Annotated in this window: 43 protein-coding genes and 1 pseudogene (2 of these 44 cut by a window edge); 33 read left to right on the forward strand and 11 right to left on the reverse strand. The window is 71.3% G+C overall.

What is annotated here, in order from left to right; translation table 11 throughout:
• From OG766_RS27380 to OG766_RS27415, 8 genes are all read left to right on the forward strand, one after another.
• Window positions 1–3,330, forward strand: the end of a protein-coding gene (locus tag OG766_RS27380) for an SDR family NAD(P)-dependent oxidoreductase (RefSeq protein WP_328726405.1). It extends 5,868 nt beyond the left edge of the window; only the last 3,330 of its 9,198 coding nucleotides appear in the window; its start codon lies beyond the left edge, outside the window; the stop codon is at window positions 3,328–3,330.
• Between the two features lie 26 nt (window positions 3,331–3,356).
• Window positions 3,357–9,608, forward strand: coding sequence for a polyketide synthase (locus OG766_RS27385; RefSeq protein ID WP_328726406.1), 6,252 nt, complete (start codon window positions 3,357–3,359; stop codon window positions 9,606–9,608).
• Window positions 9,601–10,722 (forward strand): DNA alkylation repair protein, encoded by a 1,122-nt coding sequence (locus OG766_RS27390; protein WP_328726407.1) that lies wholly within the window; start codon window positions 9,601–9,603, stop codon window positions 10,720–10,722. Before OG766_RS27385 ends, OG766_RS27390 begins: the two co-directional genes overlap by 8 nt.
• Window positions 10,719–14,738 (forward strand): bifunctional SDR family oxidoreductase/pyridoxal phosphate-dependent aminotransferase family protein, encoded by a 4,020-nt coding sequence (locus OG766_RS27395; protein ID WP_328726408.1) that lies wholly within the window; start codon window positions 10,719–10,721, stop codon window positions 14,736–14,738. The genes OG766_RS27390 and OG766_RS27395 overlap by 4 nt, the downstream gene beginning before the upstream one ends.
• 82 nt (window positions 14,739–14,820) lie before the next feature.
• On the forward strand, window positions 14,821–15,129 hold the full coding sequence (locus OG766_RS27400; protein WP_266387903.1) for a hypothetical protein: 309 nt from the start codon (window positions 14,821–14,823) through the stop codon (window positions 15,127–15,129).
• The gene (locus OG766_RS27405; RefSeq protein ID WP_266387900.1) at window positions 15,126–16,307 is read left to right on the forward strand and encodes a class II histone deacetylase; all 1,182 of its coding nucleotides are present in this window, start codon (window positions 15,126–15,128) and stop codon (window positions 16,305–16,307) included. The genes OG766_RS27400 and OG766_RS27405 overlap by 4 nt, the downstream gene beginning before the upstream one ends.
• Complete coding sequence (locus OG766_RS27410) at window positions 16,304–17,113, forward strand: thioesterase II family protein (protein ID WP_266387898.1); 810 nt, start codon at window positions 16,304–16,306, stop codon at window positions 17,111–17,113. Before OG766_RS27405 ends, OG766_RS27410 begins: the two co-directional genes overlap by 4 nt.
• Window positions 17,114–17,155: 42 nt before the next feature.
• Window positions 17,156–18,730: an MFS transporter gene (locus OG766_RS27415; protein ID WP_328726409.1), complete on the forward strand. Its 1,575-nt coding sequence runs from the start codon at window positions 17,156–17,158 to the stop codon at window positions 18,728–18,730.
• A gap of 80 nt (window positions 18,731–18,810) precedes the next feature.
• Here OG766_RS27415 and OG766_RS27420 read toward each other — a convergent pair whose 3' ends face one another.
• Window positions 18,811–19,251, reverse strand: coding sequence for a VOC family protein (locus OG766_RS27420; RefSeq protein WP_328726410.1), 441 nt, complete (start codon window positions 19,249–19,251; stop codon window positions 18,811–18,813).
• 92 nt (window positions 19,252–19,343) lie between these two features.
• Here OG766_RS27420 and OG766_RS27425 point away from each other — a divergent pair, with 92 nt between their 5' ends.
• Together OG766_RS27425 and OG766_RS27430 are read left to right on the forward strand one after the other, a co-directional pair.
• Window positions 19,344–20,096 (forward strand): 4'-phosphopantetheinyl transferase family protein, encoded by a 753-nt coding sequence (locus OG766_RS27425; RefSeq protein WP_328726411.1) that lies wholly within the window; start codon window positions 19,344–19,346, stop codon window positions 20,094–20,096.
• 66 nt (window positions 20,097–20,162) lie between these two features.
• Window positions 20,163–20,513: a VOC family protein gene (locus tag OG766_RS27430; RefSeq protein WP_328726412.1), complete on the forward strand. Its 351-nt coding sequence runs from the start codon at window positions 20,163–20,165 to the stop codon at window positions 20,511–20,513.
• 113 nt (window positions 20,514–20,626) lie between these two features.
• Here OG766_RS27430 and OG766_RS27435 read toward each other — a convergent pair whose 3' ends face one another.
• The gene (locus OG766_RS27435) at window positions 20,627–21,217 is read right to left on the reverse strand and encodes a TetR/AcrR family transcriptional regulator (RefSeq protein ID WP_266387889.1); all 591 of its coding nucleotides are present in this window, start codon (window positions 21,215–21,217) and stop codon (window positions 20,627–20,629) included.
• 265 nt (window positions 21,218–21,482) lie between these two features.
• Here OG766_RS27435 and OG766_RS27440 point away from each other — a divergent pair, with 265 nt between their 5' ends.
• From OG766_RS27440 to OG766_RS27455, 4 genes are all read left to right on the forward strand, one after another.
• Window positions 21,483–22,514 carry a Dyp-type peroxidase gene (locus tag OG766_RS27440; RefSeq protein ID WP_266387886.1) on the forward strand — a complete coding sequence of 344 codons (1,032 nt, stop codon included), beginning with the start codon at window positions 21,483–21,485 and terminating at the stop codon, window positions 22,512–22,514.
• Window positions 22,511–23,323 (forward strand): family 1 encapsulin nanocompartment shell protein, encoded by an 813-nt coding sequence (locus tag OG766_RS27445; RefSeq protein WP_328726413.1) that lies wholly within the window; start codon window positions 22,511–22,513, stop codon window positions 23,321–23,323. Before OG766_RS27440 ends, OG766_RS27445 begins: the two co-directional genes overlap by 4 nt.
• A 40-nt stretch (window positions 23,324–23,363) precedes the next feature.
• Window positions 23,364–23,999: a DUF1345 domain-containing protein gene (locus tag OG766_RS27450; protein WP_266387882.1), complete on the forward strand. Its 636-nt coding sequence runs from the start codon at window positions 23,364–23,366 to the stop codon at window positions 23,997–23,999.
• Between the two features lie 157 nt (window positions 24,000–24,156).
• Complete coding sequence (locus OG766_RS27455) at window positions 24,157–24,492, forward strand: hypothetical protein (protein WP_266387880.1); 336 nt, start codon at window positions 24,157–24,159, stop codon at window positions 24,490–24,492.
• Here OG766_RS27455 and OG766_RS27460 read toward each other — a convergent pair.
• Window positions 24,448–27,024, reverse strand: coding sequence for a Pls/PosA family non-ribosomal peptide synthetase (locus OG766_RS27460; protein WP_328726414.1), 2,577 nt, complete (start codon window positions 27,022–27,024; stop codon window positions 24,448–24,450). The genes OG766_RS27455 and OG766_RS27460 overlap by 45 nt on opposite strands.
• A gap of 401 nt (window positions 27,025–27,425) precedes the next feature.
• Here OG766_RS27460 and OG766_RS27465 point away from each other — a divergent pair, with 401 nt between their 5' ends.
• On the forward strand, window positions 27,426–27,968 hold the full coding sequence (locus tag OG766_RS27465) for an FABP family protein (protein WP_266387875.1): 543 nt from the start codon (window positions 27,426–27,428) through the stop codon (window positions 27,966–27,968).
• Between the two features lie 20 nt (window positions 27,969–27,988).
• On the opposite strand, the gene OG766_RS27470 is transcribed toward OG766_RS27465, so the two are convergent.
• Window positions 27,989–28,690, reverse strand: a complete 702-nt coding sequence (locus tag OG766_RS27470; protein ID WP_266387872.1) for a DUF899 domain-containing protein — start codon at window positions 28,688–28,690, stop codon at window positions 27,989–27,991.
• 578 nt (window positions 28,691–29,268) lie between these two features.
• On the opposite strand from OG766_RS27470, the gene OG766_RS27475 reads away from it, so the two are divergent.
• Window positions 29,269–30,033 (forward strand): aldehyde dehydrogenase family protein, encoded by a 765-nt coding sequence (locus tag OG766_RS27475; protein WP_328726415.1) that lies wholly within the window; start codon window positions 29,269–29,271, stop codon window positions 30,031–30,033.
• Window positions 30,034–30,087: 54 nt separating this feature from the next.
• Here the strand turns inward: OG766_RS27475 and OG766_RS27480 are convergent.
• Window positions 30,088–30,992: pseudogene (locus OG766_RS27480) on the reverse strand (DMT family transporter); the annotation flags it as partial.
• 129 nt (window positions 30,993–31,121) lie between these two features.
• On the opposite strand from OG766_RS27480, the gene OG766_RS27485 reads away from it, so the two are divergent.
• On the forward strand, window positions 31,122–31,757 hold the full coding sequence (locus tag OG766_RS27485) for a TetR/AcrR family transcriptional regulator (RefSeq protein ID WP_266387869.1): 636 nt from the start codon (window positions 31,122–31,124) through the stop codon (window positions 31,755–31,757).
• On the opposite strand, the gene OG766_RS27490 is transcribed toward OG766_RS27485, so the two are convergent.
• From OG766_RS27490 to OG766_RS27500, 3 genes are all read right to left on the reverse strand, one after another.
• Window positions 31,735–33,810 (reverse strand): SpoIIE family protein phosphatase, encoded by a 2,076-nt coding sequence (locus tag OG766_RS27490; RefSeq protein WP_266387866.1) that lies wholly within the window; start codon window positions 33,808–33,810, stop codon window positions 31,735–31,737. The genes OG766_RS27485 and OG766_RS27490 overlap by 23 nt on opposite strands.
• 124 nt (window positions 33,811–33,934) lie before the next feature.
• Window positions 33,935–36,361, reverse strand: coding sequence for a SpoIIE family protein phosphatase (locus OG766_RS27495; RefSeq protein ID WP_266387863.1), 2,427 nt, complete (start codon window positions 36,359–36,361; stop codon window positions 33,935–33,937).
• Between the two features lie 86 nt (window positions 36,362–36,447).
• On the reverse strand, window positions 36,448–36,987 hold the full coding sequence (locus OG766_RS27500; RefSeq protein WP_266387860.1) for a hypothetical protein: 540 nt from the start codon (window positions 36,985–36,987) through the stop codon (window positions 36,448–36,450).
• Between the two features lie 860 nt (window positions 36,988–37,847).
• Between OG766_RS27500 and kdpF the strand changes: the two genes are divergently transcribed.
• From kdpF to mmuM, 11 genes are all read left to right on the forward strand, one after another.
• A complete protein-coding gene (gene kdpF, locus OG766_RS27505; RefSeq protein ID WP_266387857.1) occupies window positions 37,848–37,937 on the forward strand; it encodes a K(+)-transporting ATPase subunit F in 90 nt (29 codons plus the stop codon).
• 8 nt (window positions 37,938–37,945) lie between these two features.
• A complete protein-coding gene (gene kdpA, locus OG766_RS27510; protein WP_328726416.1) occupies window positions 37,946–39,610 on the forward strand; it encodes a potassium-transporting ATPase subunit KdpA in 1,665 nt (554 codons plus the stop codon).
• Window positions 39,607–41,772, forward strand: a complete 2,166-nt coding sequence (kdpB, locus tag OG766_RS27515; RefSeq protein WP_266387852.1) for a potassium-transporting ATPase subunit KdpB — start codon at window positions 39,607–39,609, stop codon at window positions 41,770–41,772. The genes kdpA and kdpB overlap by 4 nt, the downstream gene beginning before the upstream one ends.
• A gap of 22 nt (window positions 41,773–41,794) precedes the next feature.
• On the forward strand, window positions 41,795–42,469 hold the full coding sequence (locus OG766_RS27520; protein WP_266387850.1) for a potassium-transporting ATPase subunit C: 675 nt from the start codon (window positions 41,795–41,797) through the stop codon (window positions 42,467–42,469).
• Between the two features lie 122 nt (window positions 42,470–42,591).
• Window positions 42,592–43,275, forward strand: coding sequence for a response regulator transcription factor (locus OG766_RS27525; RefSeq protein WP_328726417.1), 684 nt, complete (start codon window positions 42,592–42,594; stop codon window positions 43,273–43,275).
• A 95-nt stretch (window positions 43,276–43,370) separates the two neighbouring features.
• Entirely contained in the window at window positions 43,371–43,790 is a 420-nt protein-coding gene (locus OG766_RS27530; protein ID WP_328726418.1) for a cell division protein SepF, read from the forward strand.
• A 67-nt stretch (window positions 43,791–43,857) separates the two neighbouring features.
• Window positions 43,858–44,994: an ATP-binding protein gene (locus tag OG766_RS27535; protein WP_328726419.1), complete on the forward strand. Its 1,137-nt coding sequence runs from the start codon at window positions 43,858–43,860 to the stop codon at window positions 44,992–44,994.
• Entirely contained in the window at window positions 44,991–45,362 is a 372-nt protein-coding gene (locus tag OG766_RS27540; RefSeq protein WP_266387842.1) for a nucleotide pyrophosphohydrolase, read from the forward strand. Before OG766_RS27535 ends, OG766_RS27540 begins: the two co-directional genes overlap by 4 nt.
• A gap of 125 nt (window positions 45,363–45,487) precedes the next feature.
• Window positions 45,488–46,009 (forward strand): DUF6099 family protein, encoded by a 522-nt coding sequence (locus OG766_RS27545; protein WP_328726420.1) that lies wholly within the window; start codon window positions 45,488–45,490, stop codon window positions 46,007–46,009.
• Window positions 46,010–46,110: 101 nt separating this feature from the next.
• Window positions 46,111–47,034: an LLM class F420-dependent oxidoreductase gene (locus OG766_RS27550; RefSeq protein WP_266387836.1), complete on the forward strand. Its 924-nt coding sequence runs from the start codon at window positions 46,111–46,113 to the stop codon at window positions 47,032–47,034.
• A 34-nt stretch (window positions 47,035–47,068) separates the two neighbouring features.
• Complete coding sequence (gene mmuM, locus OG766_RS27555) at window positions 47,069–47,983, forward strand: homocysteine S-methyltransferase (RefSeq protein ID WP_328726421.1); 915 nt, start codon at window positions 47,069–47,071, stop codon at window positions 47,981–47,983.
• Between the two features lie 82 nt (window positions 47,984–48,065).
• On the opposite strand, the gene OG766_RS27560 is transcribed toward mmuM, so the two are convergent.
• Complete coding sequence (locus OG766_RS27560) at window positions 48,066–48,773, reverse strand: excalibur calcium-binding domain-containing protein (protein ID WP_328726422.1); 708 nt, start codon at window positions 48,771–48,773, stop codon at window positions 48,066–48,068.
• On the reverse strand, window positions 48,770–49,309 hold the full coding sequence (locus OG766_RS27565) for a hypothetical protein (RefSeq protein ID WP_266387825.1): 540 nt from the start codon (window positions 49,307–49,309) through the stop codon (window positions 48,770–48,772). Before OG766_RS27565 ends, OG766_RS27560 begins: the two co-directional genes overlap by 4 nt.
• Window positions 49,310–49,496: 187 nt before the next feature.
• Between OG766_RS27565 and OG766_RS27570 the strand changes: the two genes are divergently transcribed.
• From OG766_RS27570 to OG766_RS27590, 5 genes are all read left to right on the forward strand, one after another.
• A complete protein-coding gene (locus OG766_RS27570; protein WP_266387822.1) occupies window positions 49,497–50,960 on the forward strand; it encodes a 3' terminal RNA ribose 2'-O-methyltransferase Hen1 in 1,464 nt (487 codons plus the stop codon).
• Window positions 50,957–53,515 carry a polynucleotide kinase-phosphatase gene (locus OG766_RS27575; RefSeq protein ID WP_328726423.1) on the forward strand — a complete coding sequence of 853 codons (2,559 nt, stop codon included), beginning with the start codon at window positions 50,957–50,959 and terminating at the stop codon, window positions 53,513–53,515. Before OG766_RS27570 ends, OG766_RS27575 begins: the two co-directional genes overlap by 4 nt.
• 214 nt (window positions 53,516–53,729) lie before the next feature.
• Window positions 53,730–54,980 (forward strand): arginine deiminase, encoded by a 1,251-nt coding sequence (locus OG766_RS27580; protein WP_266387817.1) that lies wholly within the window; start codon window positions 53,730–53,732, stop codon window positions 54,978–54,980.
• 73 nt (window positions 54,981–55,053) lie between these two features.
• Window positions 55,054–56,061 (forward strand): ornithine carbamoyltransferase, encoded by a 1,008-nt coding sequence (gene argF, locus OG766_RS27585; protein ID WP_328726424.1) that lies wholly within the window; start codon window positions 55,054–55,056, stop codon window positions 56,059–56,061.
• 130 nt (window positions 56,062–56,191) lie between these two features.
• Window positions 56,192–57,625, forward strand: a complete 1,434-nt coding sequence (locus OG766_RS27590) for an amino acid permease (RefSeq protein ID WP_328726425.1) — start codon at window positions 56,192–56,194, stop codon at window positions 57,623–57,625.
• Here the strand turns inward: OG766_RS27590 and OG766_RS27595 are convergent.
• Window positions 57,594–57,671, reverse strand: the 3' end of a protein-coding gene (locus OG766_RS27595) for an ATP-binding protein (protein WP_328726426.1). 372 nt of this gene lie beyond the right edge of the window; only the last 78 of its 450 coding nucleotides appear in the window; its start codon lies beyond the right edge, outside the window — the gene reads right to left on this strand; its stop codon occupies window positions 57,594–57,596. The two genes, OG766_RS27590 and OG766_RS27595, sit on opposite strands and share 32 nt — an antisense overlap.

Here is a 57,671-nt window from a genome sequence, read left to right on the forward strand (position 1 = left end):
GACAACGTGGAGGAGTTCGACGCCCGGTTCTTCGACTTCTTCCCCAAGCAGGCCGAGGTGCTCGACCCCCAGGCCCGCTGGCTGCTCCGTACGACCTGGGAGGCACTGGAGTCGGCCGGCCTCCCGCCGCGTCGGCTGTCCCCGTCCACCGGTGTGTTCGTGGGCGCCAGTTACCAGCACTACAAGGACTACAACATCGCTCCGGAGCTGGACGCGCCCAGCGGCCTGGGCAATCACAACGCCTTCCTGGCCAATCGGGTGAGTTTCTTCCTGGATCTGCACGGGCCGAGCATGACGATCGACACCTTGTGTTCGTCGTCGTTGGTGGCGTTGCACACGGCGGTGCGGAGCATCCGCGACGGCGAGTGCGAGCAGGCCATCGTCGCCGGCGTCCGGGTCGCCCTGTCCCCGCTGCACTACGTCGCGATGAAGAACCTGCGTGCGCTGTCCCCCTCGGGCGCGTCCCGGCCGTTTGATGCGGGTGCGGATGGGTTTGTGCCGGGGGAGGGTGTGGTGACGGTGGTGGTGAAGCCGTTGGGTGCTGCGTTGCGTGATGGTGATCGGGTGCGGGGTGTGATTCGGGGGAGTGCGGTCAACCATGGTGGTCGTACGAGTGGGTTGACGGTGCCGAGCAGTGCGGCGCAGCAGGAGGTTGTGTCTGCGGCGTTGGGTGATGCGGGGGTGTCGGTGGAGTCGATCGGGTTGGTGGAGGCTCATGGGACGGGGACGTCTTTGGGTGATCCGATCGAGGTGGAGGGTTTGACGCGTGCGTGGCGTGGGGTGACGGGTCGGTCGCAGTTTTGTGCGATTGGTTCGTTGAAGGGGAATGTGGGGCATTTGGAGCCGGCTGCGGGGTTGGCGGGGCTGGTGAAGGTGTTGTTGGCGTTGGAGCATGGGGTGGTTCCGCCGTCGTTGCATGTGGTGCGGCCGAATGATCACATCAGGTTCGAGGAGACGCCGTTCTATCTGGCGGATCGTGTGGTGGCGTGGCCGCGGGGTGAGGAGCCTCGGCGTGCTGCGGTGAGTGCGTTCGGCATGGGTGGGGTGAATGCTCATGTGATCGTGGAGGAGCCGCCTGTACTGCCGGTGCGGGAGACGTTGGCGCAGGACTCGCATGTGGTGCGGGTGAGCGCGGCGGACGAGACCGCGCTACGGGCCCTCGCCGGCGCTTACGCCGAACGGTTCGAGACGGCACGCGACGACTGGGAGACCGCCGACCTCTGCCACACCGCCAACACCGGCCGCTCCCCACTGGAGTTCCAGACCGCGGTGTACGGACGCACGGCCGCCGATCTCGCCGCCGCGCTGCGCTCCGTCGCCGCCGGCAGTGTCCCGGTGGCTCGCGTCGACATCGACCTGACCGCCGAAGAGGCGGCGGGCCGTGCCGGGTCGCCCCGGTCGACGCCCACGCCCGCCGACGTCGTGGAGCTGGTCAGGGCGGGGTACGCGCACGTCGACTGGGCCTCGCTCTCCGCGAAGGGCGCCCGCGTCACGGACCTCCCCACCTATCCGTTCGCGCGAGGGTCGTACTGGCACACCACCGACCCCGCGGTCGTGCCGGGTCCGGCGGCGGCGGGCGGCGAGGCGGTACGCATCGAGTGGCGCGCCCGAGAACTGGCGCCCACGCTCGCGGTCGCCCCGGCCACGGTGCGCCTCGTCGCCGCTGACCCCGAGATCGGGCGGGCGCTGACGACGGTCCTCCGGGACCGGAGTGTGACCGTCGTGGAGCCCGGCCGACAGGCGGACGCGACCATCGTGGTCGACGCCCCGGGCAGCCGGAGGAGCCAGGACGGCCCGCCCATCGAACTCGGCGGCTTCTGGGCCGAGTTGGGCAGCACGATGAAGGCGCTGCCCGCGCACGGGACACTGCTCTGGGCCGGATTCCACGACGTGGCCGTGCATCCCGGCGAGCGCGGCGATCTCTCACCCGAGCGGGCCGCCATGGCCATGGCCGTACGGGCCGCCGGGGCCGAGAGCCGGAAGCCCACCGCGGTGGTCCATCTGGACCCGGCCGACCCGGCCGAGGTGCACGCCGTTCGCCTGGCGGCCGAGTACGCCGCCTTGAGCGCCGGCCCGGCGGCCGGGGCCGACGCCGGCACGGTGGTCGCCGCCTACCGGCGAGGCGTCAGGTACACCCCGGAACCGGTGCCCACGCCGGCCGGCCCGCCGTACGCCCTGCCGGCCTCCGGGTACTACCTGGTCACCGGAGGACTGGGCGCCGTAGGGCTGAGCCTGACCGAGCGGCTCATCGACCGAGGAGCCAAGCGCATCGGCATCATCGGCAGGTCGGTCGTCGATGCCGAGAGCTCCGCCCCCCTGCGGGAGCTGGCGAAGCGCGCCGAGGTCGAGTACCTGGCCTGCGACGTCTCCGACCCGGCGGCGCTCGCCGCTGTGGCCGGGCAGTTCGGTGGGCGCTGGGGGCGGCTGGTCGGCATCGTGCACTCCTCCGGCGGGGTCAACCCGTTCGGGGCGATGCACCGCCGGACATGGGGTGACGCCGAGAAGGTGCTCGCCCCCAAGGTCCCCGGCTCGCTGAACGTCGTACGGCTGGCCAAGGCACAGGGCGCCGACTTCACCGTCCTGGTGTCCTCGATCGCCGGCACGCAGGCGCTGGCCGGCCGGGGCCTGGTCGACTACAGCCTCGCCAACGCCTACCAACTGGCCCTCGCCGAGCGGGAGAACGACGCCGTCACGACGGTCACCGCACACGCGTGGCCCAACTGGACGGGCATCGGCATGAAGGCGAACGCGTCCTTCTCCGCCACGTACTCGCTCAGCGCCGAGCAGGCACTGGACGCCTTCTTCGACCACCTGCGCTCGGGTGGCGCCGTGATCTTCCCGGGAAGCGCTCCCGCCACCCCGCCGGAGGCCGCCCAGCCGGTCGAGTCGGTCGAGCCCGTCGAGTCCGTGCCGGCGGCGCGGGCCGAGGCCGGCGCGTCGACGGTGGCGCAGGCCGCACCACATGCGCTCCCCGCAGCGCGCACCGGCCAGGGCGTGGCGAGGATGCGCGCACGGGTCCGGGACGCCTTCGTCCAGGTGCTCGGGGAGGACCCGGGAGACCGTCCGCTCCAGAGGCTCGGGCTGGACTCCCTGGTGATCGCCGAGCTGACCACGGCCCTTGAGCAGCGCAGTGATCTGACCGTCGATCCGTCGCTGCTGATGCGGGCACGCACGGCCGATGAGATCGCGGCCGACCTCGCCGCCCATGAGGCGCCGGCCTCCCACCGTCCCCCCACCCCCGACCACGAGGACGTGCCCACCTCCGCGCTGAGCGCCTTGCTGCGTCCCCTGCTCGAGCACGACGGACAGCGGGGGCCGGGGCAGGCATGACCGGAGAGTCGAACGAAAGGACTGCTGTGAGCGAGCTCGACACCCGCATCGCCGTGATCGGCCTTGCGGTACGGCTCCCGGGCGCCGAGGACGTCGTCGACCTGACGGCACTGCTGGGCCGCGACGGGGTCGAGGTCGGCGAGGTCCCGCCGAGCCGGTGGGCCCGCGAGCTGTACCGGGGCGAGGGACCCCACCAGGGCACGCACCACCGCGGCGGCTTCCTGGTGGACCCGTTCTCCTTCGACCACGAGGCGTTCGGCATGACCGCCGAGGACGCCGTGCTCCTCGACCCCCAGCAGCGAGTGATGCTGGAGGTCGGCGCGCGGGCCCTGGAGGACTCCGGGTACCTGGGGGTGCGCCGTCGGCTCGACGCCGGCGTGTTCGTCGCCGCGCGCATGAACGCGTACGGATTCGACCAGGGCCGAGGCACGGTTCCGCCCGGCCCGGCGGGCCCCGTCGGCATACCCGGACCGGCCGCCCTGTGGGGGCGGTCGCAGAACTTCATGGCGGCCTGGCTGTCCGACCGCTTCGACCTGGCGGGCCCGAGCATGGTGGTCGACACCGCCTGCTCGTCCTCGCTGTCGGCGGTCTGGCTCGCCTGCCAGAGCCTCGCGGCCGGAACCTCCGAGCTCGCCCTGGTCGGCGCGGTCGACCTGCTGATCGACCCGCTGACGTTCGTCCTCCTGTCCCGCACCGGGGCGCTCTCCCCGGACGGGCTGTGCCACACCTTCGACAGCAGGGCCAACGGCTATGTGCCCGGGGAGGGAGCCGCCGCCCTGGTGCTGAAGCCGATGCCGGCGGCGCTGGCCGACGGAGATGTGATCCTCGGCGCCATCAGCGGGGTCGCCGTCAACAACGACGGCCGCACCATGGGTGTCACCACGCCGAACCTGGAAGCCCAGATCGACCTGCTGGGCAAGGCGTACAGGACCATCGACCCGGCGAGCGTCCAGTACGTCGAGGCGCACGGCACCGGCACCGCCATCGGCGATCCGATCGAAGTGCGCGCGCTCACCGAGGTGTTCGCCGCGCACGGCGTCGCCCGGAACTCCGTCGCGCTCGGTTCGATCAAGCGCCGGATCGGCCATCTGCACTCGGCGTCGGGACTCGCGGGACTCGCGAAGATCATCGTCGCGATGCGCGAGGGTACCGTCCCGGCCGTGGCGGTGGAGTCGCCCAACCCGCGCCTCAACCTCGCGGACAGTCCCTTCCACCTGCCCGGCACGCGCCTGCCCTGGCCGGACGCTCCAGTGCGCCGGGCCGCGGTGAGCGGATTCGGCTTCGGCGGCACCAACGCCCATGTGGTGGCCGAGGCCGCCCCCCGCACGGACAGCACCCTCGCCGGGTCGACAGCGCCCGGCGGGCGACCCGTGCCGGTCCATGTGCTGCCGCTGTCCGCCGACAGCCCGTACGCGCTGCGGGAACTGGCCGCCCAGTGGCTGGAGTTCCTGCCGACCCTGACGGACGGGCCCGGCGAACTCGGCGACGTCTGCGCCACGGCCCGCCTGGCCCGGCCGCACCGAACCGAGCGGCTGGCCGTCGTCGGGGCGGACGCGGCGCAACTGGCCACCGCCCTGCGCACCTGGCTCCTGTCGGCCGGCGCACAGGAGGCCGGTAGTGCCGGCGGTCCCCGCACCGCCGTGTCCGTACGTCCCGAGGCGACCGCCGTCCCGCCGGCATGGCTGACCGCCCTCGACCGCTCCGCACCGGCCGTTCACGAGGTCGTCGGCCTGTTCGAAGCAGCCACCGGTGCCCGACTGGACACGTTCTCGGGTGAGTTGCTCCGGATCGCGTCCGGGGTCGCCCTCGCGATCGCGCTGCGCGACCTCGGACTGCCCGAAGGTGCGGTGGACCTGCCCCCGGGGTGGGAGGCGGTCGGGGACTTCGTACGAGGACGCGTCCCACTGGAGCAGGCGCTGGCCGACGTCCTGCGGAGCGACAACGAACTCGTGCGCGACGCCCAGGACCCCGCCGCCGCCGACGGCCACGACGTCGGCGTACGGCTGGCCGAAGCCCGCGACGAGCGGGAGGTCGCCGTGGTGCTCGCCGCGATCGCCGCCGAGCTCTTCCAGGAGGGGCAGGACATCGACTGGGCGGCGTTCCAGCAGGCCACAGGCGTGTCGTGGAGCAAGCGCCTGCTGCCCTCCGCCCAACTGCGCGGCCGCGCCCTGAACCTGGCCGAGCCCCTGCGCTCGGCGGAACCCGGGACGCCCGCGGAGCTGGTGTCGGACGAGGGGACGGCCGGATACACGTTCTCCCGTGTGTTCGGTCCGGCCGAGGCACCCATCGCCCAGCACGCCGTGTACCGCACGCTCATGCTCCCGGGCGTGGCGTGGTTCGACTTCCTGCGCGAAGGTGCCGCACTGCGCGGCGAACCCTTCCACGGGGCCCGGGACATCCTCTTCCACCGCCCGCTCATCCCTTCCGGCGCTCACCGGGTCACCGGCCGGGTGGACGCGGAGAACCGGTTCAGGGTGGAGGACCCCGAGAGCGGGGAACTCTTCGTCACCGGCCGGCTCGCCACCGGGCGCCCGCCCGAGCCGCCGCTTCCGGTTCCCCTGGCCGCCCTGCTGGCCGACTGCGCCGGCTCCGCCGTGCACGCGGGCTCGGGCCTCTACCGGTGGTTGCGGCGGATCGGCTACCACCACGGCCGCTACTACCGGAACATCTCCTGGGTGGCGAGCCTGCCGGACGGCGGCACCCTCGCCCGTATCGAGGGCGCCCGGCAGCGGGAGATGAACCCGCCCGGCGTGCAGCTGTTCCCCGGGCTGCTGGACAGCGTGACCGTCGCGGCGATCGATCCGGCCAATCCCGTGTTCGGCGCGGCGGACGCGTCCGCGTTCATCCCGCTCTCGGTGGGCCGACTGGACGTCCTCGGACCGCTGGACGACGCCGCCTACGTGCGGACGGAGATCGCCTTCTGGAACGACGAAGCCTGCCGGGTCACCCAGACCGTGACCGATGCGGCGGGGACACCGCTGCTGGTCTTCGGCGACATGGCGTCCAAGCGGGTTCCCGTCCAGGCGTTCAGCGCGGAGGAGACGCCTGCTCCGGTGGTGCCGGTCGAGCCCGTTGCGCCGGTCGTGCCGCCTGGGCCTGTTGCGCCTGTTGCGCCTGTTGCACCGGTCGAGCCGGTCAATCCGGTCGAGCCGGTTGCCCCGGTCGTGCCGCCCGCGCCTGTCGCGGCGCTGCCGTCGGAGCCGACGTCGCTCACGCCGACGCCACCTCGTCCCGCGGCACCGTCGGCGCCCGCCGTCTCGCGGTCCGCGCGGGCGCTCACCTGGTTCCTGGCGTTGACGGGTACCTCGGAGGAGCACATCGATACGGAGTTCCTGTCCGCCGGGTTCGACTCGGTGGGCCTGGTGACACTGAGCGAGCGCATCTCCCAGGAGCACGGCCTGTCCCTCTACCCGACGGTCTTCTTCGAGTATCCGACCCCCCGGCAGTTCGCCGACTTCCTCGTGGAGGAGGCACCGGCGCTCGTCGACACGCTGGCGGCCCCGGCCGCCCAGTCATCAGAGGTCGCCCCGACATCCGAGGCGGCCCCGGCCGTGGCGGAAGCGCCCGCACCGGTGGCGCGGACAACCGTCACGCCACGAACGCCCGAGGCCGAACTCCCTGCCGAGCCCCCCGCGGCCGCTCCGGCATCACGGCCGCGCGACATCGCCGTCGTGGGTGCGGCGGTCAAGCTGCCCACCGCGGGCAACCTGACCGCCTTCGCCGAGCTGCTCGCCGAAGGCCGGGACACGGTCCGCCCGCTGCCCGAAGGGCGTTGGGACACGGCGGCCGGGCCGGTCCCGTACGCCTCGTTCCTGGACAGCGTGGACGAGTTCGACCCGGCTCCGTTCCGGATCTCGGCCCGCGAAGCCCCCTTGATCGATCCGCAGGCACGGATCGTGTACGAGACGATCTGGGAGGCCCTGGAGGACGGCGGCCGGATCGGCAGACGGGCCGACGGCGCCACCACCGGTCTGTGGATCGCGTACAGCCACGACCACTACCACGAGGAGCGGGTGCGCCACGGCGTACCCGACGGGCGTGGCCTCGGGCTCGAGGCGATGATCGCGAACCGGCTGTCGTTCCTGATGGACTGGCACGGCCCGAGCGGACTGGTCAACACCCTCTGCTCGTCGTCTCTGGTCGCCATCCACTCGGCACTCCAGCACCTGCGCACCGGTGACATCGACACGGCCGTCATCGGGGCCGTGCACGCCGGCATCAGCCCGGAGTACTTCCGGTCGATGGGTGACCTGATGGCCCTGTCGCCCCGGCACCGCAGCCGTGCGTTCGACCACACCGCGGACGGTTTCGTCCCGGGAGAGGGAGCCGTGGCCGTGGTGCTGCGACGGTACGACGACGCCCGACGGGACGGTGACCGGATCCGGGGTGTCATCAAGGGAGCCGCCGTCAACCACGGCGGACGCACCACCCGCTACTCCGCACCCAGCCCGCGCGCCCAAGCGGCCGTCATTTCCGCGGCGTTGGGTGATGCGGGGGTGTCGGTGGAGTCGATCGGGTTGGTGGAGGCTCATGGGACGGGGACGTCTTTGGGTGATCCGATCGAGGTGGAGGGGTTGACGCGTGCGTGGCGTGGGGTGACGGGTCGGTCGCAGTTTTGTGCGATTGGTTCGTTGAAGGGGAATGTGGGGCATTTGGAGCCGGCTGCGGGGTTGGCGGGGCTGGTGAAGGTGTTGTTGGCGTTGGAGCATGGGGTGGTTCCGCCGTCGTTGCATGTGGTGCGGCCGAATGATCACATCAGGTTCGAGGAGACGCCGTTCTATCTGGCGGATCGTGTGGTGGCGTGGCCGCGGGGTGAGGAGCCTCGGCGTGCTGCGGTGAGTGCGTTCGGCATGGGTGGGGTGAATGCTCATGTGATCGTGGAGGAGCCGCCTGTACTGCCGGTGCGGGAGACGTTGGCGCAGGACTCGCATGTGGTGCGGGTGAGTGCGGCGGACGAGACCGCGCTACGGGCCCTTGCCGGAGCGTATGCGGATGCTCTGGGCGGTGGGTCCGGGGACGAGCTGGGCGACTTCGCGTTCACGGCGAACACCGGTCGTGCCGGGCATCGTTACGGCGTGGCGGTGCAGGGGGCTGACGCTCGTGAACTCGCCGCCGGTTTGAGGGAGGTTGCCGCAGGCCGGGTCTCTGGGTCCCGACGGGGCGGTACTCCCGCGCCGACCGCGTTCATGTTTACGGGTCAGGGTTCGCAGTATCTGGGTATGGGCCGTGGTTTGTATGCGGTGGAGCCGGTGTTCCGGGCGGCGTTGGACGAGTGTGCCGATCTGTTGGCGGGGCATGTGGATGTGCCGTTGCTGGAGTTGTTGTTCGGTGATGTGCCGGGTCGGTTGGACCGGACGGGGTATGCGCAGCCTGCGATCGTGAGTGTTCAGGTGGGTCTGGTGCGCTGGCTGGAGTCGGTGGGGGTTCGTCCGGATGCTGTGGTGGGTCACAGTCTGGGTGAGCTGACGGCGGCGTGGGTGGCCGGTGTGGTGGACCTGGCGGATCTGTTGCGTTTGACGGCGGTGCGTGGGCGGTTGATGGAGTCGCAGCCGGGTGAGGGTGCGATGGCGGTGGTTCATGCGGATGCCGAGGCTGTCCTTGCTGCCATCGCGGGTCATCCCGGTGTGGAGATCGCTGCGTTCAACGCGCCTCGCGTGGTGACGATCACGGGCCTGGCGGATGCCGTATCCCGGTTCTGTCGGGACTCTGGTCTGCGGTCGCAGTCTCTGGTGGTCAGTCATGCGTTTCATTCGGCGGCGATGGAGGGTGCGATCGCGCCGTTCGTCGAGGCCGTCGCTGACACGGCACGCTCGGCGCCGGTGATTCCGTTCGCGTCGACCGTGACCGGCGCCTGGCACACCCCCCGGACGGCCACCGACCCGGGTTACTGGGGCCGGGCCATTCGTGAGCCGGTGCGCTTCAGTCAGGCCGTGGCCGCGCTCGGAGGGATCGGTGCGGGTTCGGTGTGGGAGATCGGCTCTCATCCCCAACTGACCTCGCTTGCCAAGGCGTCGTGGGGCGAGACGCAGCCGGCATGGCTCAGCACCCTGCGGCGGGATCGGACCGATCAGGTCGAGTTGCACGCGGCCGTCGCCGCGTATGTCAACCAGACCTCCGCCGATCTGGACTGGGCCGGTCTGCACCAGGGCAAGGGCCGGCGCACCACCACCATCCCCACCTACCCCTTCAACCGACAGCGGTTCTGGATCTCCTCCGGCCCGCACGAGACCACGTCGAACCAGAAGAACGAGACGAAGAGGCACCAGAACCATGGCTAGCGAATACGGACTCAAGCGACACTTCAACGGCGACGCGGCACGCCTGATCGGCGACAGGATCCGGGCCGTCCACCCCGAGTTCGACGTGGAGGGCTACGCGACCGAGGTCGAGTCGCGCATTCCCGGCAAAGAACTGAAGGACCGCGTCCTCGTCCTGGCCGAGGGTCTGCGCACCCGCCTGCCCGCCGGGTACACCGACGCCGTACCGATCCTCCTCACCATCCTCGGCGACGAACTCGCCGAAGGAGAGGGCATGTTCAACTCCAGCTGGTTCCTCATGCCGGTCGCGCGATTCGTGGAGGAGTACGGCCTCGACCACCCCGACCTGTCGCTGGACGCCATCGAGGAGATCACCAAGCGGCACACGGGCGAGTACGCGATCCGGCCCTACCTCGAACAGCACTACGCGCCGACGATGGAGCGCGTCGCCCTGTGGGCACAGAGCCCGAGCCACAACGTGCGGCGCCTGGCGAGCGAGGGCGTCCGCTCCCGCCTGCCGTGGGCCCGGGTCCTGCCCGTGTTCGTCAAGGACCCCCGGCCGGTCCTGGAGATCCTCGAACCACTGCGCAGCGACCCCTCGGAGTACGTGCGCAAGTCCGTCGCCAACAACCTGAACGACATCTCCAAGGACGCCCCCGACCTCGCGCTCACGACGGCGCTGCGGTGGCTGGAGGAGAGCCCGACCCCTGAGACCAACTGGATCGTCAAGCACGGGCTGCGCACTCTGGTGAAGAAGGGCGATCAGCAGGCCCTCGCCATCCTCGGGGCCACGGGCGGCGAGCATGTCCGCGTACCCCGGCTGAGCGTCACCCCCCGGTCGGTGACCATCGGGGACACCCTCGTCATCAGCTTCGACATCGAGAACACCGACGAGCGGACGCACAGCATCGCGATCGACTACGTCGTGCACCACGTGCGCAAGAACGGGCGCAGCATCCCCAAGGTCTTCAAGCTGACCACCCTCGAACTCGGCCCCGGAGCACGGCGGTCCCTGGAGAAGACCCACACGATCAAGGAGGTGCAGACCCGCCGGTACTACGCGGGTGAGCACACCGTCGACATCCAGGTGAACGGTCTCGTCCAGGCCACCGAGCGATTCGACCTGCACACATGAGCGGCGTCAGAGCGGTTCTCAGCGCTGCCGATCCGCTGGTCTCCGACCACCGGATCGGCGGCATCCCGGTCTTACCCGCCGCCGCGCAGATCGACGCCATGCTGTCCGCCTGCGACGCCCGACGCCCCGACTGCCGGTGGACCCTGGAGCAGGTCGCCTTCCGGGTGCCGCTGCTGGTGGTGGGGCCCGAGGCGGAGCTCGAGGTCCACACGGCCGAGGACGGCGACTGCGCGGTCCGTTCCGTACGCCGGCCCGAGGACGGCTTACCGGTCGTGCACAGCACCGCCCGGGTGTCCGGCAGCCCGTTGCCGCCGCCCGGCTATGTCGATGTGGCCGCGCTGCGGGCCGGGTGCACGGAGCACGTGCCGCTGGCGGACGTGGGCGCGTGGCGCGAGGCGAGCGGGATCGCGTACGGGCCGGCGTACCAGGTGATCCGGTCGGCGCATCGGGGCCCGGGCCGCATGCTGCTGATGCTCCGGGCCGGCGACGACGCGAACGCGGCGTCGGCACCTGCCTTCGTACCGCCGGCACTGCTCGACAGCGTCTTTCAGGCGCTCGGGATGCTCGACGGGGGTGCTGCCGGGGCGTGCCTGCCCTGGTACGTCGGCCGGCTGGTGGCCCGCCGCAGGATCTCCGGCACGGTGATCGCCCTGGTCGAGCGGGACGAGCCGGGCGAGGCCGGGGGCAAGGGCGGTGCCGTACGGGGACGGGCCACGGTCTGCAATCAGCAGGGGGAGGTCCTGCTGGAACTGGACCGCATCACCCTCAAGGCCGCCAAGCCCGTCGCGTCCACGGTGTCCGAGGCGCCCGTGGTGTCCGCTGAGTCCACCACCACGGTCGCTGCGGCGCCCGCGCCCGCTCCCGCCGACGCCGAACAGGGGCTGCCTGCGGTCCCGTTGATGGAGACCGTCGTCTGGCGGAAGACTGAAGTCGCTCCCGCGCACCCGGCCGCGCCCGAGGGGCCCGTGCTGATCGTGTCCCCGCACGACCTCCGTCCACCGACAGGTCGGCACGGCGCACACATGACGCCGGCGCAGCTCCTGGACGGGGGCCTCGACAGGTTGCCGGCCGACGCCGCCTTCCGGGACGTCGTGTACGTGGCGCCGCGCGGGCTGAGCGGCGAGGCGCAGGTGACGGAGGCCCTGCAGGGGGTCTTCGCGCTGGTGCGCCGACTCGCGGCGCGCCCGCCGATGGCCGACCTGCTGATCGTCACCTCCGCCGCACACCAGGTGGCGCCGGAGGATGTCGTCGACCCGTTCATGACCGCCCTGTGGGGCCTCGGCCGCACGCTGCGCGTCGAGCATCCCCGCACCAGGGTCCGCCTGGTCGACCTCGGCCCCGGGAACGAGACCGGCCCCGACGACCATGACGTCGCCGCCTTGTGGGAGGCGCTCGGCCAGGACCGGCCGGAACTCGCCCGGCGCGACGACATCTGGTACGAGCCCTCCGTGCAGCCGCAGCACACGAGCACCACCGACCCGGTGCGATACGACGGCGGCCGCTTCCTGATCACCGGCGGCATGGGCGGCATCGGCCTGCGCGTCGCGGAGTTCCTCGCGGACGCGGGCTGCGCCCATCTGACCCTGGTCGGGCGGACCGTGCCGGACCAGGGAGAGGCCCGGGACCGCCTCGATCGGCTCGGAGCGCGCTGCGACCTGACGGTCGTGGCGGCGGACGTCCGTTCACTTCGCGAGGAGCTGGCCGGCGCCGCACGCTTCGACGGGGTGTTCCACGCCGCCGGCGTCCTGCGCGACGGACTGGCGCGCAGCCTGACGCAGGAGCAGGTGGACACCGTTCTCGGGCCCAAGGTCGGCGGCGTACACGCGCTCACCGACCTGGTGTCCGGGCACGAACAGTCGGGCTTCGTCGCCCTGTTCTCCTCGGTCGCGGCCGTACGGGCGAACCTCGGCCAGAGCGCCTACGCCGCGGCCAACGCCTACCTGGACGGCTACGCCGCCCGTCAACGTGCCGCAGGCCGCAGCTGGTACAGCCTCGGCTGGGGCCTGTGGACCGTCGGGATGGGCGAGTCCATCGCCCCGAAGGCCGCCGCGCACGGCATCCCGGCCCTTACCGCGGACGACGGCATCGACCTGCTCCGCACGGCCCTCGGCCGGCCTCCCGCGCATTACGTACTGTCCGCCGCCGTGAAAGCGAAGGATGCACCCATGACTGCTGTCACACCGGAATCCGGGCTGTGGCCGTCCCTCACCCACGCGCTCATGAAGGTCCTGCATCTCGACGGCGTGTCCGCCGAGGACGATCTGCTGGAGCTGGGCCTCGACTCGATGATGGCGGTCGAGCTGGCGGCGTCGCTGACCGCCGACGGGCTCGACATCGACCCCATGGTGTTCTTCGAGCGCACCAACGTCGGCGCGCTGCTGGCTCATCTCGAATCGCTGCCGCGCACCGCTCCTGTCGGTGCCCCCGCTCCGGCCGCCGCCCCCGCCCCCGCCCCCGCTGCCGCTCCCGTCCCGACGCCCGCGCCCGTCCCGGCCGCCGCTCCTCGGACGCCTGCGGCACCTCCGGCCCGTGCGTCGCACATCTCGGTGCCGCCGCAGCGGCCGGCCGTGGCGGTGGAACGGCCGTCGGCCGCCACGGCCCCGGGCACCGCCGACTCCTTCGTCCCCGACTGGGACCGCTTCAGGGACGTGGCGCCCACCGTGGCGCCCGCCCCGGCGGCCCCGCCGGTGTCGCCGCCCCGTGCCCCGTTCCCGACCGCGACCCCGGCTCCGTTGTCCTCGGCCCCGTTGTCCCCGGCTCCCGCCCCGGCGGCCGACCGCGTACCGCGGCGGACCCTGCCGGGCCGGCTGGCCGACGCCCCCCACGGCAGGTTCCTCGACCGGCGCATCGACGCCCTGTCGACGGAGGACCGCCTGATCGTCGCCAAGGACGAGTACTTCTACGAGCCCGTCATCGAGGAGGCCACGGGTCCCCGGATCAAGTTCGACGGCCGCTGGTTCCTCAACTTCGCCTCCTACAGCTACCTCGGACTCATCGGGCACGACTACATCGACGACCAGGTCCTGCGCGCCGTGGAGCGGCACGGGACCGGCGCGCACGGGGTACGGCTGCTGGCGGGCACGCTGCACCTGCACCGGGAGCTGGAGTTGGCGCTCGCCCGCTTCCTGGGCACCGAGGACGCCATCGTCTTCTCCAGCGGCTACATGGCGAACGTGGCGACGGTCGGCGCTCTCGTCGGCCCCGGCGACGTCGTCATCGGCGACGTCTACAACCACGCCAGCATCCTGGACGGGTACCGGCTGTCCGGTGCGTCCGTCATCACCTACGCCCACAACGACCTCGCCGATCTGGAACGCGCCCTGCGCAAGGCGGGTGACGCGGGCCGCCTGGTCGTCACCGACGCCGTCTTCAGCATGGACGGCGACGTGGCCGATCTGCCCGGCATCGTCGAGCTGTGCGAGCGCTACGACGCCCCGCTGATGGTCGACGAGGCACACAGCCTGGGTGTCCTCGGTGCCACGGGCCGCGGCATCACCGAGCACTTCGGCATCGATCCGGCACGGGTCGACGTCAAGATGGGCACGCTCTCCAAGACGGTGCCGAGCGCGGGTGGTTACGTCGCCGGGTCCAGCGACCTGATCTTCGCGCTGAAGAACAACGCGCGGGGCTGGATGTTCTCCGCGGCGGCGACTCCCGCCCAGGTGGCGGCGGCCAAGGCGGCGATCGAGGTGATGGAGGCCGCCCCGTCCCTCACCGGGGACCTGCGGACGAGGACGACCCGCTACCGCGAGCAGCTCCGCGCCCTGGGCTTCGACACGCTGGCCAGTGAGACACCGGTGGTGCCCATCATCTGCACCAGTGCCGAGCAGGCGGGGGCGATGGCCCGGCTGTGCCAGCAGGACGGGCTCTTCGTGCAGCCGATCGTCTACCCGGCCGTGCCGCGGACGCTGCCCCGGCTGCGGACCATCGTCAACCTCAGCCACTCCGACGCCGATCTGGACGCGGCCGTCGTGACGCTGGAGAAAGCCGGCCGCGTCTGCGGCCTGATCCGCTGAGCACCGATCCGACGGAGCGGTCCACAGGACCGGACACCACCGTGCGCCGACCATCGCATGGCAACCAAGGGGGGAACCGACCATGACCGACATCGACACCACGGCGTTCTTCGGAGCGATTCTGAAGACCATCGCCTCGACCCGTAACCACGGCACCGACCAGGACGCGTACGCGTCCGGCGTGGTGGAGCCGACCGCGCGGATCCGCGCGGTCGAGAAAGAGGTCGGTGACCGGCGACTGACGCCCACCGAGGCCGAGGAGGTGCTCGGTCTCCTGGGGACGACACTGCGCACCAAGCGCACGCCGGACGAGGAGCGCGAGTACTACCTCCAGTACATCGAGAAGGTCTCCGGGATCAGCCGGGCCTCGCTGGGCGTGTCCGGCTGGTGAGCACCTCCCGTCTCGCGTGGTACAGCCACGAGATCTGTTTCTGGCACGACCCCGGTCCCGGATCGGGGTACGTGCCGGTCGGGCCGGGCGTCGAGCCGTTGCGCCAGTTCGCGGTCGACCCGGACCTTCGCCGTGCCGAGGGGCTGGCCAAGGCGTCGGGTGTGACGGACCGGTTCACCGCCCTCACCCCGACGCCGGCCTCCGACGAGGACCTGCTCCTCGTGCACGTCCCCGACCACATCGAGCGGGTCGAGGCGGCCTCGGCGGCCGGCGCGGGCGATGCCGGGGTGTACGCGTACGTCAACTACCACAGCGCGCAGGCCGCGAGGCTCGCCGTCGGGGCCTGTGTGCAGGCCGCCACGGGAGTTCTGGACGGCCGCTTCGACCGCGCCTACTGCCTGGTGAGGCCGCCGGGCCATCACGCGGAGCCGGACCGGGCGATGGCGCTGTGCCTCTACAACAACCTGGCGGTGGCCGCCCGTGCGGCGCAGCGCCAGGGGGCGCGCCGCGTGCTGATCCTGGACTGGGACGTGCACCACGGCAACGGCATCCAGCGGACCTTCTACGAGGACCCCGACGTGCTGTACATCTCGGTGCACCAGGAAGGGCTGTTCCCCGCGGCGTCCGGTCGCGTTCTGGAGACCGGCGCGGGCGCGGGGGCGGGCAGCACCCTCAATGTGCCGCTGCCCGCCGGCTCGGGCCACGGCGCCTATCTCGCGGTGATGGACCGGATCGTGGAGCCGGCGGCCCGCGCGTTCGGCCCCGATCTGATCCTGGTGGCGGCGGGCGTCGACGCGAGCGGCCACGATCCGATGGGCCGGATGCTCTGCACCAGCCGCACCTTCCACTCGATGACGTCGACGATGTGCCGGCTCGCGGACGAACTGACGGGCGGCAGGATCGTCTTCGCCCACGAGGGCGGCTACTCGGCGTGGTACCAGCCGATGCTGGTGCTGGGCACGGCCAGTGCGATCGCCGGTCTGCCGGCCCCTCAGGACCCGTTCCTGCACTCGCTCGAGCACCTTCCGGGCCAGCGCCTCCAACGTCACCAGGACCGGGTGATCGCCCACCTGGAGGACCATCACCCGCTGCTCGCCGGCTCGGCACCCCCGGCACCCGCGGCCGGTCCGTCCGCGGTGGCCGGGCGGTCCGCGCCCGGGACCGGGGTGCCGACATGAGCGGCTGGTGGATGACGGTGGGGAGCGGCGCGCGCCGGATGGCCGGCACCCGCCCGGGGCCGCGGCCTCGCGCCCGGTTCCGGGTCGTGGCACTCCCGCACGCCGGTGGGTGGCCCTCCGCGTTCCGCTCCTGGTGGCAGGTGCTGCCCGAGGACGTGGAGTGCGTCGTCGCCCAGCTGCCCGGCCGGGGCGCGCGCATCAACGAGCCCCTGGTGGCCCGCGTCGAGCCGCTGGTCGACGCCCTCGTCCGGGACCTGTCGGAGCTGGAGCCCCTGCCGTACGCGGTCATCGGGCACAGCTTCGGCAGCGTGCTCGGGTACGAGCTCACCCGGGCGATGGAGCGCAACGGTCTGCCTCCCACCCTGCTGGCGGTGTCCGCGCGTCAGCCGCCGTGCTTCCCCAGTGAGCCGCCGTTCGCGCATCTCAGGAGCGACGCGGAGCTGCTGGAGCATCTGACGGACATGGGCGGGATGTCTCCCGGGCTGGTGGACCGTGCCGACCTGGTCCGGTCCTCGCTCCGCGCGATCCGCGCCGACCTGGAGGCGATGGAGACCTACCGGCGGCCGCCGTTCGGTACCGGCGTCCCCATCCTGGCGCTCGGCGCGGTGGACGACCCGGTCGTCATCGACGAGCGGATGCACCTGTGGTCGCTGGAGACGTCGGGCGGCTTCAGCCGGCAGACGTTCACGGGCGGTCACTTCTACCTCTACACACCCGCCAACGCGGCAGCCGTCGCCGCCCGCCTGGTCCCTGGCCTCGACCACCCCAGGTCGGAGCCGCCCCTCCCGCAACCCCTCGTCCGATGACCGTCATCGGGCTCCGATGTGCACCATCCTGAAAGGAAACACATGAGTACCACCGCCGATACCACCTCGCAGGCAGGACCTCGTGAGTGGTTGGGCCTGGCCGTGCTGGCGCTGCCGACCTTGCTGCTGTCCATCGATGTGAGCGTGCTGCACCTGGCCGTACCGCACATCAGCGAAGGCCTGAACCCCTCCGCCGCCCAGATGCTGTGGATCATCGACATCTACGGCTTCCTCATCGCCGGCTTCCTGGTGACCATGGGCACCCTGGGCGACCGGATCGGCCGCCGGAAGCTGCTGCTGATCGGCGCCGCCGCGTTCGGCCTCGCCTCGCTCGGCGCTGTCTTCGCCGACGGCCCGGCCGCGCTGATAGCGGCGCGGGCCGCGATGGGCATCGCCGGAGCCACGCTGATGCCCTCGACCCTCGCCCTGATCATCAACATGTTCAGCGACGCGCGGCAGCGCGGCGTGGCGATCGCGGTCTGGGTCACCATGTTCTCCGTGGGCATCGCGCTCGGCCCGGTGGTCGGTGGCGCCATGCTGGAGTACTTCTGGTGGGGTTCGGTCTTCCTGCTCGGCGTGCCCATCATGGGCGTGCTGCTGGTGGCGGGCCCGATCCTGCTGCCGGAGTACCGCGACGAGGAGGCCGGCCGGCTCGACCTGACGAGCGTGGCCCTGTCGCTCGCCACGATCCTCCCGGTGATCTACGGACTGAAGGAGATCGCCAACGACGGGGTCGACCCGGTCCCGCTCGCGGCGATCGTCGTCGGCCTGGTCGTCGGCGTGCTGTTCGTCCGTCGTCAGCGCACACTGGAGAGCCCGCTGCTCGACCTCGGCCTCTTCGGCAACTCCACCTTCCGTACGGCCCTGGTGACGCTGCTGCTCAGCATGCTGGTGGCCGGCGGCACGTATCTGACGGTGACGCAGTACCTCCAGCTCGTCGGCGGACTGTCCCCGATGAAGGCCGGACTGTACCTGCTGCCGGCGGCCTTCGCGCTGATCGTGACGGCCGTGGTGTCCCCGATGGCGGCGAGCAGGATCCGTCCGGCGTACGTCGTCGCCGTCGGGCTCGCCGTGTCGGGCATCGGCCATGTGATGCTGAGCCTGGCCGACAGCTCGTCGGGCATCGCTCAGGTGGTGACGGGCTTCGCCTTCGTCTACGCCGGTGGTGGCCCGCTCATCGCCCTGGGCACGGACATCGTCGTCGGATCGGCCCAGCCCGAGCAGGCCGGGTCCGCCGCGGCCCTTTCGGAGACCAGCACCGAACTCGGCATGGCGCTCGGCGTCGCCCTGCTCGGCAGCCTCGGCGCCGCCGTGTACCGCGGCGGGGTGGACGTCCCGGAGGGAGTGGCGGCGAGCGCCGACGACACGCTCGCCGGAGCGGTCGAGGCGGCGCAGGGCCTGTCCTCGGACGTGGCGACCGTCCTGCTCGACTCCGCACGTGAGGCGTTCACCGACGGCATGAACGTCATCGGCGGCATCGGCGCGTTCGTCGCGCTCGCCTCCGCCGTGCTGGTGGCGGTGGTCATCAAGATTCCGGCCACCGGAGCGGGCGAGGACTCCGACGGTAGCGAGGGTTCGGCCGACGACGTCGTTCCCGCCGTCGGCGTGGAGGGCTAGCGCGCCGCGCCGTCCCCGCCGGGACGGGCCGGACCGGCCGCCGGTGTGCGGCCCGTGTCATGCGACGCGGGCCGCACCGGTCACACCGAGGCGCCGGGCAGATCCTGGTAGGCGTCCGCGTACGCCCCCGTGGGGGCGATGGGCGTGATGACGTCGATCAGCACGCCGTCGGGGGCGGCCACGATGAAGTGGCGCTGACCGAACGATTCGCTGCGCAGGGGGAGTTCGGTCTTCAGGCCGGCGCCCGTCACGAGGCGCGCGTACTCGGCGTCGACGTCGGCCACCTCGAAGTTGAGGAGCAGGCCCTGGGCCGGCCGGCGGAAGGCTTCCGGCACGGTCTCGTGCTCGGCGGCGACGAGGGCGAGCTCGTAGTGCGGCGGCTCGGGCCGCCGCAGGCTGACGTACCAGTCGCACGCGAAGGTCGTCTCGAATCCGAACAGCGTGCTGTAGAACGCCACGGACTCACCGAGCCGCTCGGTGCAGAGTACGGGATAGAAGCTGGTCAGGGCAGAGGGCGTCATCACGGCACCGTTCTGGGGCGGGTATGCGGTCGTCGTGTCTCAACGAGGCATGCGCCCCCGCGTCACGTCCGCCGGATCGAAGGCAGGTCGACATGACAGCGGTGCGCGCGGCGGGCGAGGTCCGCGTATGGGCGGTGCGGCAGGCGCCCCCGTGGCGGGAGGACCTCTCGCTCTCCCTGCTGGACGCGGAGGAACAGGCCAGGGCGGCATCCTTCACCCGCCGGCGCGACCGGTCGATGTACCTCGCCGCGCATGTGGGGCTGCGGCTGCTGCTGGGTGACCGGCTCGGCGTCCATCCGCGGGACCTTCGGTTCGGCCGTGACCGTTGCGGGCACTGCGCCGGGCCGCACGGGCGGCCGGTGCTCCTCGACGGCCCCGGCGGCCTGCACTTCTCCCTCTCCCACTGCGCCGGCATCACGCTCGTCGGCGTCGCCGACGTGCTCGTCGGGGTCGACGTGGAGCGGCTGCCCGGCCGTCGGACGGTCGAACTGTGCCTGTCGCGGCTGCATCCGCGCGAGCGGGAGGAGCTGCTCCGGGTTCCCTGGGCCGAACGCCCCCTGGAGTTCTGCCGGTTGTGGACGCGCAAGGAGGCGTACCTGAAGGCCCTGGGGACCGGGCTCAGCCGGGGGCTGGACCGGGACTACCTGGGAGCGGGGGGAGAGGGGAGGCCCGCGGGCTGGCGCGTCGTCAACCTGTCGTGTGGCCCGCAGGACCGCACGCACGCCGCGGCGCTGGCCGTTCCACGGTGGGTGCGGGTGCCCACCGGACCGGGCGAGCTGAACTGGTCGGCGTACGGCCATGTCCTGGGCGGTGTCGGCTCGTTGGAGGAGAGGGGCCCATGTTGACATGCCATCGGTATGTCATTAGGTTCAGTTCACATACCGTTGGTACGTGAGTGGAGATGGCACCCCATGCTGACCAGCTTCTGTCCGGTGATCTGCACCTCGCGGCTGGGGGAGTCCCGCAGCTTCTACAACAGACTGTTCGGCTTCACCGCCACGTACACGACCCAGTGGTACGCCGGTCTCAGCCGGCCCGGGGGGCGACAGCACGAACTCGCCCTGCTCGACCACGCCCACCCGGCACTGCCGGAGGCGCTCCTGCGGCCGGTGCGCGCGGTGCGGCTCACCCTCGCGGTGGACGACACGGCAGAGGAGTGGGACCGGATCGCCGCTCTCGCGGCGGCAGAGTGCCCGGACCGGGGGCACCTCGTCATCACCGACCCCAACGGGGTCCGGATCGATGTCGTCGCGCCGGTCTGAGCGCCGGAGCCTCAGGGCCGCACGCCGCAGGCGGACGTCGCGTCGGGCCGAGGGCCGGAGCTCGCGGCCCGGCTCCCCGGCCCTCGCCGCGCCCGCCCGGCGCGCGCGTGCGCTCACTTCGCCCGCAGCGCCTCCAGCATCCGCGCCAGCGCCTGCCGGGTGTCCTCGGGATCGGAGGAGTCCTCCGACGTCGCCAGCCACAACGCCGCCTCGTTCATCGCCCCCGACAGCAGATGCGCGAGCGGCGCGACCGGCTGTGCGGGGATGGTGCCCTCATGGATCAGGACGGTGAGAGCCTCGGCCAGGTGGCGGCCGGAGGTGGCCTCGTTCATCGCCCGCCAGTCCCGCCAGCCGAGCACCGCCGGCCCGTCGACGAGCATGATGCGCTGGATCGCGGGGTCGGTGGAGGCGCTGAGGAACGCCTGGCAGCCGTGGGTGAACTGGTCCCAGGTGTCCTCCTGGGCGTCCGCCGTCGCCGCGATGTGCGCGGCGACCTCCTGCTGCACCTGCTCCAGGACGGCCCGGAACAGTGCGGCCTTGCTGTCGAAGTGGTGGTACAACGCGCCTTTGGTCACTCCGGCGGCCCCGACGATCTCCGACAGACCTACGGACGCGTAACCCACCTTGGAGAAGAGCCGTCGGCTCTCCCGCAGCAAGGTGTGCCGCGTCTGCTCCCGCTGCTGTGCGCGAACCCCGTTCGTCATCGTTGCGTCCCCCGTCTTCGGCCTCTTGAAGCCATGCGCACACGGTACTTCGCCGCTGGAGGCACGAGCGACCCGTAAGGGGAGGCCGGGCGCCTCCACCCGCCGTCGTGCCTGCCGGCTGCCCGACCCTGCCACGCCCGGGTGCCGGCCGGGTCGAGCCCGGTACTCCGCGGGGGTGCCGTCGCGCTGCGGCCCCGATCGGGCGCGGCTAATCTGGCGCTGCCCCTTTCATGCCCTTTCGCCCCTTCAGGTCGTCGGGAGTCTCATGGTCGTGTCCCAGTCCGTCGTCACGCCGCCCTCCAGGGCCGCGGTCTTCCTGGTGGCCACCGTGGCACCCGGTGGTGAGGCCACCGTGCGCGACGGGATCGAGGACCTGGCGGGGCTGATCCGGTCCGTGGCGTTCCGGGCTCCCGACGACGGCCTCACCTGTGTCGTGGGCATCGGCTCGGAGGTATGGGACCGCCTCGTCGGCGGAGCGCGGCCGCGTGAGCTGCACCCCTTCCAGCCGCTGCGGGGCCCTCGTCACCGGGCGCCCGCCACACCGGGGGATCTGCTCTTCCACGTGCGGGCCCGGCGCATGGATCTCTGTTTCGAACTGGCCAGGCTGATCGTGGACCAGCTCGGCACCGCGGTGACCGTCGTCGACGAGGTGCACGGCTTCAAGTACTTCGACGAGCGCGACCTCCTCGGATTCGTCGACGGCAGCGAGAACCCCGAGGGCGTGACGGCCGACGGGGCGGTGTTCATCGGCGACGAGGACCCGGACTTCCTGGGCGGCAGCTACGTGATCGTGCAGAAGTACGTGCACGACATGGCGGCCTGGACCTCGCTGACCGTCGAGGAGCAGGAGCACGTCATCGGACGCACCAAGTCGGCCAACGTCGAGCTGTCCGACGACGTCAAGCCGGCCGACTCGCACGTCGCGCTCAACACGATCGTCGACGACGACGGCGCCGAGCAGAAGATCGTTCGGGAGAACATGCCGTTCGGTGAGGTCGGCCGCGGCGAGTTCGGCACCTACTTCATCGGCTACGCGCGCACGCCCGCGGTGACCGAACGGATGCTGCGCAACATGTTCATCGGCGATCCACCCGGGACCACGGACCGCATCCTCGACTTCTCCACGGCCGTGACCGGCGGCCTCTTCTTCGTGCCGAGCGCCGATCTCCTCGACGACCTCCCCTCCCCGCCCCCCGATGCCGCCCGCCTCGGCGACCTTCCCGCGCCTCCTCCCGACGCCGTCCGGCTCGGAGACTCCCTGGGCATCGGCAGCCTGAAAGGAGCCCGGGTGCCATGACGACCCCCACCACGAACAACCTCCACCGCGAACTCGCCCCGATCACCCCTGCGGCCTGGGCCGAGATCGAGGAGGAGGCCCGCCGTACCTTCCGGCGCCATGTCGCGGGCCGTCGCGTCGTCGACGTCCCCGACCCGGCAGGCCCGGGGCTCGCCGCCGTCGACACCGGACACCTCTCCGACATCACCCCGCCCGCCACCGGGGTCACGGCGCGGCTGCGCGAGGCGAAACCGGTCGTCGAACTGCGGGTGCCGTTCACCGTCGACAGGTCCGCCGTCGACGATGTCGAGCGCGGCTCGAAGGACTCCGACTGGCAGCCCGTGAAGGACGCGGCGCGCACCATGGCGTACGTCGAAGACCGGACCATCTTCGACGGGTACGGTGCGGCGGGCGTCGACGGACTGCGCGCACGGTCGTCGAACCCGGTGCTGAGACTGCCCGAGGAGCCGCGGGACTACCCCGACGCGGTCAGCCGGGCTCTGACGTCGCTGCGGCTGGCCGGCGTCGACGGCCCGTACGAGCTGCTGCTCGGCGCCGACGAGTACCGGGCGGTCAGCGAGACCTCCGACCACGGCTATCCGATCGCGGCCCATCTGGCCCGGATGCTGGACGGCGCCCCGATCTGGGCCCCGGCCCTCACCGGTGGCTTCGTCCTGTCCACTCGCGGCGGCGACTTCGAACTGCACCTCGGCCAGGACGTGGCGATCGGCTACACCGGGCACGACGCGAGCGGTATCGAGCTGTACTTCCACGAGACGCTGACGTTCCTGACGTACACGGACGAGGCCGTCGTCGTACTGGAAACCTGAGACCTCACCGAACCGGCCGAGGCATCACACGCGAGGCGCCATGAACCACTGGCTGGTGCTGTCCGCCGTCCCCCGGCTCGCGGGCGCGACGGTCCTCGGAGCGGCGATCGGCACGCTCGTCGCCTTCCTGGCCCACCCGCTGCTGGGAATCCTCGCCGGGATCGCCGCGGCGGAGACGCTCTTCGTCGTCACCGGGTGGTTCGCCCTGTGGCCCATGGACGCCGCCGCCACCCTTCGCAACGTCCGGCGCGAGGAGTTCCGGCCCGTTCTCGAAGAACTCGCGGTCGTCGGGACCGCCGTGTGCGGACTGGTCGGCATCGTGGTGCTGCTCCTGGTCGGCCACTCGGACCTGAGCCACGCCGCGGCCGCGACAGCGTTCTGCGGCGTGTCCATGGCCTGGGCCGCCCTCCACCTGATGTACGCCACCCGCTACGCGTTCCTGTTCTATCTGCCGCCCCGGGGCGGGATCGACTTCAACACCGACGATCCGCCTCAGTACAGCGACTTCCTGTACTTCAGCTACAACCTCGGAATGACCTATCAGGTCTCCGACACCGACGTGTCGAGCCCCGCGATCCGTGCGATCGCCCTCCGCCACTGCCTGCTGTCCTACGTCTTCGGCGCCGGCATCCTGGCCACCACCATCAACCTCGTCACCGGGATCGTCACGGGCTGACCGGCGAGCACGGCATCAGCACCTCGGCCCGCGCGCAACGGAGTGCATCGCTGGAGTGTCGGGCCGTGTGCGACGGCCCGCACCGCCCGCTGACATACCTTTGGCTCCCTGCCTCCTGTTCCGGCGGCCCCCGCCGCACAGCGACGAAAGGGCCGGGATGAACGGCAATCCGCTCTACTCCTCGATCGCACTCGCCGTGGCGTCGGCGCTCATGCTGCCGGTGCCGGTGGCGATGCTGTCCGGCTGGACACCGCCGTGGACGCGGAAGCGGCAGGCGGGCATGCGACTTCGCGCCTACGGTCTCCTGTGCCTCTACGCCCTGATGCCCCTCAACGGCATTCCCCGTATCGCCGGAGCCTCCGACGAGACGGTCACGGCCTGTATGAACCTGGGCTTCGTCTTCCCCGCCGCCGCAGCGGCCCTCTTCCTGCTCGCGGAACGCAAGGACTCAGGCGCCCGGGCCGCCGGTCACACTGAGCCGCGTGAGGGCTGAGACCGGCGGATTCGCGGTGGAGATCTCCTCCACCGCCGGGTTTCCGCCCCACCGGGCGCGTGCGGGGACCTCCTCACCCTTCATCAGGAACGAGTCCGGGGCGAGCACCGCGCCGTCGCCCATGGTCACGCCGTAATGCACATGGGCGCCGACGCCGAGGGTGCAGCCGGTGCCGAGTGAGCTGTAGTCCGACTTGAAGGTGCCGTCCTCCTGGGAGTGGCACTGGATCTTGCTTCCCGCGTTGAGCGTGCAGTCGTCGCCGATGGTGGTGAGGGTCCGCTCCGTCAGATAGCAGCCGTCGTCGAACACCCTGCGGCCGATCCGGACTCCCAGGAGCCGCCAGATCACGTTCTTGAACGGAGTGCCGTTGAAGATCTCGAGGTACTCGTCGGGGACCTTCCAGAGGCGCTCGTGCCACCAGAAGTACGGCTCGTAGATGGAGCACAGCTGCGGTCGGAGCGCGCGGAAGGCCGCGATGCACCGCTCCACCACGACGTAGTAGAGGGCGGAGAAGGCGAGCGCCGTCGCCAGGTACAGGGCGATCGCCACCGGCCCGAAGATGCCGTAGAGGTCGACGGTGACGAGGCCGATCACGGTGAGCAGGAACACGTACAGCCAGCGCAGGAACAGGAAGCCCGTCATCGAGCGGATGTTGTAGCGGTTCTTCGCCGACAGGTTGCGGCGCAGTTCGTCCCCGGTCCTGAAGTGGTCGAAGCGGGAGTCGCGCTCGACCGACCTCGGTATCTCGAAGCAGGGCGAGCCGAGCAGCCCCACTCCCTCACGCACCTCTCCGTCCAGCGGGATCATCACCTTCGTGGCGAGGAGGCAGTTCTCGCCCGTCCTGGCCCCGGCGGGGTAGGCGATGTTGTTCCCGAGGAAGTTGTGCGCCCCGATCGATGTCCGGGAGACGCGGAAGGAGGTGCTGGAGTAGTCCGCGTTCAGGATCGACAGGCCGTCGGCGATCATCGTCCCGCTGCCGATGGTGCTCAGATACGGGCTCTCGTGCTGCAGTTCGGAGCCAAAGTTCGATCCGGTCTGCTCGACCCGGCACAGGTCGTATCCGAGGCCGCGCAGGTAGTGGACGATGTAGGAGCTGTCCCCGAACAGCCAGGCGAAGAACTTGACGTTGGTCATGCGTGCGATCGTGCGATGCACCGAGTAGTGCAGTCCGTAGAGCGGATAGACCTTGTCCGGTTCGACGACCAGGTTCAGCAGCCGGGGAACGGTGTACAGCACGGCCATGCCCAGGACGACGGCTCCGAAGAAGAACACCGCGGACACGAGCAGCGCGTGGACGTAGATGCCGGCCGACGTGAGATCCGCCGGGCCCGGAGCCAGCATCGTTCCGACCACCGGCAGCCGGGTCAGGACCGCGTAGGCGATGCCGATGGTCAGCGGCATGTACAGGAGGAACGTCTGGAGGACGGTGGTGAGGCCGTAGCCGACCCGGCGCCATGTGCCGCACGCCGTCGGTTCGACCCGTACGTAGTCGATCTGGGTGGGCTGCGCCGGGGAGCCGTGCCACCGCTCACCGCTCGGCACCGACTGTCCGCTGTACAGCGCGGAGGTGTGGCCGAGTTGCGAGCCGTCACCCATCGAGGTGTCGATGTCGAGCACGGTCTTCTCGCCGATGAAGGCGTCCTGTCCGATGGTGATCCGGCCGGTCTGGATACGTCCGGCGTGCGCCCGGTAGCAGAGGAGGAACGCGTCCTTGCGGATCACCGTGCCGGAGCCGATGGTGAGCAGGTCGGTGCAGACCGGCACGCTGTGGGTGAGGATCGTGACCCCCTTGCCGATGCGCGCGCCCAGTGCCCGCAGATACAGCACGAAGATCGGGTTGCCGGAGAAGAAGACCATCGGGTTCGCGTGGATGAGCGCCTTGACGGTCCAGAAGCGCAGATAGGTCAGACCCCACACCGGGAACTCGCGGGGTTTCCAGCGGCCGATGAGGATCCACTTGGCCGCGATCGGGAACACGCACATGGCCAGCAGGCCGGCGCTGCCGAAGACGGCGGAGCGGACGTAGAGGTCGACCGGGCCCGTGCCTTCGGCGACCCATTCGTAGCCCCGCACGGCGATCAGTCCGGCGACGAAGGAGTAGCCGAGGAATATCAGGAGCTGTGCCACGCCGCACAGGACGTACCGCAGTGTGCCGGCGGGTATCGCCACCTCGGATGCCTCCAGCACCGGCACCCCTTCGGGGACCGGCGCTGCGGCGGGGGAGGGGGCCGCGTCCGCCAGCGCCGTGGCCAGGCGCCCGAGCGTCGGGTGCTGGTAGATGTCCTTCATCGACACCGACGGCAGGTCGTCCCGCTTCCTGACCCGGGCGCAGAACTGCGCCATGACCAGCGAATTGGCTCCGAGGTCGTCGAAGAAGTGGCTGTCGGGCGACACCTGCTCGACGCCGATGACATCGGCCAGAACCTCGGCGAGACCCGTCCCGGTGTCCGTCACCGGACCGGCGTCGCCGCGCCGGGAGAGCCCCGGTTCCTCGGGCTCGGGCGTCAAGACCTCGACGGACTTCTCCACCATGCGAGCTCCTTGCGGATACGTCGGCCCCCTTGGCCGACGCCGGGGCCCGCGCCGGCACCGACAAGGGCCGGAGCCGGCACCCCGGGAAGCCACGAGGTTGTGCGCTCTCTCCTGGTCACAGGAGACGGACTGTCAGTGTCAGCCGCCCCCTGGCGGGGTGCCACCGGAACCGACCCGCCGGCACGGCGCGGCCGTCGCGTGGGCCCGTACGTACCCGTGCCGGCCTGCTCCGCTCCGGGTGGCGGAGGCACTCCGCCGAACGAGTGAGGCGCCCCGTCCCGCCCCTTCGGCACCGACGGGCCGGGCGGTCACCGGCCGCCGCCAGGGGCCGGCTGCCGGGCGCCGGTGGACCGACGCCCTAGGCTGCACCCGGCACAGGCCTCGACCCAGGAGCGCGCATCATGTCCGACCCCGTCCGGAAGCACCCGTACCCCGACGCGCTGCGAGCGGACCAGGCACCCGAGCCGCACGCACTGCTCGCACCGGTGACCGGGCTCCTCGGCACCTGGGTGGGCCGGGGCCGCGGCGAGTATCCGACGCTCGCCGAGGAGTTCGCGTACGCGCAGGAGGTCACGTTCAGTCATGACGGGCGGCCGTTCCTCCACTACGAGGCCCGCGCCTGGCTCCTCGACGCGGACGGAAACCCGCTGCGGCCGTCGGCCCGGGAGAGCGGCTGGTGGCGGCTGCAGCCCGACGGGCGCGTGGAAGCACTGATCACGCAGCCCACGGGCATCGCGGAGATCTCGGTCGGCCGTGCGGGCGACGGCACGGTCGACCTCACCACCCATCAGGTGGCCCTCGCGCCCACCGCCAAGGAGGTCGACGCCACCCACCGCCGCTACACCCTGGCGGACGAGGACACGCTCGACTTCGTCCACGATCTCGCGGCGGTCGGGCAGCCGCTGCAGCATCACCTGTCGGCCCGGCTCCGACGCGGGGACTGAGGCCGGGGCGCGCGGTCGGCTCAGTCCTGCCGGTCCACCCGCTCCGGCGCCGGGCCGGCGTCCCCGTACTCGTCGTGCCAGTTCCACCATGCGTACGGCGGGGTACGGGGATAGCCCGCGGGCGAGTCCTCCCATTCCTCCTGCCGCCCGAGGGCCGTCATGTCGAGGTAGCTCCAGGTGCTCCCCAACGCCTCGTCACCCCGGGCGTTGATGAAGTACGTACGGAAGACGCTGTCGCCGTCGCGGATGAACGCGTTGGTGCCGTGCCACTCGTCCACACCGAAGTCGGTGTCGAACGCGTCGGTGATCGTGTACCAGGGAATCGTCCAGCCCATCCGCGCCTTCACGCGCTCGATCTCCGGCTGCGGTGCGCGTGAGGCGAAGACGAGGGTGGTGTCGCGGGCGTTCAGATGGGCCAGGTGGCCGACGTGGTCGGCCACCATGGAGCAGCCGCGGCAGGCGTGGTCGGGCCAGCCGGACACACCGGGCTCGAAGAAGGCGCGGTAGACGATCAGCTGACGGCGGCCCGCGAAGAGGTCGAGCAGACTCACCCTGCCCTCGGGCCCGTCGAAGGTGTACGCCTTCTCCACCGCCAGCCAGGGCATCCGCCGCCGCTTGGCGGCCAGGGCGTCCCTGGCGCGGGTGAGCTTCTTCTCCTCCACGAGCAGCTGTTGGCGCGCGGCCTCCCACTCCCGCGGTGAAACGACCGGAGGCGTGTTCATCGTCATGGTCACCTTCCACTTCGGTCCTCGCTCGTGCGCCGGGCCGGGGCGACGAGCCGGGCGGCGCCCGGCAGCCCCCTGCGTCCAGGGTCGGGCGCCATCGGCACGGGCGCACGTCGATGCGCGTCGTGACACCGTGCTGTACCGCCCCCGTGTCGTGCCTGCTGCCGCCGAACGGGCCGAGGTCGTCGGACCGGTCGAACGTGGTCGGACCCTTTGTGTCCGTATGCGACGCCTGGGCCGGAGCGGAGCCCCGCGGGGACCCGGCGGTGCGCTCGCGTTGCGGGATGCCCTGAGGGACGGCAACATCGTGAGAACGGCATCTGAGATGTCTGCGCGCAGATCCGACCGGACGCTTCGGGCGTCGCGGCACTTCGAGTGACTCTTCCACGAGACCGATCAGCGAGATCAGCGTATTCGGGCACACCGGCGGCGTCATCACACACGCGATGATGCGGGTCGCTGCGCGGTACGCCGCGGGCGGCGTCGGCTGGTACGGCGGTCATGTCGAAGCAGCTGCGCCCCACCCCGGCGACGTGTCCGTCACTCATCGCTCCGGACGAACCTGGGAGTGAGCCATGACGACTGGGACCGCGTTGCACTGGATCGACGGCGCCTGGATCGGCTCGGGCGGCCGGCACATGGACGGCGCGTACGAGGCCGCCGGGGAGACCCCCGGCGGCGGGTACGCCGACGACGGACGCGAGATGGCGGCCCGCGCACTCACCGCGGCGCGGCGGGCGTTCGGGGAGACGCGCTGGAAGGACGACCGGCATCTGCGCGCCCGTACCCTGCACGAGATGGCCGACGTCTTCACCTCACACATAGGGCAGTTGACCGACGTGCTGGCCCAGGAGAACGGCAAACGCAGGCAGCACGCGCGTTTCGAGGCGGAGACGGTGCCGTCCCGGCTGCGCTACTTCGCCTCACTGATCCGGACCGGATACGGCCGCGCCCTCGAAGTCGCCCCGGGCAGATGCTCACTCGTTCTGCGGCGCCCCCGGGGCGTGGCGGGAATCGTCGTTCCCCGCAACTCCCCGGTCGTCCTCCTCATCTGCTCCCTCGCCCCGGCCCTGGCGGCCGGCACGACCAGCGTGGTGCGGATGCCGGGGCAGACCGCCCTGGTGAACGCGCTGGTCTTCGGCATCTTCTCCGAGATCGAGTCCCTGCCGCGCGGAGTCGTCAACGGCTTCACCGAGGAACACGCGAACGGGGCCCGGTATCTGGTCGCCGCCTCCGACGTGCCGTGCGCGCTCGACACCGAGGTCCACGACACGGCGGTGATGGACGACTTCATCGAGTACGAACACGTCGTCATCACCCCCGGAACGATCCAGCGATAGCCGACGGCCGGCGGCGACCGGCCCACCGGCCCGGTGCCGTCGGCCGCATGACGGAGCGTCATCCCGAACCGAGCGGTCCGTGCGGGCGTCGCCGAGGTCCCCGCCGCGGTGCACGATCACCACCGCGGCGAGGGCGAGGACCAGGCCGGCCGCGGTCTGCGCGCCGAAGGGCTCGTCGAACGCGAGCGTTCCCCACAGGGCCGTCACCGGCGCCATCAGGAACATCAGCGTGTTGACCCGGGTCACTCCGGAGCGGCGCAGGATCAGCCAGTACAGGCCGTATCCGCCGAAGGTGGCGAGGAGCACCAGCCAGGCGACCGCCGTCCAGAAGGAGGCGTCGGCGGGTGGCGTCACCGAACCCGTGGCCGCGGCCAGGACGGTGAACACCACGGCACTGGTGGCGCAGTGGACCGTGAGGGCGACCGAGGGCGCCACGTCCGTGCGGGTACGGCGCTCCAGGAACGTCGCGGCGACCAGCGAGAGCATGCCGAGGAACGGCACGAGGTAGGCCCACGGCGGGACCCCCTCCGCCGCACCCGCGTCGGCGAGCGTGACGACGGCGACACCGGCCACCCCGAGGAGCAGGCCCCACCACTGCCTGGCCGGGACGTACTGCCGCAGCAGCGGCCCGGCGAGCGCGCCCGCGACGAGGGGCTGGGTGCCGTCGACGAGGGCCGTGGTGCCGGTGGAGACGCCGAGCTGGATCGCTCCGTACACCGTGAGCAGATAGCCGCTCTGCGACAGCGTCCCGATCACGGACTGCCGCAGCAGGTCACGGCGGTCAGCCCGCGCCAGGAGGCCCGCGCGAACACCGCGGCGGCCACGGCGAGCACCGCGGCGAGCGGGACGAAGCGCCACATCAGCACGGTCACCGCGGCCGCGCTGCCGGCGCCGAGCTTGGCCCCGATGAAGCCGGAGCTCCAGCAGAGGACGAAGGCGGCGGAGAGGAGCACGTTCATGTCGGTCACCACCCGAGGAGGTGCGCCGGCGGGCGGACCGGCCGCCGGCGGGGCGGACAGAGGACGGACGCGTCGGTAAACAGATCTGTCTACTCCCGACCCACTATACAGATCGGTATACTCGTCGTCATGGCCCGTCCGCCGCACACCCCCGCCCCCACCCCCGCTCCGCCGCACCGGATCACGATGACCCCCGGCGCACACCGCGTCCTGGAGGCCGCTTCACGGCTCTTCTACGACCACGGCATCCACGCCGTCGGGGTGGACCTGATCGCCGCCGAGGCGGGAGTGACCAAGAAGACCCTCTACGACCGCTTCGGTTCCAAGGAGCAGCTGGTCGTGGAGTACCTCGCGGCGCGCGACGAGCGCTGGCGGGACGTCCTCGCCGAGCACCTCGCGGAGGCCGGAGCCTCACCGGAGGACCGGATCCTCGCCGTCTTCGACGCCTCCCGCGACTGGTCCGCACAGAACGGACCACGCGGGTGCAGCATGGTCAACGCGCATGCGGAGATCGACGATTCGAGGCATCCCGCCCGCGCCGTCATCACCGGGCAGAAGGCATGGATGCTCGGCCTGTTCACCGATCTGGTGCGCGCCGCCGCCCCGGACGATGCCGAGGCACTGGGCCGCTCCCTCATGCTCCTGCACGAGGGAGCGCTCGTCGCGTACGGGCTGGACGTCTTCCCGGACCCGTTCGGCGCCGCACGGGAACAGGCCCGTTCGCTGTGCGACGCGGCCGCCGTCAGCCGAGTACGCGGGCGATGAGCAGGGCCACGTCGTCCTGCCCGGGCCCCTGCCGCAGCGACTCCAGCAGCAGGTCGCAGGTGTCCTCCAGCCCGGCGGGCGGTTCCGACAGCAGCGTCAGCAGCACATGCAGCCGGGTGTCGATGTCCTGGTCCCGCGTCTCGACGAGACCGTCGGTGTAGAGCACCAGCGTGTCACCGGGCGCCAGGTCGAAGCCGACGGCGTGGAAGTCCACGCCGCCGACGCCCAGCGGGACCCCGGTGGGCAGATCGAGCAGTACGGGCGCCTCGCCCGGCCGCAGCAGCACCGGCGGCAGATGACCGGCCGTGGAGATGCTGCACCGGCCCTCGTGCGGGTCGTACAGCGCGTACAGGCAGGTCGCGATGTAGGGCTCCAGCTCGCCGGCGATGGCGTCGAGCTGGTGCAGTACCCGCTCGGGATCCAGGCCCAGCGAGGCGAGGGTCTGGGTGGCAGTGCGCAGCCGCCCCATGGCCGTGGCGGCGTTGATGCCGCTGCCCATGACGTCGCCCACCACGAGGGCGGTCTTGTCCCCGTTCAGCGGGAGGATGTCGAACCAGTCGCCGCCGACCTCGCTGACCGAGCCGGCCGGCTGGTAGCGGGAGGCGACCTCCAGGCCGACCAGATGCGGCGGATGCCGCGGCAGCAGACTGCGCTGCAGCGCGAGCGCGGCATTGCGCTGCTGCTGGTACCAGCGCGCGTTGTCGATGCACACCGCGGCCCGGCCGGCCAGTTCACTGGCCAGCACGACGTCGTCGGCGTCGAACGGCAGCGGGTTGCGGAACCGTTTGAGGTCCAGTGCTCCGAGCACCTCCCCGCGGGCGATCAGTGGCACGGCCAGATAGGAGTGCACCCCGGCCGCCGCCAGCAGTACCGCGGCGGAGGCGTCACGCGCGATGCCCGGCAGGTCCTCGTTGGCCACATGGGGCACCACGATCGGTTCGCCCGTCTGCACACACCGGGTGACCAGCCGGTCGGCCTCGTAGCGGGTGATGTCGCCCGGAGGGTCGGCGGCCTGCACCGCGACCGTCGGGTAGGCCGCGGCGACGGCGAGCGCGCGGAACACCGCCGTGCCCCCGGCCTGCACCGATTCACGGCGGCCCTCGACGGCGGAGTCCAGGACGTCGACCGCGGCGATGTCGGCGAGCTCGGGCACGGCGACGTCGGCCAGCTCCCGCGCGGTCTCCCACAGGTCCAGGGTGGTCCCGATACGCATCGACGCGTCGGCCACCAGGGCGAGCCGGTGCCTGGCCCGCTCCGCCTCCTTGGCCGCGTGATGCCGGTCCGTCACGTCCACCACGGAGGCCGCCACACCCAGAATCCGGCCGCGGGGATCCTCCAGCCGGTACAGCGAGACCGACCAGGCCCGCTCGGTCTCCCGGTCGGCCGGCGCACGCTCGATCACCTGCCGGTCCACCAGCGGCGTCCCCGACTCCAGGACCCGGCGCATCGCCGCCTCCAGCCGGACGGCGTCCAGGAACGGCAGTGTCTCGCTCACCCGCCGGCCGACGTGCTGCGCCGCCGGGAGGCCGCTGGCCCGCTCCAGCGCGGGATTGACGGTGATGCACCGCAGATCGGGGTCGAGCACGGCCAGGCCGATCGGTGACTGGTCGACCAGGCGCACCGAGAGCGCCAGGTCGCGTTCCACCTTGCGCAGCGTCTCCTGGTCGGTGGACAGCCCCAGGGCGTAGTAGCCGCCGTGCTGGTCCTGCAGCCGCATGTTGCGGAACTCCAGCAGCCGCATGGCGCCGTCCTTGTGGCGGACCGGGAACACCCCGGCCCAGTTCTCACCGCTCTCCATCACCCGGGAGAACAGTTCCAGGACGAGATCGATGTGCTGGTCCTCGACCAGCAGCCGGAGCGCGAACTGGCCCAGGGCCTCCTCGGCGGTGTACCCCAGCAGTTCCTCGGCCTGTTGGCTCCACAGCGCGATCCGCCCCTCCGCATCGAGCACCACCGGGGCCAGCCCGAGGACGTCGAGCAGCCCGCCGGGCGGGGCGGGGCCGACCTCCACACTCGGTACCAGGTCACCGGGGAACGCTTCGGTGCCACTCATCCGCAGCCGCTCCTCCCGCCACCTTCCCAGGGCATGTGTGCAGGCCGAGCCCACCCCTGCCGGAAACCTGGGCGCACTCCATCGTCCCTCCGCGCTCAGCTGTGCGCAGCTTCGGCTGCGCCGGTCATCCGGGCAGTTCCTGCTCGGTCCACACAGTCTTGCCCTCGTGCGCGTGTCGTGTACCCCATCGTGCGGTCAGTTGTGCCACGAGCAGCAGCCCTCGGCCGCCCTCGTCGGTGCTGCGGGCCCGCCGCAGATGCGGGGAGGTGCTGCTGGGGTCGGACACTTCGCAGATCAGACGGTGCATCCGGATGAGCCGCAGGGTCACGGGCCCGCCGGCGTAGCGGTAGGCGTTGGTGACGAGCTCGCTGACGATCAGCTCCGTGGTGAAGGCCAAGTCCTCCAGGCCCCACTCGGCGAGCTGCCGCGCGGTCAGCCCCCTGGCACGGGCCGGCGCGGTCGGCTCCGCCGGCAGCTCCCAGGTGGCGACCTGCCGCGGTGCCAGCGTCCGGGTCCTGGCCAGCAGCAGCGCCACGTCGTCGGTGGGCCGCGCGGGCAGCAGCGCGTCCACCACGGCCTGGGCGACTTCCTCCAGCGGCCGGTGCGGACCGGCCAGCGCGGCCGACAGCCGCTCCAGCCCGACGTCGACGTCATGGGCGTCACCCACGATGAGCCCATTGGTGTACAGGGCCAGCACGCTGTCCTCCGGCAGCTCGAGGTCCGCGGACTCGAACGGCAGCCCCCCGAGCCCGAGCGGAGGGCCGGCGGGCAGGTCGGGGAGGCTCACCTCGCCGTCCGGCGCGACCACCGCGGGCGGCGGATGCCCGGCGCGGGCGACCGTGCAGAGACGCGACACCGGGTTGTACACGGCGTACAGGCAGGTGGCGCCCACCACCTGTTCGCCGGGGGAGTCCTCGTCGCCCGGCTCCTGCTCGCCGGCCAGCCGCGTCACGAGGTCGTCGAGATGGGAGAGGACCTCGTCGGGTTCGAGATCGAGGTCGGCCAGTGTGTGTACGGCCGTACGCAGCCGGCCCATCGTCGCCGCCGCGTTGATGCCGTGCCCCACCACATCGCCGACGACCAGCGCGACCCGGGCCCCGGAGAGTGGGATCACGTCGAACCAGTCCCCGCCGACCCCGGCGGCGCCACCGGCCGGCAGATAGCGGTGGGCGACGACGACCGCCGGATGGGAGGGGAACTCGCGCGGCAGCAGGCGGCGTTGCAGCGCCAGCGCCGTACGGTGCTCCGCGGTGTAGCGGCGGGCGTTGTCGATCGAGACCGCCGCACGCGCGCCGAACTCGTTCGCCAGCGTGAGATCGTCCTCCTCGAACGGCTCGGGGGCGACGTACCGCCACAGACACACGAGCCCCAGGACCAGTCCGCGGGCGGTCAGCGGCACCACCATCAGCGAGTGGACGCCCAGGGTGCGGGCGTGCTCGGTCCGCTCCGGGTCCAGGCCGACCGTCGGGTCGTCGGGATCGAAGCGGGCCACCAGCACGGGACGCCGGGTCGCCAGACAGCGGGCCTGCGGCGTGTCCGGCGGGAACGTCCTGAGCGTGCCGATGGCGTACATGACCCGCTCCGGGTACGGCGCGACCGACTTGAACGCCGCCCTGCGCAGCGGACCGATGCGCGGCAGCAGCACCTCGCCCAGGCCGACCGCCTGGAGGAGGTCGACGGTCACACAGTCCGCGATGCCGGGTACGGCGACGTTCACCAGCTCCTGCGCCGTGGTCTCCACGTCCAGCGTGGTCCCGATCAGCTCGCTCGCCTCGTTCAGCATCCCCAGCCGGCGGCGCGCCCGGTGCCGGTCGGTGACGTCCTCGACCAGCTGCGTCACGCCCAGCGTCCGGCCGGCGCCGTCCTCCATGCGGAACGCGGACACGGCGACGTACCGCTCGCGCCCCGGGTCGATCCGCAGCCGGCACGACTGCTCGGTGTAGATCATCGGCCGCCCGGTCTCCAGCACCTCCCGCAGCCGGGCCTCGATCGTCTCCGCGTCCGCGCGCACCAGGAAGTCACCGATGCGGTGCCCGCGCGCCTGCTCGCCGGTGATGCCGCCGAGATTCGCTATGGCCCGGTTGATCCCCAGGATCGCCAGGGCCGGATCGTGCACGGCCAGGCCGATCGGGGACGTGTGGAACAGTCCCTCCAGGACCGACCGGTCGATCTCCCACCGGGTGACCTCGTCCGCGGGCGCCGCCACCAGCAGCCACTCATCCCCGCGCCCCGCCCGGATCACCCGGCGCGCCCGGACGCCGAGGCCGAGCCTGCGGCCCTCGCGGTCGCGCACGGGCAGCACCCCGAACCAGCCGCCGTGCCTGACGCACAGCTCCACCGCCTCCCGGACGACTGCGAGGTCACGGTCGTCGACGAGAAGGTCCCCGGCCGGCCTGCCCAGGGCTTCCTCGTCCGTGAACCCCAGCAGCTCCCGGGCGCGCTCGCTCCAGCCGACCACCGTGCCCTGCTCGTCCAGCACGACGGAGACGGCGCGACCCACTGAGAACGGGTCCTCGGGACTCTCACTGATCAGGGTCACGGATCCGGTCATCACTCTCATGCTCCACCGGCTCCGGCGGTTGCGCACGTGCTGCTGACCTTGGCCCGCCTGACGCATGTTCACCCGGGAACGTGCGCCTACTCCAGCCCCGAGACCGTGAACACCCGGTGCGCCGTCTCGCGGTCGATCCGCTCCGACAGGGCCCGCAGCGCCGTCTCCCCGCACAGCAGCGTCCCGCGTTCACGGGCGGCGCGGGAGTCCTCGTCCAGGCGGTGCCACAGCGCGGGATTGGCGAGGAACACCCGCGGGTCGACCTCGACCCGGCAGCCGTCGGCGTCACGGAGCACCAGGCGCTGCGCCACCCCGTCCGAGCAGCGCACGGACACCAGCCGGTCCGTGCGCACCAGCTGCCGGCGCAGCACACCGTGGGAGGCGAGCCAGCCCGCCCCCGCGGACACCCGCGGCGGTACGAGGATCACGATCAGGAGCACGGAAAGGCCGGTCCACAACAGGGCGCGCGGCCCGTCGAGATGGCCCGCGCCAGCGTCGATGACGAGCAGCAGGCCCAGGAGCAGAGCGGCGCAGCGCAGCGCGTCCCGCGCCTGCCCTGCCCAGTCCTCGTCGCGGGCCGCCGCACCCGGCGGCGGCAGCATGACCGCAGAGATACGTCGTCCCATGGCGGCGACGCTAAGCACACGGACCCGGCCCGCGGTGCTCCTTGACGCACCGCTGACGCCGCGGGGGCCGCTCCTGACGGCGGCCTGACGGCTCTCCTGCCGGGGGCAGGTGGCGCGGGGCCGTCACGCGTGCGTGAAGCGCGGGGAGGGCGGCGCGAAGGACGCGCCGGCGCCGACCGTGAGCCGCGGGGGAGCGGGCGCACCCGCATCCACGGGCGTCCGCACCCGCATCCACGGGCGTCCGCACCCCCGTGCCAGTGGCGACCGTGAGCCGCGGGGATCGGGCACACCCGCATCTCCGTGCGCCCGCACCGCGACCGGTGCCCGGGCGCCCGCACCGCGACCGGTCCCCCCGGCGCCCGCACCGCGACCGGTCGCCGGTGATCGTTCCGGTGCCGGCCCTGCCCCGGTGGACCAGCGAGGTCCTGTCCGCGGCCGCCTCCCTCGGCGACGAGGTCCGCGCGGTCCCACCCGTCCGCACCGGCTCCGGGCGGACCGCTCAGGGCCCGCCCGGGCCCCGACAGAGCCTCCCGGCGGCCGGCCGGTGACCGGATATCGCGCTCACCGGCCCGCCGCCGGGCCCGCCGGGGGCGTCCGCGGGGCCTCCGCACGTGCCGTCTGCCTGCACGTTCCCGGACGTCGACGCGACACGCGTATGAGTCCCGTCAAGGACGTGTCAGTGGCCGTAAGGGCGCCGTCAACGGCGCGCTCAGGGGCTCGATACCGAGGTTTCCTCTAACGGTCCGATCCGTATTTCCGAGCCTCATCTAGGAGCACACGATGGCCGACGTGGCCTTCGTCGTCACCACGATCGCGGTTTTCGCGCTGGTGGCTCTCGTTGCCAAGGGGGTGGCGAAGCTGTGACTGCCGAGAACATCGTCGGCCTGCTCGTCGCCGTCGCCCTGCTGGGCTATCTCGTCCTCGCCCTCGTCAAGCCGGAGAGGTTCTGAGAACCGACATGAGCCCCGTACTTGCTGGTGTGCTCCAGTTGCTCGCGCTGATCGCGGCGCTCGCGCTGGCGTACCGTCCGCTCGGTGACTACATGGCCCGGGTCTACTCCTCCGACAAGCACCTGCGTGTCGAGACGTGGATCTACAAGGCCATCGGCGCCAACCCGAACACGGAGATGCGCTGGCCCGCCTATCTGCGCGGCGTCCTCGCCTTCTCCGCCGTCGGCGTCCTCTTCCTCTATCTGCTGCAGCGCGTCCAGGGCAGCCTGCCCGGCTCGCTCGGCTTCTCCGCCATCGACCCGGACCAGGCGTTCAACACCGCCGCGTCCTTCGTGGCCAACACCAACTGGCAGTCGTACTACGGCGAGCAGGCCATGGGCCACGTCGTGCAGACCGGCGGCCTCGCGGTGCAGAACTTCGTCTCGGCGGCCGTCGGTATCGCGGTCGCGGTGGCGCTGGTCCGCGGGTTCGCCCGCTCCCGCACCGGTGAGCTGGGCAACTTCTGGGCCGACCTGGTGCGCGGCACCGTCCGCATCCTGCTCCCGATCTCCGTGATCGCCGCGATCGTCCTGGTCGCGCTCGGCGCGATCCAGAACTTCGCCGGTATCCACGAGGTCGGCCAGTTCTTGGGCGGCACCCAGCAGTGGAACGGCGGCGCGGTCGCCTCGCAGGAGGCCATCAAGGAGCTGGGTACCAACGGTGGCGGCTACTTCAACGCCAACTCCGCCCACCCCTTCGAGAACCCCAACCCGATCTCCAACCTGCTGGAGATCTTCCTGATCCTGGTCATCCCGTTCGCCCTGACCCGCACCTTCGGCCGCATGGTCGGTTCGCTCAGGCAGGGCTACGCGATCCTCGCCACCATGGCGACGATCTGGATCGGCTTCACCGCGCTGATGATGTGGACCGAGTTCCACCACGGCGGACCGGCGTTCGACCTCGCCGGCGGCGCCATGGAGGGCAAGGAGACCCGGTTCGGCATCGGCGGTTCGTCGATCTTCGCCGTGGCCACGACGCTCACCTCGACCGGCGCGGTCAACTCCTTCCACTCGTCGTTCACCGGCTTCGGCGGCGGCATCACCATGCTGGGCATGCAGCTCGGCGAGATCGCCCCCGGTGGTGTCGGCTCCGGCATCTACGGCATGCTGATCATGGCCGTGATCGCGGTCTTCATCGCCGGTCTCATGGTCGGCCGCACGCCCGAGTACCTCGGCAAGAAGATCGGCACCCGCGAGATCAAGCTCGCGGCCTGCTACATCCTGGTCACCCCGGCGCTGGTGCTCTGCTTCACCGCCGCGGCCATGGCCCTGCCGACCCCGGTCGACTCGATGACCAACTCGGGTGCGCACGGCTTCTCCGAGATCCTCTACGCGTACACCTCCGGCGCCAACAACAACGGCTCCGCGTTCGCGGGTCTCAACGCCGACACCCAGTGGTTCAACAGCACCATCGGTCTGGCCATGCTGCTGGGCCGGTTCCTGCCGATCGTGTTCGTCCTGGCGCTGGCCGGTTCGCTCGCCGAGCAGAAGCCGGTCCCCGCCACCGCGGGCACGCTGCGCACGGACAAGCCGCTCTTCGCGGGGCTGCTGGTCGGCACGATCCTGATCATCACCGGTCTGACCTACTTCCCGGCCCTGGCGCTGGGTCCGCTCGCCGAAGGGCTGGCGTCATGACCACCAACGTAAAGAAGCAAGAGGAGCCCGGCTCCATGACACCGAGTCCGACGGCCACGCCCACCCGGGCCCCGCACCAGGACGTCCCCACCGGGCACAAGCCCGACGCCGGGCGCGTAGGCGGGGGCCTGTTCGACCCCAAGCAGCTGGTCACGTCCTTCCCGGACGCGATCCGCAAGCTCGACCCCCGGGTGATGATCAAGTCCCCGGTCATGTTCGTCGTCCTGGTCGGCTCGGTGCTGACCACGGTCTTCGCGGTCATGAACCCGTCCGACTGGTTCGGCTGGGCCATCACCGCCTGGCTGTGGCTGACCACGATCTTCGCCAACCTGGCGGAGGCCGTGGCCGAGGGCCGCGGCAAGGCGCAGGCGGACACGCTGCGCAAGGCCAAGACCGACACCGTGGCGCGCCGTCTGGGCAAGGACGGCAGGACCGAGGAGCGGGTGCCCGGCACCGACCTGCGCATCGGCGACCTGGTCGTCTGCGAGGCCGGCGACATCATCCCCGGCGACGGTGACGTCGTCGAGGGCGTCGCCTCGGTGGACGAGTCCGCCATCACCGGTGAGTCGGCCCCGGTCATCCGCGAGTCCGGCGGCGACCGCTCGGCCGTCACCGGCGGTACGAAGGTGCTGTCCGACCGCATCGTCATCAAGATCACGACGAAGCCGGGCGAGACCTTCATCGACCGCATGATCAGCCTGGTCGAGGGCGCCGCCCGGCAGAAGACGCCCAACGAGATCGCGCTGAACATCCTGCTCGCCTCGCTGACGATCGTCTTCCTGCTCGCGGTGGTGACGCTGCAGCCGTTCGCGACGTACGCGGACGCCCCGCAGTCGATGATCGTGCTCGTCGCCCTCCTGGTCTGTCTCATCCCGACCACCATCGGCGCCCTGCTCTCGGCGATCGGCATCGCCGGCATGGACCGGCTCGTCCAGCGCAATGTGCTGGCCATGTCCGGCCGCGCCGTCGAGGCCGCCGGTGACGTGTCGACGCTGCTGCTCGACAAGACCGGCACCATCACCCTCGGCAACCGCCAGGCCGCGGAGTTCGTCCCCGTCAAGGGCGTCACCGCCGCCGAGCTCGCCGACGCAGCCCAGCTCTCCTCGCTCGCCGACGAGACCCCCGAGGGCCGCTCGATCGTCGTCCTCGCGAAGGAGAAGTACGGCCTGCGCGAGCGCCACCAGGGCGAGCTGTCGAACGCCACCTGGGTGCCGTTCACCGCCCAGACGCGGATGTCCGGAGTCGACCTCGTCGAGGACGGGACCGGGCGCAAGGTCCGCAAGGGCGCCACCGCCTCCGTGATCTCCTGGGTCAAGGAGCAGGGCGGCGAGGTCGCCGGCGACGCGGATACCCTTGCCAACGGGATTTCCGCGGCCGGTGGCACGCCGCTTCTGGTTGCCGCCGAGGATGACAAGGGTGCTCGTGTACTGGGTGTCATCCATCTGAAGGACGTCGTCAAGGACGGCATGCGCGAGCGGTTCGAGGAACTGCGCCGCATGGGCATCCGTACCGTCATGATCACGGGTGACAACCCGCTGACCGCCAAGGCGATCGCCGAAGAGGCGGGCGTCGACGACTTCCTCGCGGAGGCCACTCCCGAGGACAAGATGGCGCTCATCAAGCGGGAGCAGGCCGGCGGCAAGCTCGTCGCGATGACGGGCGACGGCACCAACGACGCCCCGGCGCTGGCCCAGGCGGACGTCGGTGTGGCGATGAACACCGGTACCTCGGCCGCCAAGGAGGCCGGGAACATGGTGGACCTCGACTCCAACCCGACCAAGCTCATCGAGATCGTCGAGATCGGCAAGCAGCTCCTCATCACCCGGGGCGCGCTGACCACCTTCTCCATCGCCAACGACGTGGCGAAGTACTTCGCGATCATCCCCGCGATGTTCGCGGTGGTCTACCCGGGCCTGGACAAGCTCAACATCATGCAGCTGTCCTCGCCCGAGTCCGCGATCCTGTCCGCGGTCATCTTCAACGCGCTGATCATCATCGCCCTCGTGCCGCTCGCCCTGAAGGGCGTGCGCTACCGGCCGACCAGCGCGGACAGGATGCTCCGCCGCAACCTCGGGATCTACGGACTCGGCGGCCTCGTCGCCCCGTTCATCGGCATCAAGATCATCGACCTTGTCATCTCCCTCATCCCCGGGCTGCGTTAATCCAGAAAGCGTGCAGATCGCCATGAACACATCGTTTGGAAACGCGGCACGGCTGATCGGGGCCGGGCTCCGCGCCCTGCTCGTCCTGACCCTGGTGACCGGCGTCATCTACCCGCTGGTCGTCACGGGCGTGGCCCAGGGCCTGTTCCCCGGCAAGGCGAACGGCTCGGAGATCACGGCGGACGGCAAGGTCGTCGGCTCCTCGCTGATCGGGCAGACGTACAACCTGCCCAAGAAGAACCCGGACGACGCGGAGGAGGCCGCGGTCCCGGACCTGAAGTGGTTCCAGCCGCGCCCGTCCAACGGCCTCGGCAGCAACAGCGTCAACACCCAGTACTCGCTGATCCTCTCCGGAGCGACCAACCGCTCCGGTGACAACGAGGAACTGATCCAGTGGGTCAAGGACGCCAAGGCCGCCGTCGTCAAGGACAACTCCACGGCCGGCTACAAGGTCAAGCCGTCGGACGTGCCGGCCGATGCCGTCACCTCCTCCGGCTCCGGACTGGACCCGCACATCTCCCCCCAGTACGCGAAGCTCCAGATCCACCGCGTCGCCGAGAAGAACCACCTCACCGTCGCTCAGGTCGACAAGCTCGTCGCCGACCACACCGAAGGCCGGACCCTCGGCTTCGCGGGCGAGCCCCGGGTCAACGTGCTCCAGCTCAACATCGCGCTGAAGCAGCTCACCGAGAAGTGATCCCCACCGGACGCTTCGACCGGTCGGAAGCGACCGGTCGAAGCGACCGGACCGGGCAGCGGGCGCGGCCGAAGTGAACCGGCCGTCCGCCGCCCGGGCCCTACGACAGAAAGGGCGCACCAATGACCCGGGTGCTGGTGGTCGAGGACGACCCACAGCTCGTACGGGCTCTCGTGATCAACCTGAAGGCGCGCGGCTTCGAGGCGGACACCGCGACCGACGGGGCCCGTGCCCTGCGGCTCGCCGGGGAGTTCGCCCCGGACGTCATCCTCCTCGACCTCGGGCTGCCGGACATGGACGGCATCGACGTCCTGCACGCACTGCGCGTCCACAGCCGGGTGCCCGTCCTCGTCGTCTCCGCCCGCCGGACCTCGGACGAGAAGATCGCCGCGCTCGACGCGGGCGCCGACGACTACATCACCAAGCCGTTCAGCATGGACGAACTCCTCGCCCGGCTGCGCGCGTCGGCCCGCCGGGTACTGCCCGCACCGCCCGGCGAGCGGTCGCTGATCGTCACGACCGAGGACTTCACCGTCGACCTGCCGGCCAAGAAGGTCATGCGGCAGGGGCGTGACGTGCGCCTCACGCCGACCGAGTGGCATCTGCTGGAAGTGCTGATCCGCAACCGCGGCCGGCTCGTGGGCCAAAGACAGCTCCTCCAGGAGGTCTGGGGTCCCGCCTACGACACACAGAGCAACTATCTCCGCGTCTACATGGCCCAGTTGAGACGCAAGCTCGAAGCCGACCCCTCCCACCCTCGGCACCTCGTCACGGCACCGGGCATGGGCTATCGCTTCGAGAGCTGACCCCCCGTCGGTGACGTCGGCGCCCGGGCGACCCGGGTGCCGACTCGCCCGTGTCGCTGTTGGGCCGAACGGGTGAGGGGCGCCAAGATGGTCGCATGAGCAGGTACGAGAGGTACGACGTCACCGACGAGCAGTGGGAGGGCCTCGCCCAGGTCGTCCCGCTGCGCGGGCGCAACGAGTGGCCGTCCCGCGTTGACCACCACACGATTCCGCGGGACGCCATGGACGGCGCGTTCGACGACGCCGCCGCGGAACAGCGACGCATGGTCGTCCTGCGCGTCCAGGTCTTCGCGGACGCACGCGAGGTCGCCGAGTACCTCATCGCGCAGATCCCCGTGCTGCTCGACCTCACGAGCGCGGACACCGACGTCGCCAAGCGGATCCTCGACTTCAGCAGCGGAGTCGTCTTCGGACTCGGCTGCGGCATGCACCGGGTGGACCGGAACGTGTTCCTGCTCGCCCCCGCGGGCACGGAGGTCGACGGCCTCGCGGCGGCGGCCGTCCCCCATTCGTAGGAAGACCGTTCAGACGTAACGGTTCGGCGTGCGCAGCGCCCTACGGCGCTGCGTAGCGTTCCCCCGTATGGACGTCACAGGCCCCCGCCCCACCCTCACCGAACTGCGGCTCTCCGCCTTCGCCGCGCATCGCGCCCGTGTCTTCCCGCTCGGCCCCGTGACCCTGTTCGCGGGCCCGAGCGGCAGCGGCAAGTCGACCGCCCTGCGGGCCTACGAGGCACTGGCCCGGCTCGGCGCGGGTGCGGCGCTCGACGAGGTCTTCCCCGACCCTGCGGCCTGCGTCCCCGAACGCTCGGAACGCGACGACCAGGGCAGACGGGGATTCAGGATCGGCTGCACCGTCGACGGCCCGGCCGGTCCCGTACGCCTGGACCTCGCCGTACAGGCCGACCCTCGACTCCGCATCGTCGGCGAGCGTTTGACCGGCCAGGGACGGACCCTGCTCAGCACGGCGCTGCGCGACCCCGGGCGCCCCTCGGTCCAGGCCGCCTGGCACACGGCGGGCGCCGACCGGGTCACCCGCGCCCCGCTGCCCGACGACCGGCTCGGCACGGCACTGCTTCCGCTGCGCGTCGCGGGCAGCACGGACGGGCAGCGGCAGGTGCTGGCCGCGGCCGAGCAGGTCGTGGTGGCGCTGCGGTCGGTGTTCGCCTGCGATCCGCGGCCCGAGCGCATGCGCGAACCGGTCCTGCCCGGGGAGGGGCGGCTCAGGCGCGGCTGCGACAACCTGGCGGAGGTGCTGCACCGCACCCGCCACGAATGCACACGGCGGCACGCACGGCTCACCTCCGTGGCCCGCGCCGGCTGCGCGGGCCCGGTCACCGAGGTGGGCATCGAGGAACTCACCGACGGAACGGTCCGCGCGGTCCTCGCCAGAGGCGCGCAGGACGGGCCGGACCCGACCACTCCGCTCGGCCGCCTCGGCGACGGCGAACTGCGCTTCCTCGCCCTCGCCCTCGTCCTGCTCACCGGACCGGGGGTGCTCGCCGTCGACCCGGCCGCGGAGGTCCCGGGAGCCCTGCAGTCGCTCACCGTCCTCGCGGACGGCCTCGACCGCTGCCTGGACAGCGCCCAGGCCCGTGAACTCGCCTCGCTGGCCGCGTCGATCTGCGCCGACGGGCATCTGCGGCTGGTGGGGGCGGTGGGGGAGGCGACGGCCGCGCGGGGGATCGCGGGAGTGACGGTGGTAGACCTGGTGCGGTGACGGAACCGGATGTGAAAGCACTGCAGCGCAGACTGGCCGAGTTCGCGGCGGCACGGAACTGGGAGCCCTACCACACACCGAAGAATCTCGCGGTCGCGCTCACGGTGGAAGCAGCCGAACTGGTAGAGATCTTCCAGTGGCTGACACCGGAGGAGTCGGCACGGGTGATGGACGATCCGCGCCAGGCGCACCGCGTGGCGGACGAGGTGGCGGACGTGCTCGCGTATCTCCTCCAGTTCTGCGAGGTGCTCGGCGTCGACGCGCTGACCGCCCTCGCCGAGAAGATCGACCGCAACGAACTCCGCTTCCCGGCCGCCGAGCGGCCGTCGAGCGGACCAACACCACACGATCGTCACTCTTCGGAGTGATTGATCTTTCCCCAGTCGGCTTCCTGTCCACAGATTTCCGAATTCCCCTGGCTTTTCGTCTGGAGCACCTTCACTCTGGGTAGTGAGTGAATGGGCGGAAGTTCGTACGAACGGGGGCGGCGTACATGGATGCGGAGCGGCTCATCGCGGCCGGCAGGCGGGCACTCGCGGAGTGCCGTGCCGCGCTCGACGTCGTGGCGGAGGCCTGGCAGACCCAGGCCCTCGCCCAGGCGATCGGAAGTCAACTGGCCGTGCGCGGCCCGCAGGAGCTCAGAGGCGAGGCGCGCGGACTGAGCGAGGCCGGCGGCCGCGGCGGCGGACTCACCGACGGCTGTGTGCTGCGCACCGGCGGCCCCAGAGCCGCCCAGCTCACCGAAGTCGCCGACCCGCGACGTGCGTTGACCGCGCTGGGCACACTGCTCGGCGAGGTCGGGATGGCGCTCGTCGGCGTCGCCTGCGCCACGGACGAGGAAGGTCTGTACTGGCAGTGCATCGAAGCGATCGACGCCGCCGACGAGTCGAGCGACCGGGTCCGCGCGATGCTGCGCCGCCTCTCCTTGCACGAGCCGGTCCGGGACCGCACCCGGGACCGGCAGATCGCCCCCGGCCGCGGCGATCCCGCGGAGCCGACCGCGAGCCCGCCCTGAGACCGGGCCCGCCCCGTCCCGCCGGGTGAACCCGGCCACGGCATGCCGTCCCCACCCGGCACCGAGAGGTTGACGGACGTGCGGCGGTGCAGGATGGACGCATGGACCTTCGAATCTTCACCGAGCCCCAGCAAGGGGCCTCCTACGACACCCTGCTCACCGTCGCCAAGGCCACCGAGGACCTCGGCTTCGACGCCTTTTTCCGGTCGGACCACTATCTGAGCATGGGCTCCGCCGACGGCCTGCCGGGCCCCACCGACGCCTGGATCACCCTGGCCGGTCTCGCCCGTGAGACCAGCCGGATCAGGCTCGGCACGCTCATGACCGCCGGCACTTTCCGGCTGCCCGGAGTGCTGGCCATCCAGGTCGCCCAGGTCGACCAGATGTCGGGCGGACGGGTCGAGCTGGGCCTCGGCGCGGGCTGGTTCGAGGAGGAGCACAAGGCGTACGGGATCCCCTTCCCCAAGGAGAAGTTCGCCCGGCTCGAGGAGCAACTGGCCGTGGTGACGGGCCTGTGGGGCACAGAGACCGGCAAGACGTTCAGCCATGACGGGACGTACTACACGCTGCAGGACTCGCCCGCGCTGCCCAAGCCCGTCCAGCAGAGGATTCCGGTGCTCATCGGCGGACACGGCGCGACCCGCACCCCGCGTCTGGCCGCACGGTACGCCGATGAGTTCAACATTCCCTTCGCTTCGCTGGAGGACACCGAGCGGCAGTTCGGCCGGGTCCGCGCCGCCGCCGAGGAGGCGGGACGCACACCGGACGACCTCGTCTACTCCAACGCGCTGGTCGTCTGCGCCGGCAGGGACGACGCGGAGGTCGCGCGGCGTGCCGCCGCCATCGGCCGAGATGTGGACGAGCTGAAGGCCAACGGCCTGGCGGGGTCGCCCGCCGAGATCGTCGACAAGATCGGCCGCTATGCCGCGGCCGGTTCCTCCCGTATCTATCTGCAGATCCTCGACCTCGACGATCTGGACCACCTGGAACTCCTCTCCTCCCAGGTCCAGTCCCAGCTGAACTGACCGAGCCGGAACGCGCATCGGATCCGGAGACACCGTGAAGCCCGCCCGCAGCCTCTCGACCGCCCTCGCAGAGGGGGGTCCCCTCGTCCTCGACGGCGGCCTTTCCAACCAGCTCGAGGCGCAGGGCTGTGATCTGTCCGACGACCTCTGGTCGGCGCGGCTCCTCGCCGACGCTCCCGAACAGATCGAGACCGCCCACGCGGCGTATGTGCGGGCGGGCGCACAGGTGCTCATCACGTCCAGCTACCAGGCCACGTTCGAGGGCTTCGCCGGACGCGGCACGGGACGTGACGAGGCCACGGCACTCCTCACCCGCAGTGTGACGCTGGCCCGCGCCGCGGCGGAGCGCACGGAGCGGGAGGTGTGGGTCGCGGCCTCGGTGGGACCGTACGGGGCGATGCTCGCGGACGGCAGCGAGTACCGCGGACGGTACGGGCTGACGGTGCGGGAGCTGGAGGACTTCCACCGTCCGCGTATCGAGGTCCTGGCAGCGGCGGGCCCCGACGTTCTCGCCCTGGAGACGGTGCCGGACACCGACGAGGCGACGGCACTGCTGCGGGTCTCGGAAGGCATCGGCCTGCCGGTGTGGCTCTCCTACAGCATCGCGGGCGGGCGCACGCGCGCCGGCCAGGACCTGGCGGCGGCCCTCGCCCTCGCCGCCGGCCATGACCAGGTGATCGCCGTCGGCGTCAACTGCTGCGAGCCGGCGGACACGGACCGTGCCGTGGAGCTGGCCACCCGGGAGACGGGCAAGCCGGTCGTCGTCTACCCCAACAGCGGTGAGCGGTGGGACGCGGCGTCCCGTGCCTGGCGGGGCGAGGTCACCTTCGATCCGGCGCGACTGCCCGGCTGGGCCGCGGCGGGCGCCCGGCTGGTCGGCGGCTGCTGCCGCGTCGGCCCCGACCGTATCGCCGCCCTGGCGGCGCTCGCCGGGACCCGGAAGACCTGAGGACCCGCAGGGTCCTGTCTTCCGGGTCCGGATGCGCCGAGGGTGGGCGGGCACGGGCCGAGGCGGGCCCGGGGGAGGCCGGTTACTCGCAGGCGACGCCGTCCCCGTCGCGGTCGAGGTGGCGGCCGTAGCCGGGGTCGCTCGTGCGGACGGGCGCGGCGCCCGCGTCCCTGGCGGCGTCACAGTTGCGGTAGTAGACACTGCCGCCTCCGCCACCGCCTCCGGTGCTGCTGCTGGAGGAGTCGTCCTCGTCGTCCGGTGCCGGCGTGGGTGTCGGCTTGGGCTTGGGCTTCGGTGCGGGCTTCGGCTTGTGCAGCTTCCCGCCCTGCTCCGCCGGGCACTTGGTGCCGGCCGCCACCAGGTGGACCGTGAGGGCGGTCTGCCGGGAGAGCGGTGACGTGCCGCCCGCGGGGCTCTGGAAACAGACGGTCCAGTCGTCGTGATCCGTCGGGAGGCCGACGTCCGCGTACGCGCTGTAGGCGGTCAGGCCGCCGCCGGTCAGGGACGCGGTCTGCTGCCGGGCGTCGGCGAAGCCGGCGCCGACGAGCTCGGGCATCGCCGCGGCCGGCGGGGCGGTGACGGTCTCGCGGGCGGTGACGGTGACCGTGGGGCCGGGCACGGCCTTCTGACCGACCTGTGGATCGGGTGAGCACGCGCCGGCGACGAGAACGAGGACGAGCGCGACGGCGGCCATGACTCCGCAGCCGAGGACCGTCTTCTGGTTCGCGTCGAGAGTGCCGGGGGCGCCGCCCGCGGGCGGGGGCGGAACGGGTCCGTAGGGGTTCGTCACGGGCAGGCCTCTTCCAGCTTGACGGCCCCGAAATCGATCGTGGTGGCCGTGTCGAGCGTGCCCGGTCCCGGGCTCTGTGAGCAGACCTTCCAGTTCCGGTCCCACACCTGCATGCGGTTGCCGCCGGTCGCGTCGTGCGAGGTGAGGACGAGGAACCCCTCGGCCTGTGCGGCGTCCTGGGCGGCCTGGAGCTGCTGCCCCACGTGGTTGGAGAGCCGGGCCTTCGCGGTGACGGGTTCCGCACTCGCGGCGGGAGCGGGCGCCGACTCCTGTGCCCGCTTCGGCGATCCCGCGGCCGCGTTCGCCGCAGGGGTCACCGTCGCGGTGGCCGTGACCGTCACGGTGACGGCAGGACCGGGAACCTTCTTCGTCGTCTCGCTCCCGGTCGGGGAGCAGGCCGAACCGATCGCCCCGATGAGGACGAATGTGAACAGCAGGCCGCCGCAGCCGAGGACGGTCTTGTGCTTGCCGCCCAGCGGGTTCGCCGGCGGCTGCGGGACGTACGGCGGGGGCGGTGGGTACGGGGGAGTGGCCACGAGAGATCTCCCTGCTGTGGCATGTGCATGAACGGCGCTTAAGATACACAACTCCCCTCCACTTGTGTGCGTTGCGTGAAGAGTTGATGCTTCTCGTGAAGGTCGCGCGGGTCGGGCGGCGCGGGCCGCCCCTCGCCGCCATGAAATCGCCTGGTCAGGACCGGCCGCGCGGGCAATACTCGGACATGTGTTCCTGACAATCACCACGACCGGCACCCTTGAGCGTCCCGCCACCGACCTGGGCTTCCTGCTGCACAAGCACCCCGACAAGGCGCAGACGTTCTCCACCTCGCACGGCACGGCCCACGTCCTCTACCCCGAGGCCACCGCCGAACGCTGCACGGCCGCACTGCTGCTGGAGGTCGATCCGGTCGCGCTGGTCCGCCGCGGCAAGGGCAAGGGCAGCGGCGGAGCACCCGACTCCGCCCTCGCCCAGTACGTCAACGACCGGCCCTACGCCGCATCCTCACTCCTCTCCGTCGCCATGAGCACCGTCTTCAAGAGCGCCCTGCGCGGCGTGTGCCAGGCGATGCCTGAGCGGGCAGCGACCCCGCTGCCCCTGAGGATCGAGGTCCCCGCACTGCCCGCACGCGGCGGCGCCGAACTCGTCCGCAAACTCTTCGGACCGCTCGGCTGGGACACGATCGAGGCCCACCCGGTCGCACTCGACGGCCAGTTCCCCGAATGGGGCGACTCGCGCTACGTACGACTGACACTGGAAGGGCGGATGCGCCTCGCGGACGCGCTGCGCCAGCTCTACGTCCTGCTGCCGGTGCTCGACGACGCCAAGCACTACTGGGTCGCACCGGACGAGGTCGACAAACTGCTGCGGTCGGGAGAGGGCTGGCTGGCCGGCCACCCCGAACAGAAACTCATCACCAGCCGCTATCTGTCGCGCCGCTGGGGCCTGACCCGGCAGGCCATGGAACGCCTCGAACTCGTGCGGCTCGCCGAGAGCGACGACCTCGACGTCGAGGACGTCGACAACGCCGTCGACGAGACCAAGGACACCGACGAACGCCCGGTGCCGCTCGCCGAGCAGCGACGCGCCGCGATCCTGGACGCGCTCCGCACGGCAGGCGCCTCCAGCGTCCTCGACCTGGGCTGCGGGCAGGGCCAGCTCGTCCAGGCGCTCCTGAAGGACGTCCGCTTCACCGACGTCGTCGGCGTCGACGTGTCCGTACGCGCGCTCACGATCGCCGCCAGAAGGCTCAGACTGGACAGCATGGGCGAACGGCAGGCACGCCGCGTCACCCTGTTCCAGGGCTCCCTCACCTACACCGACAAACGCCTCACGGGCTATGACGCCGCCGTCCTCAGCGAGGTCGTCGAGCATCTCGACCCGCCCCGCCTGCCCGCCCTCGAGTACGCGGTGTTCGGCTCCGCCCGCCCGCGCACGGTGATCGTGACGACACCGAACGTCGAGTACAACGTGCGCTGGGAGACGCTGCCCGCCGGGCACGTCCGCCACAGCGACCACCGCTTCGAGTGGACCCGCGAGGAGTTCCGCACCTGGGCCGCCACCACCGCGCAGCGGCACGGCTACGGCGTGGAGTACGTGGCCGTCGGCGACGACGACCCCGAGGTCGGCCCGCCGACACAGATGGCCGTCTTCACCCAGAAGGACCGGAACGAGGCGAAGGCCGCATGACCACCACCGACACCACCCGCAAGCTGCCCGTCACCGACCTGTCCCTCGTGGTCCTCATCGGCGCCACCGGCTCCGGCAAGTCCACCTTCGCCCGCAGGCACTTCAAGCCCACCGAGGTCATCTCCTCGGACTTCTGCCGCGGACTGGTCGCCGACGACGAGAACGACCAGAGCGCCAGCGCCGACGCCTTCGACGTCCTCCACCACATCGTCGGCAAGCGCCTCGCCGCCGGCCGCCTCACCGTCGTCGACGCCACCAGCGTGCAGCAGGAAAGCCGCCGCCAGCTCGTCCAGCTGGCCCGCAGCCACGACGTGCTGCCCATCGCCATCGTCCTCGACATGCCCGAAGAGGTCTGCGCCGAACGCAACGCGGCCCGCCCCGAGCGCGCGGACATGCCCCGCCACGTCATCCAGCGGCACCGGCGCGAACTGCGCCGCTCACTGCGCGGACTGGAACGCGAGGGATTCCGCAAGGTCCACGTCCTGCGCAGCCCCGAGGAGGCCGACGCCGCGGAAGTCGTCCTGGAGAAGCGCTTCAACGACCTGCGCCACCTCACCGGACCGTTCGACATCATCGGTGACATCCACGGCTGCCGCTCCGAACTCGACACCCTGCTCACCACCCTCGGCTATGTGGACGGCGCACACCCCGAGGGCCGTACCGCCGTCTTCGTCGGAGACCTCGTCGACCGCGGACCCGACAGCCCCGGCGTCCTGCGCCGCGTCATGAGCATGGTCGCCGCCGGCAACGCCCTGTGCGTGCCCGGAAACCACGAGAACAAGCTCGGACGCTGGCTCAAGGGCAGAAAGGTCCAGCACACCCACGGACTCGCCGAGACCATCGAACAGCTGGAGCAGGCGGACACCGAGGACCCCCGTTTCCGCGAGCAGGTACGGGAGTTCATCGACGGCCTCGTCAGCCACTACGTCCTCGACGAGGGCAGGCTCGTCGTCTGCCACGCCGGACTGCCCGAGAAGTACCACGGCCGCACCTCCGGCCGGGTCCGCTCCCACGCCCTCTACGGCGAGACCACCGGCGAGACCGACGAGTTCGGGCTGCCCGTGCGCTACCCCTGGGCCGAGGACTACCGCGGCCAGGCGGCCGTGGTCTACGGCCACACACCCGTGCCCACCGCCTCCTGGGTCAACAACACCATCTGCCTCGACACCGGCGCCGTCTTCGGCGGCAAGCTGACCGCGCTGCGCTGGCCGGAGCGTGAACTCGTCGACGTACCCGCGGAAAAGGTGTGGTACGAGCCCGTCAAGCCGCTCGCCACCGACGCGCCCGGCGGACACCAGGGCCGCCCCCTGGACCTCGCGGACGTCCACGGCCGCCGCATCGTGGAGACCCGCCACATGGGCCGCGTCGCCGTACGTGAGGAGAACGCCGCCGCCGCCCTGGAGGTCATGAGCCGCTTCGCCGTCGACCCGCGGCTGCTGGCGTATCTCCCGCCGACCATGGCGCCGACCGCGACCTCGCAGAAGGACGGCTACCTGGAGCACCCGGCCGAGGCGTTCGCCCAGTACCAGGCCGACGGAGTCGGACGGGTCGTGTGCGAGGAGAAGCACATGGGCTCCCGCGCCATCGCCCTGGTCTGCCGCGACGAGGACGTCGCACGCGAACGCTTCGGCGCCGACGGCGTCACCGGCGCACTGCACACCCGCACCGGCCGCCCCTTCTTCGACGACCCCGGCACCACCGAGGACGTCCTCGGCCGCCTGCGCACGGCGATCACCGGCGCGGGCCTGTGGGAGGAACTCGCCACCGACTGGCTGCTCCTGGACGCCGAACTGATGCCCTGGTCGCTCAAGGCGTCCGGGCTGCTCCGCAAGCAGTACGCGGCCGTCGGCGCCGCCTCCGGAGCGGTCCTGCCCGCCGCCACCACCGCCCTCGAAGCGGCCGCCGCACGCGGACTCGACGTGGGCGCACTGCTGGACCGGCAGCGCGAACGGGCCGCGGACGCCGCCGCGTTCACCGACGCCTACCGCAGGTACTGCTGGACGACCGACGGCCTGGACGGGGTGCGCCTCGCGCCCTTCCAGATCCTCGCCGTCCAGGGACGCTCCCTCACCTCCGTGCCCCACGACGAGCAACTCGCCTGGCTGGACCGGCTGGTGGAGGCAGCGGAGAGCACCGGAGCCGGGCTGCTCCAGCGCACCCGCCGGCTCGTCGTCGACACCGGCGACGAGGCCTCGGTGCGGGCCGGCACCGACTGGTGGCTGGAGATGACCGGCGCCGGCGGCGAAGGCATGGTCGTCAAGCCCCTGCACGCCCTCGTACGGGACGGCAAGGGACGCCTCGTCCAGCCCGGCATCAAGGTCCGGGGCCGGGAGTACCTGCGCATCATCTACGGCCCCGAGTACACCCGCCCGGACAACCTGACCCGGCTGCGCAGCCGCTTCCTCGGCCACAAGCGGTCGCTGGCGCTGCGCGAGTACGCGCTCGGCCTGGAGGCGCTGGACCGGCTGGCCGACGGCGAGCCGCTGTGGCGGGTCCACGAGGCGGTCTTCGCCGTCCTCGCACTGGAGTCGGAGCCGGTCGACCCCCGCCTGTAGGACCGGCCCCGCACCTCACGGGGAGGCGCCGTCCGCGCCTCCCCGTAGGGGCGGCCACATGCCGGGGAACGCCTGCCCGTACGGGCCACGACCGGTCCGGTGCCGGAGGCGACCGGCCCGGTGCGCGAGGCTGACCGGACCGGTGTGAGATACGACCGGACACGGTCCGGCCGTTCACCGAGTGAAGAGCTGTCCGGACGGCGAGTATGGGGACATGGGATTCCACGTCGACTCCGAGACCGGGCGGCTGCGCCGGGTCATACTGCACCGGCCCGATCTGGAACTGAAGCGGCTCACGCCCTCCAACAAGGACGCGCTGCTCTTCGACGACCTGCTCTGGGTCCGCCGCGCCCGTCAGGAGCACGACGGCTTCGCGGACGTCCTGCGCGACCGCGGCATCGTCGTGCACCTCTTCGGCGATCTGCTGCGCGAGTCGCTGGAGCTCCCGGCGGCCAGGAAACTCGTCCTGGACCGGGTCTTCGACGAGAAGGAGTACGGCCCGCTCGCCACCGATCATCTGCGGGCCGCCTTCGACGAGATGGACACCGGCGACCTGACCGAGGCGCTCATCGGCGGAATGACCAAAAGGGAGTTCCTCGCCGGCCACTCGGAGCCCTCGTCCGTCCGCTTCCACGTCATGGACCTGGACGACTTCCTCCTGCCCCCGCTGCCCAACCACATCTTCACCCGCGACACCTCCGCCTGGATCTACGACGGGGTGTCCATCAACGCCATGCGCTGGCCGGCCCGCCGGCGCGAGACCGTCCACTTCGAGGCCATCTACAAGCACCACCCCCTCTTCACCGGACCGGAAGCCGGTGACTTCCACCACTGGTCCGAGGGCCAGGACGACTACCCCTCCACCATCGAGGGCGGCGACGTCCTCGTCATCGGCAACGGCGCGGTCCTCATCGGCATGAGCGAGCGCACCACGCCGCAGGCCGTGGAAATGCTCGCCCGCGGACTGTTCGCGGCCGGCTCCGCACGCACGATCGTGGCGCTGGACATGCCCAAGCGCCGTGCGTTCATGCACCTGGACACGGTGATGACGATGGTCGACCACGACACCTTCACCCAGTACGCGGGGCTCGGCATGCTCCGCTCGTACACGATCGAACCCGCCACCGGCGACCACGCCCTGTCCCTGCGGGTCACCGACCATCCGCCCGAGCACATGCACAGCGCCATCGCGGCCGCCCTCGGACTGCAGGACATCCGCGTCCTCACGGCCACCCAGGACGTGCACTCCGCGGAACGCGAGCAATGGGACGACGGCTGCAACGTCCTCGCCGTCGAACCCGGAGTCGTCGTGGCCTATGAACGCAACGTGACCACCAACACCCATCTGCGCAAGCAGGGCATCGAAGTGATCGAGATCCCCGGCAGCGAACTCGGCCGGGGCCGCGGCGGCCCCCGCTGCATGAGCTGCCCGGTGGAACGGGACGCGGTGGGGACGGACGCCTAATCCGGTCGTATAGCAATACGGGATTACGTATAGACTTCCATCGTCCCGCGTTCGCGACCCAGGAGCAGCCACCATGGCGACACACCTCGAAGGCCGCCACTTCCTCAAGGAGCTCGACTTCACGGCCGACGAGTTCCGCGGCCTGATCGACCTGGCCGCGGAACTCAAGGCCGCCAAGCGCACCGGCACCGAGACCCCGCGCCTGCGCGGCAAGAACATCGCGCTGATCTTCGAGAAGACCTCCACCCGCACCCGCTGCGCCTTCGAGGTCGCCGCCGCGGACCAGGGCGCGTCGACGACCTACCTCGACCCCGCCGGCTCCCAGCTGGGACACAAGGAATCGGTCAAGGACACCGCACGCGTCCTCGGCCGGATGTTCGACGCCATCGAGTACCGCGGCGACAGCCAGGCGGCGGTCGAAGAGCTCGCCGCCCACGCCGGAGTCCCCGTCTTCAACGGCCTCACCGACGACTGGCACCCCACCCAGATGCTCGCCGACGTGCTCACCATGACCGAGCACAGCGACAAACCGCTCACCTCGATCACCCTCGCCTACCTAGGCGACGCCCGCTTCAACATGGGCAACTCCTACCTCGTCACCGGCGCCCTCCTCGGCATGGACGTCCGGATCGTCGCCCCCAAGGCCTACTGGCCGGCCGACGACATCGTCACCGCCGCCCGCGCGGCCGCCGCCACGAGCGGAGCCACCATCACGCTCACCGAGGACGTCGCCGACGGAGTCGCCGGCGCCGACTTCGTCGCCACCGACGTCTGGGTCTCCATGGGCGAACCCAAGGACGTGTGGGACGAGCGCATCGCCGCCCTCGCCCCCTATGCCGTGACCATGGACGTCCTGCGCGCCACCGCGAACCCCGACGTCAAGTTCCTGCACTGCCTGCCCGCCTTCCACGACCTCGGAACCAGGATCGGCCGCGAGCTGCACGACAGGCACGGACTGACCGAACTCGAAGTCACCGACGAGGTCTTCGAGTCCCCCCACTCGGTCGTCTTCGACGAGGCCGAGAACCGCATGCACACCATCAAGGCCGTCCTCGTCGCCACCATGGCCGCACCCGAATAGCCATACAGTCGATTGGGGACATATGCGACTGTTCGGTTAGCATCTCTTCCGACACCTGGGGTCCGGGCTCACACAGCCCGGACCCCACTGTGCTGCACACCCCCGCACCACCCGAGAAGAGAACCACCCCATGCGCATCAAAAGCCCTGCCCAACTCGTCGCCGAATCCGGCACGGACCGCGAGGGCCACGGCCTCAAACGCACCATGGGACTCTTCCAGCTCGTGTGCTTCGGCGTCGGCGCCATCGTCGGCACCGGCATCTTCGTCGGCCTCTCCGACAGCGTCTCCGAAGCCGGCCCCGCCGTCGTCGTCTCCTTCGCCCTCGCCGCGATCACCTGCGTCTTCACCGCGTTCTCCTTCGCCGAGCTCGGCAGCGCCATCCCCGTCTCCGGCTCCTCCTACTCCTTCGCCTACGCCACCCTCGGCGAACGCATCGCCTTCCTCACCGGCTGGTGCCTGCTGCTGGAGTACGGCGTCTCCGTCTCCGCCGTGGCCGTCGGCTGGGGCCAGTACCTCAACGAACTCCTCGGCACCCTCACCGGCCACCAGCTGCCCGCCGCACTCGCCGCCCCGCCCGGCGACGGCGGCATCGTCAACATCCCGGCCGTCGTCGTGATCCTCCTCGCCGCGACACTCCTGGTCCGCGGCATCCGCGAATCCGCCCGCGCCACCGCCGCCATGGCCGTCGTGAAGCTCGCCGTCCTCGCCCTCTTCTGCGCCGTCGCCTTCACCGCGTACGAGTCCGGCAACCTGTCCCCCTTCGCCCCCCACGAACTCGCCGGCATCACCTCCGGCGCCTCCCTCGCCTTCTTCTCCTACATCGGCTTCGACGCCATCACCACCGCCGGCGAGGAAGTGAAGAACCCGCGCCGCAACATCCCCCTCGCGATCATGATCTGCATCGGTCTGGTCACCCTGCTGTACTGCACCGTCGCCCTCGGCGCGATCGGCGCCATGTCCGCGGACGACGTCGCCGACAAGCCCGCCGCCCTCTCCCTCATCGTCGACAAGGTCACCGGCTCGGACCTCGGCGGCGGCATCATCGCCTTCGGCGCCGTCGTCGCCATCGCCTCCGTCGTCCTCGCCGTCATGTACGGACAGACCCGGATCCTGATGTCCATGTCGCGCGACGGACTCGTCCCCCGGATCTTCCAGCGCGTCTCACCGCGCACCGCGACCCCCGTCGCCAACACCTGGATCGTCGCCGCCGTCTTCGCCGTACCGGCCGCCGTCGTCCCCCTCGACGTGGTCATGAACCTCACCACCATCGGCACCCTCGCCGTCATGGCCGTGGTCAATGTCGCGGTGATCGCGCTGCGCCGCCGCCACCCCGGCACCGAGACCTCGTTCCGGGTACCGCTGTTCCCCCTCAGCCCCGTCCTCGGCGTGCTGTTCTGCCTCTATCTGATGTGGGGCACCGGCTGGACGACCTGGGTCCAGTTCGCCGTCTTCCTGGCCGCCGGCGCGCTCGTGTACGCGCTCTACGGCCGCCGCAACTCACGCCTCGCCGCAGCCCCCGGTGAAGCGAGCGTCACCCCGCAACGGGAACCGCAGCAAGCCTGAACCAGACCGCCTTGCCCCGATCGGTCGGGCGGTGACCGCACGCCTC

Origin of the sequence: Streptomyces sp. NBC_00259 (assembly GCF_036181745.1) — a bacterium.
GTDB lineage: Bacteria > Actinomycetota > Actinomycetes > Streptomycetales > Streptomycetaceae > Streptomyces > Streptomyces pratisoli.

Coding starts and splice junctions, on each gene's coding strand:
- OG766_RS27390 (WP_328726407.1), top strand. CDS start 9,601: ATGGCTAGCGAATACGGACTCAAGCGACACTTCAACGGCGACGCGGCA.
- OG766_RS27395 (WP_328726408.1), top strand. CDS start 10,719: ATGAGCGGCGTCAGAGCGGTTCTCAGCGCTGCCGATCCGCTGGTCTCC.
- OG766_RS27400 (WP_266387903.1), top strand. CDS start 14,821: ATGACCGACATCGACACCACGGCGTTCTTCGGAGCGATTCTGAAGACC.
- OG766_RS27410 (WP_266387898.1), top strand. CDS start 16,304: ATGAGCGGCTGGTGGATGACGGTGGGGAGCGGCGCGCGCCGGATGGCC.
- OG766_RS27415 (WP_328726409.1), top strand. CDS start 17,156: ATGAGTACCACCGCCGATACCACCTCGCAGGCAGGACCTCGTGAGTGG.
- OG766_RS27420 (WP_328726410.1), bottom strand. CDS start 19,251: ATGACGCCCTCTGCCCTGACCAGCTTCTATCCCGTACTCTGCACCGAG.
- OG766_RS27425 (WP_328726411.1), top strand. CDS start 19,344: ATGACAGCGGTGCGCGCGGCGGGCGAGGTCCGCGTATGGGCGGTGCGG.
- OG766_RS27430 (WP_328726412.1), top strand. CDS start 20,163: ATGCTGACCAGCTTCTGTCCGGTGATCTGCACCTCGCGGCTGGGGGAG.
- OG766_RS27435 (WP_266387889.1), bottom strand. CDS start 21,217: ATGACGAACGGGGTTCGCGCACAGCAGCGGGAGCAGACGCGGCACACC.
- OG766_RS27440 (WP_266387886.1), top strand. CDS start 21,483: ATGGTCGTGTCCCAGTCCGTCGTCACGCCGCCCTCCAGGGCCGCGGTC.
- OG766_RS27445 (WP_328726413.1), top strand. CDS start 22,511: ATGACGACCCCCACCACGAACAACCTCCACCGCGAACTCGCCCCGATC.
- OG766_RS27450 (WP_266387882.1), top strand. CDS start 23,364: ATGAACCACTGGCTGGTGCTGTCCGCCGTCCCCCGGCTCGCGGGCGCG.
- OG766_RS27455 (WP_266387880.1), top strand. CDS start 24,157: ATGAACGGCAATCCGCTCTACTCCTCGATCGCACTCGCCGTGGCGTCG.
- OG766_RS27460 (WP_328726414.1), bottom strand. CDS start 27,024: ATGGTGGAGAAGTCCGTCGAGGTCTTGACGCCCGAGCCCGAGGAACCG.
- OG766_RS27465 (WP_266387875.1), top strand. CDS start 27,426: ATGTCCGACCCCGTCCGGAAGCACCCGTACCCCGACGCGCTGCGAGCG.
- OG766_RS27470 (WP_266387872.1), bottom strand. CDS start 28,690: ATGAACACGCCTCCGGTCGTTTCACCGCGGGAGTGGGAGGCCGCGCGC.
- OG766_RS27475 (WP_328726415.1), top strand. CDS start 29,269: ATGACGACTGGGACCGCGTTGCACTGGATCGACGGCGCCTGGATCGGC.
- OG766_RS27485 (WP_266387869.1), top strand. CDS start 31,122: ATGGCCCGTCCGCCGCACACCCCCGCCCCCACCCCCGCTCCGCCGCAC.
- OG766_RS27490 (WP_266387866.1), bottom strand. CDS start 33,810: ATGAGTGGCACCGAAGCGTTCCCCGGTGACCTGGTACCGAGTGTGGAG.
- OG766_RS27495 (WP_266387863.1), bottom strand. CDS start 36,361: ATGACCGGATCCGTGACCCTGATCAGTGAGAGTCCCGAGGACCCGTTC.
- OG766_RS27500 (WP_266387860.1), bottom strand. CDS start 36,987: ATGGGACGACGTATCTCTGCGGTCATGCTGCCGCCGCCGGGTGCGGCG.
- kdpA (WP_328726416.1), top strand. CDS start 37,946: ATGAGCCCCGTACTTGCTGGTGTGCTCCAGTTGCTCGCGCTGATCGCG.
- kdpB (WP_266387852.1), top strand. CDS start 39,607: ATGACCACCAACGTAAAGAAGCAAGAGGAGCCCGGCTCCATGACACCG.
- OG766_RS27520 (WP_266387850.1), top strand. CDS start 41,795: ATGAACACATCGTTTGGAAACGCGGCACGGCTGATCGGGGCCGGGCTC.
- OG766_RS27525 (WP_328726417.1), top strand. CDS start 42,592: ATGACCCGGGTGCTGGTGGTCGAGGACGACCCACAGCTCGTACGGGCT.
- OG766_RS27530 (WP_328726418.1), top strand. CDS start 43,371: ATGAGCAGGTACGAGAGGTACGACGTCACCGACGAGCAGTGGGAGGGC.
- OG766_RS27535 (WP_328726419.1), top strand. CDS start 43,858: ATGGACGTCACAGGCCCCCGCCCCACCCTCACCGAACTGCGGCTCTCC.
- OG766_RS27545 (WP_328726420.1), top strand. CDS start 45,488: ATGGATGCGGAGCGGCTCATCGCGGCCGGCAGGCGGGCACTCGCGGAG.
- OG766_RS27550 (WP_266387836.1), top strand. CDS start 46,111: ATGGACCTTCGAATCTTCACCGAGCCCCAGCAAGGGGCCTCCTACGAC.
- OG766_RS27575 (WP_328726423.1), top strand. CDS start 50,957: ATGACCACCACCGACACCACCCGCAAGCTGCCCGTCACCGACCTGTCC.
- OG766_RS27580 (WP_266387817.1), top strand. CDS start 53,730: ATGGGATTCCACGTCGACTCCGAGACCGGGCGGCTGCGCCGGGTCATA.
- argF (WP_328726424.1), top strand. CDS start 55,054: ATGGCGACACACCTCGAAGGCCGCCACTTCCTCAAGGAGCTCGACTTC.
- OG766_RS27590 (WP_328726425.1), top strand. CDS start 56,192: ATGCGCATCAAAAGCCCTGCCCAACTCGTCGCCGAATCCGGCACGGAC.